The sequence below is a fragment of the Catonella morbi ATCC 51271 genome, assembly GCF_000160035.2.
Classification (GTDB): domain Bacteria; phylum Bacillota; class Clostridia; order Lachnospirales; family Lachnospiraceae; genus Catonella; species Catonella morbi.
Genome location: NZ_KI535366.1, coordinates 750,170 through 807,840, shown reverse-complemented (window position 1 = coordinate 807,840; position 57,671 = coordinate 750,170). Strand labels below are relative to the sequence as shown.

General features: G+C 37.7%; 47 protein-coding genes, 2 tRNA genes and 3 rRNA genes (1 of these 52 cut by a window edge). 39 read left to right on the top strand and 13 right to left on the bottom strand.

Annotated elements, in window-relative coordinates; genetic code table 11:
* The 3 genes from GCWU000282_RS03675 to GCWU000282_RS03665 all read left to right on the top strand — a co-directional run.
* A protein-coding gene (locus tag GCWU000282_RS03675; protein WP_023353659.1) for a hypothetical protein crosses the window boundary here: on the top strand, positions 1–36 show its 3' portion. It extends 204 nt beyond the left edge of the window; 36 of the gene's 240 nt are visible here — the last part of the coding sequence; its start codon lies off the left edge, out of view; the stop codon is at positions 34–36.
* Between the two features lie 39 nt (positions 37–75).
* Positions 76–1,392: a glucose-6-phosphate isomerase gene (locus GCWU000282_RS03670; RefSeq protein ID WP_023353658.1), complete on the top strand. Its 1,317-nt coding sequence runs from the start codon at positions 76–78 to the stop codon at positions 1,390–1,392.
* 172 nt (positions 1,393–1,564) lie between these two features.
* On the top strand, positions 1,565–4,138 hold the full coding sequence (locus tag GCWU000282_RS03665) for a heavy metal translocating P-type ATPase (protein ID WP_035039215.1): 2,574 nt from the start codon (positions 1,565–1,567) through the stop codon (positions 4,136–4,138).
* 86 nt (positions 4,139–4,224) lie between these two features.
* Here GCWU000282_RS03665 and GCWU000282_RS03660 read toward each other — a convergent pair whose 3' ends face one another.
* Positions 4,225–4,884 (bottom strand): phosphatase PAP2 family protein, encoded by a 660-nt coding sequence (locus GCWU000282_RS03660; RefSeq protein ID WP_023353656.1) that lies wholly within the window; start codon positions 4,882–4,884, stop codon positions 4,225–4,227.
* A 273-nt stretch (positions 4,885–5,157) separates the two neighbouring features.
* Between GCWU000282_RS03660 and tig the strand changes: the two genes are divergently transcribed.
* Positions 5,158–6,294: a trigger factor gene (tig, locus tag GCWU000282_RS03655; RefSeq protein WP_023353655.1), complete on the top strand. Its 1,137-nt coding sequence runs from the start codon at positions 5,158–5,160 to the stop codon at positions 6,292–6,294.
* A 161-nt stretch (positions 6,295–6,455) separates the two neighbouring features.
* Here tig and GCWU000282_RS03650 read toward each other — a convergent pair whose 3' ends face one another.
* Positions 6,456–7,484 carry a LacI family DNA-binding transcriptional regulator gene (locus GCWU000282_RS03650; RefSeq protein ID WP_023353654.1) on the bottom strand — a complete coding sequence of 343 codons (1,029 nt, stop codon included), beginning with the start codon at positions 7,482–7,484 and terminating at the stop codon, positions 6,456–6,458.
* Between the two features lie 496 nt (positions 7,485–7,980).
* On the opposite strand from GCWU000282_RS03650, the gene GCWU000282_RS03645 reads away from it, so the two are divergent.
* The 4 genes from GCWU000282_RS03645 to GCWU000282_RS03630 all read left to right on the top strand — a co-directional run bounded on the left by GCWU000282_RS03645 (position 7,981) and on the right by GCWU000282_RS03630 (position 14,108).
* Positions 7,981–9,303 carry an extracellular solute-binding protein gene (locus tag GCWU000282_RS03645; protein WP_023353653.1) on the top strand — a complete coding sequence of 441 codons (1,323 nt, stop codon included), beginning with the start codon at positions 7,981–7,983 and terminating at the stop codon, positions 9,301–9,303.
* A gap of 166 nt (positions 9,304–9,469) precedes the next feature.
* Positions 9,470–10,816, top strand: a complete 1,347-nt coding sequence (locus GCWU000282_RS03640; protein WP_023353652.1) for a carbohydrate ABC transporter permease — start codon at positions 9,470–9,472, stop codon at positions 10,814–10,816.
* A complete protein-coding gene (locus tag GCWU000282_RS03635; protein ID WP_023353651.1) occupies positions 10,816–11,685 on the top strand; it encodes a sugar ABC transporter permease in 870 nt (289 codons plus the stop codon). The genes GCWU000282_RS03640 and GCWU000282_RS03635 overlap by 1 nt, the downstream gene beginning before the upstream one ends.
* 287 nt (positions 11,686–11,972) lie before the next feature.
* A complete protein-coding gene (locus tag GCWU000282_RS03630; RefSeq protein ID WP_023353650.1) occupies positions 11,973–14,108 on the top strand; it encodes a methyl-accepting chemotaxis protein in 2,136 nt (711 codons plus the stop codon).
* Positions 14,109–14,214: 106 nt separating this feature from the next.
* Here GCWU000282_RS03630 and GCWU000282_RS03625 read toward each other — a convergent pair whose 3' ends face one another.
* Both GCWU000282_RS03625 and GCWU000282_RS03620 read right to left on the bottom strand, forming a co-directional pair.
* Positions 14,215–15,357, bottom strand: a complete 1,143-nt coding sequence (locus GCWU000282_RS03625) for a sensor histidine kinase (protein ID WP_023353649.1) — start codon at positions 15,355–15,357, stop codon at positions 14,215–14,217.
* On the bottom strand, positions 15,357–16,031 hold the full coding sequence (locus GCWU000282_RS03620; RefSeq protein ID WP_035039212.1) for a response regulator transcription factor: 675 nt from the start codon (positions 16,029–16,031) through the stop codon (positions 15,357–15,359). The genes GCWU000282_RS03625 and GCWU000282_RS03620 overlap by 1 nt, the downstream gene beginning before the upstream one ends.
* Positions 16,032–16,290: 259 nt before the next feature.
* Between GCWU000282_RS03620 and GCWU000282_RS03615 the strand changes: the two genes are divergently transcribed.
* The 10 genes from GCWU000282_RS03615 (at position 16,291) to GCWU000282_RS03570 (ending at position 24,145) form a co-directional block, all read left to right on the top strand.
* Positions 16,291–16,407 (top strand): CD1871A family CXXC motif-containing protein, encoded by a 117-nt coding sequence (locus GCWU000282_RS03615; RefSeq protein WP_035039445.1) that lies wholly within the window; start codon positions 16,291–16,293, stop codon positions 16,405–16,407.
* 97 nt (positions 16,408–16,504) lie between these two features.
* Positions 16,505–17,371: a 4Fe-4S binding protein gene (locus tag GCWU000282_RS03610; protein WP_084295332.1), complete on the top strand. Its 867-nt coding sequence runs from the start codon at positions 16,505–16,507 to the stop codon at positions 17,369–17,371.
* 13 nt (positions 17,372–17,384) lie between these two features.
* Positions 17,385–18,290, top strand: a complete 906-nt coding sequence (locus GCWU000282_RS03605) for a TlpA family protein disulfide reductase (RefSeq protein WP_242828921.1) — start codon at positions 17,385–17,387, stop codon at positions 18,288–18,290.
* Between the two features lie 14 nt (positions 18,291–18,304).
* On the top strand, positions 18,305–19,126 hold the full coding sequence (locus tag GCWU000282_RS03600) for a CPBP family intramembrane glutamic endopeptidase (RefSeq protein ID WP_023353644.1): 822 nt from the start codon (positions 18,305–18,307) through the stop codon (positions 19,124–19,126).
* Positions 19,127–19,314: 188 nt separating this feature from the next.
* Entirely contained in the window at positions 19,315–19,569 is a 255-nt protein-coding gene (locus tag GCWU000282_RS03595) for a type II toxin-antitoxin system Phd/YefM family antitoxin (protein ID WP_023353643.1), read from the top strand.
* Entirely contained in the window at positions 19,569–19,829 is a 261-nt protein-coding gene (locus tag GCWU000282_RS03590; RefSeq protein ID WP_023353642.1) for a Txe/YoeB family addiction module toxin, read from the top strand. Before GCWU000282_RS03595 ends, GCWU000282_RS03590 begins: the two co-directional genes overlap by 1 nt.
* A 30-nt stretch (positions 19,830–19,859) precedes the next feature.
* Entirely contained in the window at positions 19,860–21,749 is a 1,890-nt protein-coding gene (gene mnmG / locus GCWU000282_RS03585; RefSeq protein WP_023353641.1) for a tRNA uridine-5-carboxymethylaminomethyl(34) synthesis enzyme MnmG, read from the top strand.
* Complete coding sequence (locus GCWU000282_RS03580) at positions 21,736–21,951, top strand: DUF896 domain-containing protein (protein ID WP_023353640.1); 216 nt, start codon at positions 21,736–21,738, stop codon at positions 21,949–21,951. Before mnmG ends, GCWU000282_RS03580 begins: the two co-directional genes overlap by 14 nt.
* Positions 21,944–22,585 (top strand): HAD hydrolase-like protein, encoded by a 642-nt coding sequence (locus GCWU000282_RS03575; protein ID WP_023353639.1) that lies wholly within the window; start codon positions 21,944–21,946, stop codon positions 22,583–22,585. The genes GCWU000282_RS03580 and GCWU000282_RS03575 overlap by 8 nt, the downstream gene beginning before the upstream one ends.
* A 198-nt stretch (positions 22,586–22,783) precedes the next feature.
* A complete protein-coding gene (locus tag GCWU000282_RS03570; RefSeq protein WP_035039207.1) occupies positions 22,784–24,145 on the top strand; it encodes an NCS2 family permease in 1,362 nt (453 codons plus the stop codon).
* A 152-nt stretch (positions 24,146–24,297) separates the two neighbouring features.
* Here the strand turns inward: GCWU000282_RS03570 and pgmB are convergent, their stop codons facing one another.
* The 4 genes from pgmB to GCWU000282_RS03550 are packed head-to-tail and all read right to left on the bottom strand — an operon-like array spanning position 24,298 to position 29,884.
* The gene (pgmB, locus tag GCWU000282_RS03565) at positions 24,298–24,975 is read right to left on the bottom strand and encodes a beta-phosphoglucomutase (RefSeq protein WP_023353637.1); all 678 of its coding nucleotides are present in this window, start codon (positions 24,973–24,975) and stop codon (positions 24,298–24,300) included.
* The gene (locus GCWU000282_RS03560) at positions 24,972–25,976 is read right to left on the bottom strand and encodes a LacI family DNA-binding transcriptional regulator (protein ID WP_023353636.1); all 1,005 of its coding nucleotides are present in this window, start codon (positions 25,974–25,976) and stop codon (positions 24,972–24,974) included. Before GCWU000282_RS03560 ends, pgmB begins: the two co-directional genes overlap by 4 nt.
* A 41-nt stretch (positions 25,977–26,017) precedes the next feature.
* Positions 26,018–26,875: a DMT family transporter gene (locus tag GCWU000282_RS03555; protein WP_023353635.1), complete on the bottom strand. Its 858-nt coding sequence runs from the start codon at positions 26,873–26,875 to the stop codon at positions 26,018–26,020.
* A gap of 12 nt (positions 26,876–26,887) precedes the next feature.
* Positions 26,888–29,884: a glycoside hydrolase family 2 TIM barrel-domain containing protein gene (locus GCWU000282_RS03550; RefSeq protein WP_023353634.1), complete on the bottom strand. Its 2,997-nt coding sequence runs from the start codon at positions 29,882–29,884 to the stop codon at positions 26,888–26,890.
* 313 nt (positions 29,885–30,197) lie between these two features.
* Here GCWU000282_RS03550 and GCWU000282_RS03545 point away from each other — a divergent pair, with 313 nt between their 5' ends.
* From GCWU000282_RS03545 to GCWU000282_RS03530, 4 genes are all read left to right on the top strand, one after another.
* Positions 30,198–31,430 carry an ABC transporter substrate-binding protein gene (locus GCWU000282_RS03545; RefSeq protein ID WP_035039203.1) on the top strand — a complete coding sequence of 411 codons (1,233 nt, stop codon included), beginning with the start codon at positions 30,198–30,200 and terminating at the stop codon, positions 31,428–31,430.
* Between the two features lie 74 nt (positions 31,431–31,504).
* The gene (locus GCWU000282_RS03540) at positions 31,505–32,416 is read left to right on the top strand and encodes a carbohydrate ABC transporter permease (RefSeq protein ID WP_023353632.1); all 912 of its coding nucleotides are present in this window, start codon (positions 31,505–31,507) and stop codon (positions 32,414–32,416) included.
* A 2-nt stretch (positions 32,417–32,418) separates the two neighbouring features.
* A complete protein-coding gene (locus tag GCWU000282_RS03535) occupies positions 32,419–33,240 on the top strand; it encodes a carbohydrate ABC transporter permease (protein WP_023353631.1) in 822 nt (273 codons plus the stop codon).
* Between the two features lie 12 nt (positions 33,241–33,252).
* On the top strand, positions 33,253–35,523 hold the full coding sequence (locus tag GCWU000282_RS03530; RefSeq protein ID WP_023353630.1) for a glycoside hydrolase family 65 protein: 2,271 nt from the start codon (positions 33,253–33,255) through the stop codon (positions 35,521–35,523).
* Between the two features lie 110 nt (positions 35,524–35,633).
* Here the strand turns inward: GCWU000282_RS03530 and GCWU000282_RS03525 are convergent.
* The 4 genes from GCWU000282_RS03525 to GCWU000282_RS17625 all read right to left on the bottom strand — a co-directional run bounded on the left by GCWU000282_RS03525 (position 35,634) and on the right by GCWU000282_RS17625 (position 37,327).
* Positions 35,634–35,704, bottom strand: a tRNA-Cys gene (locus GCWU000282_RS03525).
* Between the two features lie 67 nt (positions 35,705–35,771).
* Positions 35,772–35,843: transfer RNA gene (locus tag GCWU000282_RS03520), tRNA-Asn, on the bottom strand.
* A gap of 110 nt (positions 35,844–35,953) precedes the next feature.
* Positions 35,954–36,475, bottom strand: a complete 522-nt coding sequence (locus tag GCWU000282_RS03515) for a cysteine hydrolase family protein (protein ID WP_023353629.1) — start codon at positions 36,473–36,475, stop codon at positions 35,954–35,956.
* A gap of 276 nt (positions 36,476–36,751) precedes the next feature.
* Positions 36,752–37,327, bottom strand: coding sequence for a CDP-alcohol phosphatidyltransferase family protein (locus GCWU000282_RS17625; RefSeq protein ID WP_207637269.1), 576 nt, complete (start codon positions 37,325–37,327; stop codon positions 36,752–36,754).
* Positions 37,328–37,469: 142 nt separating this feature from the next.
* On the opposite strand from GCWU000282_RS17625, the gene pulA reads away from it, so the two are divergent.
* The 12 genes from pulA (at position 37,470) to GCWU000282_RS03450 (ending at position 51,316) form a co-directional block, all read left to right on the top strand.
* Complete coding sequence (gene pulA, locus GCWU000282_RS03505; RefSeq protein ID WP_023353627.1) at positions 37,470–39,383, top strand: type I pullulanase; 1,914 nt, start codon at positions 37,470–37,472, stop codon at positions 39,381–39,383.
* A gap of 15 nt (positions 39,384–39,398) precedes the next feature.
* Complete coding sequence (locus tag GCWU000282_RS03500) at positions 39,399–39,893, top strand: GNAT family N-acetyltransferase (protein ID WP_023353626.1); 495 nt, start codon at positions 39,399–39,401, stop codon at positions 39,891–39,893.
* Positions 39,894–40,067: 174 nt separating this feature from the next.
* Positions 40,068–40,808: a MerR family transcriptional regulator gene (locus GCWU000282_RS03495; RefSeq protein WP_023353625.1), complete on the top strand. Its 741-nt coding sequence runs from the start codon at positions 40,068–40,070 to the stop codon at positions 40,806–40,808.
* A 597-nt stretch (positions 40,809–41,405) separates the two neighbouring features.
* Positions 41,406–42,939, top strand: a 16S ribosomal RNA gene (locus tag GCWU000282_RS03490).
* A gap of 199 nt (positions 42,940–43,138) precedes the next feature.
* Positions 43,139–43,256: ribosomal RNA gene (rrf, locus tag GCWU000282_RS03485) — 5S ribosomal RNA — on the top strand.
* A gap of 779 nt (positions 43,257–44,035) precedes the next feature.
* Positions 44,036–46,932: ribosomal RNA gene (locus GCWU000282_RS03480) — 23S ribosomal RNA — on the top strand.
* Together the 16S, 23S and 5S rRNA genes form the textbook arrangement of a ribosomal RNA operon.
* 217 nt (positions 46,933–47,149) lie before the next feature.
* Positions 47,150–47,989 carry a hemerythrin family protein gene (locus GCWU000282_RS16990; RefSeq protein WP_023353623.1) on the top strand — a complete coding sequence of 280 codons (840 nt, stop codon included), beginning with the start codon at positions 47,150–47,152 and terminating at the stop codon, positions 47,987–47,989.
* A 136-nt stretch (positions 47,990–48,125) separates the two neighbouring features.
* Entirely contained in the window at positions 48,126–48,392 is a 267-nt protein-coding gene (gene rpsO / locus GCWU000282_RS03470) for a 30S ribosomal protein S15 (protein WP_023353622.1), read from the top strand.
* A 169-nt stretch (positions 48,393–48,561) separates the two neighbouring features.
* Positions 48,562–48,897, top strand: a complete 336-nt coding sequence (locus GCWU000282_RS03465) for a hypothetical protein (RefSeq protein ID WP_023353621.1) — start codon at positions 48,562–48,564, stop codon at positions 48,895–48,897.
* Positions 48,898–48,902: 5 nt separating this feature from the next.
* Entirely contained in the window at positions 48,903–50,021 is a 1,119-nt protein-coding gene (locus GCWU000282_RS15740) for an Ig-like domain-containing protein (RefSeq protein ID WP_051384112.1), read from the top strand.
* Between the two features lie 16 nt (positions 50,022–50,037).
* Entirely contained in the window at positions 50,038–50,847 is an 810-nt protein-coding gene (locus GCWU000282_RS03455; RefSeq protein ID WP_035039195.1) for a putative ABC transporter permease, read from the top strand.
* Entirely contained in the window at positions 50,834–51,316 is a 483-nt protein-coding gene (locus GCWU000282_RS03450) for an HD domain-containing protein (RefSeq protein WP_023353618.1), read from the top strand. The genes GCWU000282_RS03455 and GCWU000282_RS03450 overlap by 14 nt, the downstream gene beginning before the upstream one ends.
* A 57-nt stretch (positions 51,317–51,373) precedes the next feature.
* Here GCWU000282_RS03450 and GCWU000282_RS03445 read toward each other — a convergent pair whose 3' ends face one another.
* Positions 51,374–52,549: an AfsR/SARP family transcriptional regulator gene (locus GCWU000282_RS03445; protein WP_023353617.1), complete on the bottom strand. Its 1,176-nt coding sequence runs from the start codon at positions 52,547–52,549 to the stop codon at positions 51,374–51,376.
* Positions 52,550–52,780: 231 nt separating this feature from the next.
* Here GCWU000282_RS03445 and GCWU000282_RS03440 point away from each other — a divergent pair, with 231 nt between their 5' ends.
* From GCWU000282_RS03440 to metA, 5 genes are all read left to right on the top strand, one after another.
* Positions 52,781–53,038 (top strand): hypothetical protein, encoded by a 258-nt coding sequence (locus GCWU000282_RS03440; RefSeq protein WP_156913107.1) that lies wholly within the window; start codon positions 52,781–52,783, stop codon positions 53,036–53,038.
* Between the two features lie 94 nt (positions 53,039–53,132).
* Positions 53,133–53,993, top strand: coding sequence for a hypothetical protein (locus tag GCWU000282_RS03435; protein ID WP_023353615.1), 861 nt, complete (start codon positions 53,133–53,135; stop codon positions 53,991–53,993).
* Between the two features lie 12 nt (positions 53,994–54,005).
* On the top strand, positions 54,006–54,710 hold the full coding sequence (locus GCWU000282_RS03430) for a pseudouridine synthase (protein ID WP_023353614.1): 705 nt from the start codon (positions 54,006–54,008) through the stop codon (positions 54,708–54,710).
* Between the two features lie 8 nt (positions 54,711–54,718).
* A complete protein-coding gene (gene ligA, locus GCWU000282_RS03425; RefSeq protein WP_156913114.1) occupies positions 54,719–56,707 on the top strand; it encodes an NAD-dependent DNA ligase LigA in 1,989 nt (662 codons plus the stop codon).
* Entirely contained in the window at positions 56,697–57,608 is a 912-nt protein-coding gene (gene metA / locus GCWU000282_RS03420; protein WP_023353612.1) for a homoserine O-acetyltransferase MetA, read from the top strand. The genes ligA and metA overlap by 11 nt, the downstream gene beginning before the upstream one ends.
* Positions 57,609–57,671 lie beyond the last annotated feature (63 nt).

Sequence of the window (57,671 nt, the reverse complement as noted above, 5' to 3'; positions counted from 1 at the left end):
AAACTGATTGAATTTATGATGAATGATAACGGCTGATTGAATTTATAAGCAAATAAAAAATAAGGAGAATTTACAGTGAATACAATAGGATTTTGTTATAAAAATGCAGAGAAATTCATAGGTAAACACGAAATAGAGAGTATTAAGCCTGCTGTTTTAGATGCAGCTAAACGTCTTACAGAAAAAAGCGGTGACGGAAAGGACTTCCTTGGCTGGATAGACCTTCCTGTAAATTATGACAAAGAAGAATTTGAGAAGATAAAGAAGGCAGCAGAAAAGATTAGGAATGATTCCGATATTCTCTTTGTAATAGGAATCGGCGGCTCTTACCTTGGAGCAAGGGCTGCAATTGACTTTGTAAAACATAGTTTTTACAATGACTTATCTAAAGAACAGCGTAAGGCTCCACAGATTTACTATGTGGGCAACAGTATGAGCGGTGCTTATATCGAAGAGCTTATTGACCTTATCGGTGACAAAGACTTCTCTGTAAATGTAATTTCAAAATCAGGTACAACTACTGAAGCTGCAGTTGCATTCAGAGTATTCAGAGAGCTTACCGAGAAGAAGTACGGTAAAGAAGGTGCGGCTAAGAGAATATACTCAACTACAGATAAGGCTCGCGGAGCACTTAAGACTCTTTCTGATGAAGAAGGATATGAGTGCTTTGTAATTCCTGATGATGTAGGCGGACGTTTCTCAGTGCTTACAGCGGTAGGACTTCTTCCTATAGCAGTAAGTGGTGCCGATATAGATAAGCTTATGGAGGGTGCTGCACATTTTAGAGAAACCTGCTTAAACAAAGACTATGCTGAGAATCCTGCACTTCTTTATGCGGCAGTCAGAAACATTCTTTACAGAAAAGGAAAGAGTGTTGAAATTCTTGCTAACTATGAGCCAAGCCTCCACTTTATCTCAGAGTGGTGGAAGCAGCTTTACGGAGAAAGCGAGGGTAAAGACCAGAAGGGTATCTTCCCTGCATCGGTTGACCTTACTACAGATCTTCACTCTATGGGACAGTTCATTCAGGACGGCTCAAGACTTATGTTTGAAACTGTACTTAAGGTGGAAAAACCTAGAAGAGATTTCACACTTAAGGATGCTGCAAATGATATAGACTGCCTTAACTATCTTTCAGGCAAGACCATGGACTATGTAAATAAATGTGCTATGGAAGGAACTATCGCAGCTCATGTAGAAGGAAATGTGCCAAATCTCCTTATTGAAATACCTGAACAGACCGAGTTCCACCTTGGCGAGCTTTTCTACTTCTTTGAGTTTGCTGTAGGTGTAAGCGGCTATATGCTTGGTATCAATCCTTTTGACCAGCCGGGTGTAGAGTTCTATAAGGCAAACATGTTCAGACTTCTTGGCAAGCCGGGTGCAAAATAAAATTAAAATTAAACTCTGGTTTGGGTTAATTTGTAGAATATTTCTCTCCTTGACTTTTGGGTTAAGGAGGGTTAAACTTTATATAAATAAATTGCGTGCAATGAAATTTTGTAAGCATATATATTTGTCTTTGGGAAGATGATATGCTACCAATATAGAAAGCAGGTGGAGATTGAAAAAAGAAACCTATAATATAACAGGTATGTCCTGTGCAGCCTGCCAGGCGGCTGTAACCCGGGCTGTAGAAAAGCTTGAGGGTACAGAGAATGTAAATGTCAATCTTATGCAAAATAAGATGACGGTGGAACTGTCTGACGGTGTTACGGATGAAATGATAATTAAAGCTGTGACAGATGCAGGCTATGGGGCAAATATACTTAGGAAAGAAAAAAATGCTGGTAAAGTTAATTCTACTAATGTAGTAGAAGATTTTTCAGAAGAACTTAGAAAAAGAGCGGTAATTTCTTTTATATTTTTAATTCCTCTGATGTATTTCGGAATGGGAGGGATGTTCCATGCTCCGTTTCCGAGTGCTTTTATGGGAGATGGTGGGAAACTTTTACTTGCACTTACCCAGTTGCTTTTGGTTATTCCCATTATTTTTACAGGAAGAAAATTTTTCATAAGCGGTATAAAGCATCTTATTAAGAGAAGTCCTAATATGGATACCCTGATTGCAATCGGCTCGGGAGCTTCATTTTCCTATAGTTTGTATTCTCTTTACTCAATAGCTTACTTTATATCCATAGGTGATATAAAGGCTTCAATGCCGTTTGGTATGAACCTTTACTTTGATTCTGCGGGTACCATACTTACTCTTATAACCCTTGGCAAATATCTTGAAGCAAGAAGCAAGAAAAAGACTACAGAGGCTATAAGCAAGCTTGTAAATCTGATTCCGGATACAGCCACAGTTATAAAAGACGGTGAAGAAATACAGGTTCCGGTGTCAGAGGTGGAAACAGGGGATACAGTAGTTGTAAAGGCAGGAGAAACAGTGCCGGTAGACGGAGTTATAGTAAGCGGCAACGGTGCTGTGGATGAAGCTATGGTTACAGGTGAGAGCATACCTGTGGAAAAGGTGGCAGAGGATAAGGTAATTGGCGGAACCATAAGCCGTTCAGGTTATTTTACCTTTAGGGCAACTAATGTAGGCGAGGACACAGCGCTTTATAAGATAATTTCGCTTGTTGAGGAGGCGGCAGGCTCTAAAGCCCCTATTTCAAGACTTGCGGATAAGATAAGCGGAGTATTTGTACCTGTGGTGCTTGGAATTGCATTGGTTACCTTTATAAGCTGGCTTATAGTAAAGGCTGACTTTTCTTTTGCACTTAATATGGCTGTGGCTGTCCTTGTTATATCCTGTCCTTGTGCTCTGGGACTTGCTACTCCTGCGGCAATAATGGCAGGTACGGGTAAGGGAGCGGAGAAGGGCATACTTATAAGAACTGCTGAAAGCCTTGAGGTGGCACATAGGATAGATACGGTTGTCTTAGATAAGACAGGAACAATTACCGAGGGAAAGCCGAAGGTTACGGATATATATACCAATACTGCAAACGAGGAGGAGTTTATTTCTCTGGCTGCTGCACTTGAGAGTGCAAGCTCACACCCTCTTGCAAATGCCATTATAGAGTATGCCAGGGAGAAAGATATTGATATAAAACGTGCAGAAAGCCTTGAAATGATTGAAGGCAGAGGAATTGCCGGCAGAGTGAGAGAAGATGTTGTATTTGCAGGTAATGAAGCCTACATGAAGGAACTGGGCATAAATGAAAATCTTTATTCAGATACCGCAAAGAAGCTTCATGACTTAGGAAAGACAGTACTTTACTTTGCAAAGGGGGAGGCAAAAAAAGAACTGCTCGGAATAATAGCTGTAGCCGATGTTATAAAAGAAGGAAGCAGACAGGCGGTAAGCGAGCTTAATTTACTCGGTATAGATGTAGTTATGCTTACAGGCGATAATGAGCGGACAGCCCTTGCCATAGGAAAAGAAACCGGTGTAAACAGAGTAGTAGCTGGAGTGAAGCCTGCCGATAAAGAAGAACAGATAAGGCTCTTGCAGGAAGATGGCAAAAAGGTTATGATGGTAGGCGACGGCATAAATGATGCCCCTGCACTTGCAAGGGCGGATATAGGCGTAGCCATAGGCACAGGAGCTGATATAGCAGTGGATACAGCGGACATTATCCTTATGCACAGCGATTTAAGGGATGTGTCCTATGCTATTGAATTAAGCGGTGAAGTAGTTAAAAAGATTAAAGAGAATCTGTTCTGGGCATTATTCTACAATGCACTTTGTATACCGGTGGCAGCAGGAGTATTCTTTGCCGCCTTCGGGCTGAGACTTAATCCTATGATAGGTGCGCTTGCAATGAGTTTTTCATCGGTATTTGTGCTTAGCAATTCACTTAGATTGAGGCTTTTCAAACCTAAAGTTAAAACCGGAAAAGCGATAGTGCCTGATAGCAAAGAGGTAGAAATTGTAGCTGTAAATGCAGGGGCAGATGAAGAAATTACAAAACAGGAGGTTGTTATGGAAAAGATTATTGATATTGAAGGAATGATGTGTATGCACTGCGTAAAGCATGTAACAGATGCCCTTAACGGAATAGACGGGGTTAAGGCTGAGGTAAGCCTTGAAAATAAGAATGCAAAGGTAAGTCTTGCCAAAGAAGTGGATGACAGTCTGCTTAAAGAGGCTGTTGAAAAGGCAGGGTATACCGTAACAGCCATACATTAAGCTAAAAGCAGAATAGAACAATATTTTAAAATGGACTGTGCACTAACATTTTTTAACTTTTAGTGCACCGTCCATTTTTAGTTGTTTTACACAGATAGTTCAGATTTATTAAAGTACTTACCATAATCAGGCAGGTAGACAATAAAATACATAACCGCACTCATAACCAAGCCCCAAAATACATCAATTACAGAATGCTGTTTTAAGAACAGGGTAGAGAGGCTTATTGAAACAGTAAGGAGAACAGCTGCATATTTCTCTGCGCGGTTAAAGCAATCCTTTGTAAGTATAACGGCTATGCAGGCTCCGACAGAGTCATACACATGAAGGCTTGGGCAGACATTGGTAGGTGTGTCTATCCTGTGCAAAAAGTGTACAAGTCCTGTAAGAACATTATCCCTTGGCATAATTTCAGGTCTTAAGCCCTGTGAGGTAGGATAAATTAAAAATATAACAAGCCCTATAGTCATACCGCCGAAGATATAAATAAAGGCTTTTACAAAATCAGGTTTTGATTTAATACTGAGTTTTACAAGCACATAGCCTATGTAAAAAAACCATAGGAAATACGGTATGGCAAAAAACTCATTAAACGGTATCTTATCATCCAAAAAATGATGCATATTGTGGTAATTACCCACTGTCCTTACTTCGACCAGTTTGAAAAAAATCAAATAGACGAAACTGTATATGAATAAATAATAATGCTTATTTTCGTTAAGAATCTTTTTTATTTTTAGGAACATAAAATACATTTCTCCTTACCTTTTACATTGAAAAGGATTATAGCATTAAAAAAACTTTATAACAATGAAAAAGGATAAAATTCATTAATTCTTAAACTTATCCGTGAAATTTAAGAAAAAATTAATAATAATAAACTTCTTAAAACACAAAGTATTCACAAAACTAAGCTTTAATTTTATGTGAAAACATGATAGAATTGCAAAATGCGTTATAGTTTGGGTTTGGTCGGATTATAAACCTATCACTTTGGATGAAGAAAGGGAAGAGACATAATGAAAAAAAGAGTTTATTTAATGACAGCAATAAGTGCGGTAGTTGTTGCTTTGACAGCCTGCGGAGGAAATGCGGGAAATAATAAGAGCAGCAGTGTGACTTCTGCATCAGGTTCTGCGGTAAGCAGTAAGACTACAAGTGCTGCTACAGGAGCAGCTATAGAATTTAAGCCTTCAGATTATATAGAAAAGCTTGCTGAATACAAAGGGCTGGAGTATAGCAAGGTGGATACAGAAGCTACAGATGCTGAGATAGAGGATAGGGTTAAATCCTTCCTTAGCAATTATCCTGAAAAAATAACTGACAGGGCAGTAAAAAAAGGCGACACTGTCAATATTGACTTTGAAGGAAAGAAAGATGGAGTGGCCTTTGATGGCGGTACAGCAAAGGGATTTGATCTTACAATAGGCTCAAACTCATTTATTCCGGGCTTTGAAGATGGTCTTATTGGAAAGAAACCGGGTGAAACTGTTGATTTGAATCTCAAATTTCCTGATGATTATAAAAGCGAAGAATTAAAGGGAGCAAAGGTTGTATTTACGGTTAAAATCAACTACATAGCAGGAGAGGCTCCTAAAGAGCTTACAGATGAGCTTGTTAAGGCAAATACCGATTTCAAGACAGCGGCAGAATATAAGGCTGATATTAAAGCGAAGCTTGAAGAAAGCAAAAAGAATGAAGCTAAGGCAAATACAACCAGAGAGCTTTTGGAAAAAGTAGTTACCGAAAGTGCCATAAAATCAGTTCCTAAGGCGGCAGAGGAAAAGTATTATGCTCAGATTATGGGATACTGGAATAATGTAGCAACTCAGTACGGAATGGAGCTTAAGGATCTTGTAACCAATCAGTTTAAACTTACAGAGGAAGAGTTTGAGGCTGAAGTGAAGAAACAGGCTGAATTAAGTGCCAGGATACTGGTTGTGGTAAGGGCAATAGCTGAGGCAGAGAAGCTTGAGATTTCTGATGATGAGTATAAGGCGGCGCTCAATACTTACTATGAGAACAGTAATGCCAAAGATTCAATGGACTTAGCTACTTATGAAAAACAGGTAGGAAAAGAAAGCCTTATGGATATAATTTTGAATGATAAGGTAGGTACCTTCCTTATGGAAAACGGTAAAGAGGCAAGTAAGTAAAACTTACAAGTTTGAACAAATAATCATTTATGGGCAAAACAAGAGCCACTTGAAATCAGAATTGATATAAGCGGGATTCCGAAAAAATATCAAATACCGGTTTCAAGCGGCTCTTTTAGTTTACTGAAAAATTTGGGCAAAAGCTTCAGAACAACAAAATTCTATCCTTTCAGAGCAATAAGTCCTCTGCCTTCTTTTGCCAGAGCGGTAGATTCCCTGAGTATTAGCTTTGGTCGAAGAAGGTTACGGCTTATAGCCATGTTGTGAGTTATAATTGAATTAAGGGCAAAAAAACCTGATCTTCCAAGCAGGGTTCTTTCCTGGCGGACAGTTGTAAGAGGAGGGCTTAAAAGGGAAGCAAGAGGTATATCGTCAATACCGATCACACTTATATCATCGGGTACGGAAAGCCCTCTGCCCATCAGCTCGGTGTATACCCCGGAAGCTATGACATCGTTCCCGCAAATTATTGCGGTTGCACCTTTTCTCAGTATATTGTCTATGTGATCCTCTGCGACTCTTGCTACAAAGTAAGCATAGATGGCAAGTTCCGGATCAACATTTAACTTTCTGTTTTTCATACTGTTATAAAAGCAGTCCATACGCTGTTCTGTAACATGGGAATTCATGGAGCCGTTTAAGAAGGCTATTTTTTTATGTCCGAGGTGATGGAGATGGGAAACTATCAGCTCCATTATTTCGGTGTTGTCAGTTCCTACGTAGCAGGTCTTTGGATTTTTGGATATATAATTATCAAATAATACAGTAGGAGTTGTTGTCTTCTTAAAATCCTTAAGCCAGGGATCTTCCAGTGCAAAGCCCACACAAAAAGAACCGGAAAAACCGTTTTTTAACATAAATGAATCATAAGCCTCATTTCCTTGAAAAGCCGTAGATATTGGCAAAAGTGTTACCTCGAATCCTTCTTTTAAAGCTTCCTGCTTAAAACCTGTAACTATATCAAAACCAAACTGTCCTGAAGATTCATAGTCCATATTTTCCATAAAAATACAGACTTTTTTACCGCTGCTTCCAAGCTTTAGTTTACTGCTTTTATACCCCATTGAAATTGCAGTATCTACAATTTTTTGCTTAAGAGCCTCACTGATATCGGGAGCATTGTTCAAACCTTTTGAAACAGTACCCGGTGAAACTCCCAATTCTCTTGCGATATCTTTAATAGTAACCATACAAAACCTTCCTTAGTTCTACGAAATTCTAAAATTTACGAAACATTCACGAAAACAGTATAAGCTTATTTTGTGCAATTTGCAATAGAAATGAAGATAAAAGTGTAAAAAAGCAATAATTGTGTATAAAAAGAACAAATTCATACCAAATTTAGATAAAAATTTGAAATTATATACTATTAAATATAGTGCAAAAATTCTTATTGAACTTGCTCCCAACAGGCGAAAATAAGCGTTGCCGTTTGAGATGATGAATGAAATATGTAAACTAAGTAAAAAAATATAGGGTTTATATACTAAATGCACAAAAAAATATTGACATTTTTGTAAAATAATGATAACATAAGACGAAAATAAAGTTTCGTAAAGTTTCGAAACTTGTTAGAGGATGCTTTGCTCAGAACATATCCCTGCTATTCTTATTGTGGCGGCAAAAAGGATGAGAAGGGGTGAAACAAAGATTAAAGCCATCCTATGATTAAAGGAGGAAAATCAAATGAGAAAGTCAAAAAAATTCTTATCACTTATGCTTGTAGCAGCTATGGCAGCATCTCTTGCAGGATGTGGCAAGCCTGCTGATACAAAGACAAGCAGTGCGGCAAAATCAGGAAGTACAACAACTCCTGCTTCATCTGCAACTTCAACAGCAAGTACAGGAAGCAAAGCTTCTACGGCAGATGAAGCTCTTGAGGCTACAATTACAGTATGGGGTCCACAGGAAGATCAGGCTAAAGAGAGCGGTAACTGGCTTGGTACTATGTGTGACAAGTTTGCAGAGGCTCATCCTAACTGGAAGCTTACATTCAAGTATGGTGTTTGCCCTGAGGGTGAGGCAAGAACTAACGTTACTCAGGATCCTAGTGCTGCAGCGGATGTATATTTGCTTGCAAACGATAATATCGGTGATCTTGTAGCAGCTAAGGCTATTTCAAAGCTTGGTGGAAGCGCACTTGATGCTGTTAAGGCTCAGAACTCGGAAGTTATAGTAAATACCGTTACTTATGAGGGCGGTGTTTATGCAGTTCCTTTTACAGCTAATACCTGGTTTATGTATTATGATAAGAGAGTATTTAAAGAGGATGATATAAAGAGTCTTGAGACTATGCTTGAGAAGGGCAAGGTTTCTTTCCCACTCAGCAACAGCTGGTATAATGTAGCATTCTATGCGGCAAACGGTTGTACACTTTTCGGCGGCAACAATGATGCGGCTGCAGGTATTGACTACAGCGGTGATAAGGCTACGGCGGTTACTAAGTACCTTGTAGAACTTGTAAAGAATAAGAACTTCTCTAATGATGCAGACGGTTCAGGTATGAAGGGACTTAAGAGCGGAAAAGTAAATGCTATATTTTCAGGTGCATGGGACTACAACAATGTAGTTGATGCTCTCGGTGCTGAGAATGTTGGTGTGGCACAGCTTCCTACAGCTAAGATTGACGGAAAAGATGTACAGCTCAGAAGTTTTGCAGGCTCTAAGGCTATCGGTGTAAACCCTAATACAAAGAACCCTCAGGTAGCAGTTGCTCTTGCATCTTTCCTTGGAAGCACAGAGGCTCAGAAAGAGCACTATAAGACAAGAAAAACTATTCCTACAGATAATTCGCTTCTTACAGATCCTGAAATCAGTGCAGATGCGGTTGCTGTTGCACAGGGTAACACAGTTGCCAATACTTCTATTATGCAGCCATTCGTAGCAGGTATGTCTAATTATTGGACAAATGCCGAGAATATGGGTAAGGCTATTCTCTCAGGAGAGGTTAATGCTGAGAATGCAGCAAAGAAGACAGAAGATCTCAATGCAGCATTTAATACTAAATAAATAAGTTTTAATATCGGTTTACAGACTGTAGATAATGAGTTTACAGTCTGTGGCCGGATATATTTATAGATGCGTGTTCGAAATCTGGGCACGCATTTATAATAGGATAATATGAGGAAGTCGAAAACTGTTTACACGATAATATTAGATGTGTGGGGAATAAAACATGGAAGATGTAAAATTCTTTAAGGCATTAGCAAAAGGTGATATATTTACCAAGTTATCCGTTATTATACTCGGACTGGGTAATTTAGTGCGCGGACAGATAATAAAAGGACTTATATTCTTAGGAATAGAGGCAGCCTATATTTATTATCTGATTAATGCGGGAATATATAATTTTGGAAGATTCATTACTCTTGGCGGTCAACCGCAGGAGGAAGTATGGAATGAAAAGAAGGGGATATATGAGTATACCGCAGGAGATAATACTGTGCTCATGCTCCTTTATGGTATCTTTGCCATTGTTATAACTATTTTCTTTATAATTATACTGGTAGCGGCAGTTAAGAGTTCCTATGAAGCAGAGCTCAGACAAAAGGCAGGCAAAAAGCCTTTAAGTTTCGGGCAGGATGTAAAGAACCTTTTCAATAAGGATTTACACAAGCTTCTTATGACACCTCCGTTTATCGGAATTGTATTATTTACAATAATGCCTCTTATTTATATGATAAGTATGGCATTTACCAGTTATTCTGTTAAAGGAGACCATTTGGTGCTCTTTAACTGGGTAGGACTTGATAACTTTAAGGATGTACTTACCTTGGGAAGTGAAGTAGGTAAATCCTTTTGGGGAGTATTAATTTGGACAGTCGTGTGGGCAGTATTTGCTACCTCACTTAACTATATACTTGGTATGATTTTAGGTCTTATCATTAATAGAAAGGCTACTATAGGTAAGAGCTTTTGGAGATTCTGCTTTGTGCTTTCAATAGCGGTACCGCAGTTCGTTTCTCTGATGATAATGAGAACCATGCTTCAGCCACAGGGTGATTTTAACCTTATGTTAAGGGCACTCGGTATACTTGGAGAGGGACAGTACCTTCCGTTTTTTGAAGAAGCTACCTGGGCAAGAATTACCGTAATAGTAATAAACCTCTGGATTGGTATACCGTATACACTTTTACAGGTAACCGGTATTTTACAGAATATACCGGAAGATCTTTATGAGGCGGCAAGAGTTGACGGAGCTAATACAGTAACTATATTTTGGAAGATAACACTTCCATATATGCTTTTTGTAACTACACCATACCTCATTACACAGTTTACAGGTAATATTAACAACTTCAACGTAATCTATCTGCTTTCGGGAGGAGCACCTACATCGGTTGGAGAGACTGCCGGAAAGACTGACCTTCTGATTACCTGGCTTTATAAGCTGACAGTTGATAAGCAGTACTTCAACACGGGTGCGGTAATAGGTATTATTACCTTTATCATACTTTCTGTAGTTGCACTTGTAACCTACCACAGAAGTGGATCTTATAAGAATGAGGAGGCGTTCAAATAATGGATAATAAAGTAAAAATGTCATCTTCATATAAAGCACGTAAAATAATCAGTAACATACTTATACATGCATTTTTGCTGGTACTCTCAATAATCTGGGTATTACCTGTAGTTTGGGTTGTACTTAACAGCCTTACACCTAAGAAAAGTATAGGTATAATACCTGACAGCTTAAGTTTTGAAAATTATATAAAACTTTTTAAGGATACAGCAATACTTAATTTTCCTAAGATGTTTATGAATACCTTTATAATAGCAGTTTTTTCCTGTTTGGTATCAACTGTATTTGTGCTTTGTGTAAGTTATTGTCTTTCAAGACTTCGCTTTAGCTTAAGGAAACCGTTTATGAACATGGCTATGATTCTTGGACTTTTTCCGGGAATTATGGCTATAGTGGCTGTGTACTATATAGTAAAATCACTTGGTCTTTCAGAGGGACCGATGATAAGAGTCGCTCTCGTTCTTGTATATTCAGCCGGATCGGGACTCGGTTTCTATATTGCAAAGGGATTTTTTGATACTGTTCCCAAGGCTCTTGATGAAGCGGCTATGATAGATGGGGCGACAAAGTGGCAAGTATTTACTAAGATAACCATTCCTCTTTCAAAGCCTGTTATTGTATTTACAGTACTTACAGCCTTTATTTCACCTTGGGTAGACTTTATTGCCGCTAAGGTTATTTGCAGGACCAATGCGGAGTATTTTACAGTATCTATAGGTCTTTGGCAGATGATAAGCAAGGAATATGTAAATGACTGGAGTACAAGATTCTCTGCGGGAGCAGTTTGTATATCCTTACCAATAGCCATTCTTTTCCTTTATTTACAGAAGTTCTATGTAAACGGAATGGGTGGAGCTGTAAAGGGTTAAAACTAAATAAGATCGTATTCATGTTATAAGCAGCTGTGGTGTATTATTAAAATGATATACCATGGCTGTTTTTGTTTACCAAAATAATTTTGTTGATACTTAAAAAAAGAAAAAATAAAATTTGTACACAAAAATAGGTAGTTTAAAACATATAATTTTGAAGTTTTTAGTTATTGCAGTTTATTTGCGTTTGTAGTAAACTTAAAAATGGAGCTTGTAAGTTATAGCTTAAAGTTGTAAGAAATACAATTGACAAATTTTACCAAATTGTAAACGGAGGAGTAGGAATGGAAATCAACAAGGATGTTAAAAAGACCGGCTCGGCAAAACTAATGCACAGTATAGGATTTAAGGTTGGAATTATAATTTCTGTACTTTTATTGCTGATATTAGGTATAAAGGCAACATCAGATATTATATACAGCTATACAACCACAACTAAAAGCAATGAAGAGAATAAACTTGAGGAGACAAGAAGACTTGCAAAGAGTCTTGAAGTACGATTTGCGGCTGCTTATCAGACAGGTTGCGATATGCAGGCTGTATTACAGAGTATGATGGATAACCAGACTTCTTACGGAAGAAGCAGAGATACAGTTATCGGTAATATGAAGCAGATGTACAAGACCAATAACTATCTCTATGGTATAGGTGTTTATTTTGAACCAAATGCCTTTGACGGAAAGGATTCTTTTAAGGACCCGGGCAGATTTACAGCCTATGTTTATGGTGATAAAGGTAATATGAGTCTGGATCTTGTTAATGATACAAATAAAGAGTGGTATAACAGAACTTTAGCGGAAGGGAAAACTATTTTTCTTGAGCCTTATCATGATTCTGTAACTAATCAGCTTGCAACTACTTTCGCCTACCCTGTGATGAATGAGGGTAAGACAGTGGGAGTTGTTATTATAGATGTTGCACTTGATGATATACAAAGTGAGCTTGAGGGGCTTGAAGGAAATAATTCAGAAGATTATAAAATACTTGTTACAGATAAGGGCCTGCTTGTTGCTGATTCTGCTAATAAAGAGTTAATGATGAAAAATGTCAGTGAAGGAATGGCAGATATTTCACAGTATCTCAGTACAGCGCAAAGCTCTCAGGAAAGTATTTTCAAAGTTAATGATATTTCAACAGGGAAAAATACCAAGGTAGTTCTTGTTCCTGTAAATACTATCGGAACATCTACAAAGTGGGCATTTGCGTCTGTTACTGCAGTCAGCTATGCAAATAGGGATGCAAACAGAAATATGATAATCAATATAGTAATAAGCCTGTTTACTACCATACTCATAGGAGCATTGGTATTTATCCTGCTTATTAAAAAGGTAGTCACTCCATTGGCTCTTGTAGAAAAAATAATAGTTAAGATGTCTGATTATGATCTTGAACTTGCTGATGAAAGAAAAGAGTGCGAAAAATTTACCTCTGAAAAGGGCGAGATTGGCAATATAATAAGATCCTTAAATAAAATGGTAGATAATCTTGTTGCCATAGTTCAAAGTATTAATACAAACGCCCAGAATACTGCTGCCACAGCTGAGGAACTTACAGCTACAGCCCAGTCTACCTCCGATATGGCCGGTGAAGTAGGGAATGCGGTAAACAGTATTGCCGAGGGTGCAACTTCACAGGCTCAGGATGCGCAGAGCGCAGTTGTGAGTGCGGAAGAATCAGGACAGCTTCTCAGTGAAATACTGACAACTTTATCAGAGCTGTCAGATTCTATGGATTTTATAAAAGATAAGAAGGATGAAGGGGATGAAAGCCTTAAACACCTTGTAGAAGCAGCCGGACTAAATAATAAGGCAGCAGTGGAAGTACATGAAATTATAGTTAAGACAAATGAGAGTGCCGAAAGAATATCTGCTGCTCGTGAGATGATACAGTCTATTTCCGATCAGACTAATCTGCTTGCACTTAATGCAGCTATTGAGGCAGCTCGTGCAGGCGAACAAGGTAAGGGATTCGCAGTTGTTGCTGAGGAAATAAGAAAACTTGCGGAACAGTCTGCCGGATTTACTGAAGATATAAGGAAAGACATTGATATTCTTAAGACTGATGTGGAAAAGGCTGTGAATACTATGAATGGTGTAGCAGGTCTTATGGATACCCAGAATGAGAGAATGGCTGAGACCGGTGATAAGTTTACGCAGATTTCTGAGGCTATAGAGAAGAGTCAGGCTATAGTGAAGAATCTTAATAAATCATCAAAGGAAATTGAGGAGAAGAATGACACAATAGTTAAAGCTATAGGAAATCTTTCCTCTGTTGCTGCAGATAATGCGGCAACTACTGAAGAGGCAGCAGCAGCGGTTGCTACTCAGGTACAGTCTATGGAAGAGATCTCAGGTGCAAGCGAGAATCTTGCTCATGTGGCTGTAGAACTTCAGGAAGAAGTTGCTAAGTTTAGATTGTAATAAATAAAACAGCTCTGAATGATAAATGCTTACGAAAGAATGGACATTTTATCATTCGGGGCTGTTCTTATTTAGCAGAAAAATGTTTGCGAAATGATCCTTCAAATCAGTTTTTATGCAGAGAAAGTTCTATTTTAGTTCCGTTTTCTGAGCTTTCAATTACTTTTACATCTCCGTCATGCTGAATGGCAATTTCTTTTACCAGGGCAAGTCCAAGACCGGCACCTCCCATAGAGCGGCTTCGGGATTTATCAACTCTGAAAAACGGTTCAAATATTTTATCCCAGTCCTCTTTAGCTATGCCCGGACCGGTATCCGAGACTATTACTTTCGCAAATTCATCATTTTCTTCTATAGAAACTGAAACAGTACCTCCGTCTTTGTTGTATTTGATAGCATTTTCTATAAGATTGTATATAGCCCTATACACAAGGGTATCACTACCTGTAATTTCAGCATTTCCGGTTTCCTGAATAAGACTTACCGACTTCTTTTCGCTAACTGCAACCAGATCACAGATTACTTCTTCCACCAGTTCTGAAAGGGATATATTATCGCTTTTTTCTGCTGATTGCAGTTCTGTCATCTCAAGGAGTATATCTATTACATGGGAGAGACGGTCAATCTGTGTCCTTGCCATACCTATGGTTTCTTTGTATTCTAAAATATCAGGATTTTTATTCTTATCAAATACCTCAAATCTGGTGCGCATAACCGCAAGAGGAGTTCTAAGCTCGTGGGCCGCACTGGCTGAAAACTGCCTTTGAGCAAAGAAGGTGTCGCCAAGCCTCTTTAATAATCGGTTAAATGCAGAAGTAAGCCTTACAATTTCTGCGGACTTACTTTGAGGAAGTACGGACATCTGCAGATTTTTTGCCTGTATATCCTCTATCTGCTTAGTAAATCGTCTGAGCGGGCGTAGGGCATAGCCCACTATAAAATACATAAGGGAGCTTCCTATTAATGTAATGATTAATGTTATAAGCAGACTTTTTGCCCAAAATTCAATCTGTGTACTCTTAACCATGTCTGAAAGAATAGCTTTTGGATCAAGATGAACTTCAAGGTCTCCTGTATCTCCTTCTGAAAAATTGCCGCCGGGAAGTATGGCAATGGCCGATGCTCCTATTTCGTTCATATAAAGAGATGCAGAATTACTTATAAAGTAACTGATGGACAGGCAGGCAATGATAACCATGAAGGCAGTCATCAATGTAAGCTTCCACCGCAGAGAGAGTCCTTTTTTCATTATGCCTCTCCTCCTATCATATAGCCCTGTCCGACACGATTTGTAATCGGATCATAGCCGAGGGCTGTTCTTAATTTCTTTCGAAGGGCTGAGATATGTACACGAATTGAATTACTGAAGCTGTCTACGCTTCCGTCCCATACATGGCTGATAAGTTCTTCTTGGCTTACAGGATGTTCCCTGTGCAGAATCAGATACTCTAAAATGGCTAATTCTTTTCTGGTGAGTGAAAGTTCTTCTCCCTTAGCCGTTACTGTGCGGGCTTTTGTATCGAGGGAAAGCTCACCGCACTCAAGCACAAGGTTGTTTTGAACTACTCGTCTTCTTGTAAGACTGCGTACTCTGGCTTCAAGTTCTTCAAAATGAAACGGCTTGCAGAGATAATCGTTGGCCCCGCTGTCAAGTCCGTCTATTTTATCCTGCAATCCTCCTCTTGCAGAAAGAATAAGCACACTTGTTTCATTATCCTCAGCCCTTATATTCTTAAGCACTTCCATTCCGTCAAGCTTTGGTAGGTTCAAGTCTAAGATTATAAGGTCATAGCTTTCTACAGATATTATTTCCCAGGCTTCCTCACCGTCAAAGCAGGTATCTACCTCATAGCCGTCAAGACGTAAGCCTTTTGCAACAGACTCACAAAGTTCCTGTTCATCTTCAACCACTAATATTCTCATTTTTACTCCTTTATAATAGCCCCTGATCCGGGACATTTATTGTCTGTATCATAATATCATATAGTAGGTAAAATTTCCATTAAGTAGCGGAAGGTAAAATTTAATCCAAATTATTCTAAAAAATTTTTTTTCTTAACAAAAACTTTACATCGTTTATGTTATAATTCGTTTCGTCAATAAGACAAGCAATAAAAACAAGGAGGGATACGGAGTGGGAAATTTTACATTTAAATCCGGTAAGAAGAAGCTTGCAGCGCAGATTGTACTGCTTGCCATCTCGATTGCATTCATAGGATACGGAGCATACCGGGGGGAAGCTAAAACAGTACTTACCAAAGCAATTAACCTATGTTTAGAGTGCGTAGGAATAGGATAAGAAGAAAAGGGTGAATACAGTGGAAAAGAAGGTAGTAAATAAGAAGAAGAAAAAAGGTTCATTTAAGGATTTTGTTAAAAGCAGGACTATGGTTCAGATGATAGCAACACTTTTAACCAATATCCATCTCCCAAACTTTTTTAAGGGAACCTTATATCAGGGTAAAGGTAAAATAGCTTGTGTACCCGGACTTAACTGTTATTCCTGTCCCGGAGCAACAGGAGCCTGTCCGATAGGTTCTTTCCAGGCGGTGGTTGGTTCAAGGGATTTTAGTCTTGCATACTATGTGACAGGAATAATAATATTCTTTGGTGTAATGCTTGGAAGATTTATCTGTGGCTTCCTCTGTCCGTTTGGATGGTTCCAGGATATGCTTCATAAGATTCCTACTAAGAAATTTAGTACCAAGAAGCTTAAATTTCTAACTTATTTGAAGTATATAATCCTATTGGTTGCAGTAATTATCCTGCCGACATTTTTGAATAATAAAGCAGGGCTTGCTTCACCTTATTTCTGTAAATATATTTGTCCGCAGGGAATACTTGAAGGCGGTATACCGCTTTCTATTGCGAATCCGGCTATCAGGGCTACACTTGGTAAACTATTTACTTGGAAACTTTGCATATTGATTACCGTAATTATACTTAGCATATTGGTTTATCGTCCGTTTTGTAAATGGATTTGCCCACTGGGTGCATTATATGCGTTATTCAATAAAGTATCTCTGCTTCATTATAATGTAGATTTCAATAAGTGTGTATCTTGTGGAAAATGTGCTAAAACCTGTAAGATGGATGTGGATATTACTAAAAATGATGCACATATGGAATGTATACGTTGCGGAGAGTGTGTGAAGGTCTGTCCTACAAAGGCAATCAGTGTGAACTGGGGGCCTGAAAAAATGAAACTGCTTGAAAAAGCTCGTGAGCTTAACAAGAATAAAACAACAAAAAATGAAAACTAAGGAGAAAAACAAAATGAAAACAAAAATGACAATTAAGAGAATTTTACCTGTATTTATGGTAACAGCAATGCTTGCAGCATCAATTACAGCTTGCGGAAACAAGGGGGATGCAGGAAGTGCAGCTACAGGAAGTAAGGCTGCAACAGGTAGTATGACTGCCAGCAATAAGGCTGCCGGTGAAAAGTTCCCGGGATTTAAGGGTAAGGATTTTGACGGAAATGATGTTGATGAAAGCTTATTCAGCAAAAATGAGGCAACTCTTGTTAATTTCTGGTTCAATGGCTGCTCGGCCTGCGTAAATGAGATGCCTGCTCTTGAAGAGTTTAGCAAGAAGCTTAAAGAGCAGGGAGCGGAGCTTGTAGGTATAAATGCCGGTACAGCAAGTGATGAAAAAGGACTTGCTGAGGCAAAGGATATACTTTCAAAGCAGGGTGTAACCTATAGAAACCTTATACTTCCAAATGACCATGAGTATGTCAGAAAGATATTCAGCTTCCCTACAACTGTTATAGTTGATAAAAATGGCAATATAGTCGGAGATCCAATTGTAGGCGCTATTGAGGATGAGAAGAAGCAGGCAGAAATTCTTAAGGTAATCGAGGAAATAAAGGCCGGAAATGGTGTAACATCTAAAGTTACTTCAGACGATTCAGCAGCATCAGCTGATCCTACAGCTCCGCTTTACGAGGAAGAAAATAAGATTTTTGCAGAGAATCAGGATACCTGGAATAAGTTATTTGCCAAAGTTAAGAAAGATCAGGCAGAGGCAAATGCTGAAAAACCTTATGCAGAATTCTTAAAGGAGCAGTTAGAGGCTTCAAAGGCTGATTTCACAGAGGATGAGATTAAAACCATCACTGAAGGTCTTGCAAAAATTGATGAAATTGAGAAGAAAATCGCAGAGTTAAAGAAGAAATAATTCAGAGGCAAAACATGGCTAAAAATAAAGGAAGTTTGTGGTATAAAATTTGGTTTATAGTATTACCGATGGTGTCAATCACAGCATACTATTACCTGTCAATAGCTTTAAACAAGTGGGTACTAGACTTGGTTTTAGGAGTTTTGAAAGTACCTATGATACAGTTTATTGAATTTATGTATCTTGCGGAAATTCTTATATCCCTTATACTGCTGATTATATTCTTTGTAGTATATGAACTGTTTGTAAAAAAGGATGAAGATGAAGTGAGAACAAAGCTGAACCTTAAAGATGGAGGATTTAGCTTTGCAGCAGGTATCGGAGTTTCAGGCATTTCATTTATTTGGATTACTATTGCAGGAAAGATACCTGAGTTTCAGGCACAGATTGCTGCAATGAGGGACGGAAATTCTATGATTGGCGGTGGAAGCTTACATGGAGTACTCCTAAGTGCAGTAATTGCAGCTCCGATTGTAGAGGAAGTTATATTCAGGGGAGTTGTACTTGGCTCACTTAGAAAAGTGTTTCCTGCGTGGTGGGTATCGGTACTGATTTCAGCTGTAATCTTTGGTGCATATCATAGGAATCCGGTTGCGATTGTATATGCAAGTGTGATGGGAATTATAGCCGGTATAGTTTATGAGAAAAAAAGAAATTTACTTTTCCCTATAATATTACATATGGCAAATAATTTTATGGGATTGTTACAGGACTTTGTTCCGCAAGGAATAGGAGTTACTATAGTAAACGGAGTTTCCCTGGCTATGATACTTCCTATGTGCTACATAGTTTACAGGATGATTAAGAGTGACACCTGTAAAGCGGTATATGCTTAAAACTTTTTCATATTTGAAGTAATTTATTAGAATAATAAGGACTGAGTAAGAGTTATCTGATGAAAGTCAGGAGCTTTGGCTTGGTCCTTTTATATAATAAAACTAATATTTTGACATGATTATAATAATAGAGTATAATAATAGTACGAAAAATAATACGTTTTTTATAATGAAATGAGGTGTTGCTGATGTTAGCAGTAAAAAGTATGGATGTAAGGGAGAATTTCAAATCATTTTGTGATAAGGTTTTTGCCGGGGAAACTTTAATTGTTTCAAGACCAAAAAATCAGAATGTTGTAATGATGTCAGAAGCACAATATAATGATATAATGAAAGCTAAGAGAAATACCGAATATCTGACTATGTTAGACAAGTCAATGTCAGAGGCTGAGTCTGGTAAATTTGTTTTAAAATCCATGGATGAGTTGGGAGAATATGAATAATGAATATTGTATTCACACCAACGGCATGGCAACATTATTTAGAGTGGCAAAAAGAAGACAAAAAGATTGTGAAACGAATTAATGAACTGATAAAGAGCATTGATAGGGAAGGAATTTTGCGAGGAATTGGTAAACCTGAAATTCTTAAGTACAGAAAAGTATGCAGCAGAAGGATAACGGACGAACATAGGCTTGTATATAATTTGGACAGTAATAATAACTTAATTATATATACATGTAAATACCATTATGAGGAATAGGTATATAAATATTTTAGATTTGAGGAAAATATGATTTGTGAAGATTTTGAAGTAATAGTAGTAGGTGCAGGGCATGCAGGCTGTGAGGCAGCACTTGCCGCAGCAAGATTAGGCAAGAGGGTGCTTATATTTACCGTAAGCGTGGACAGCATAGCGCTTATGCCCTGCAATCCCAACATAGGAGGAACATCCAAAGGACATCTTGTAAAAGAAATAGATGCGCTTGGCGGGGAAATGGGAAGGAACATAGACAAGACCTATATTCAGTCAAAAATGTTAAATAAGTCAAAAGGTCCTGCCGTACACAGCCTTAGAGCACAGGCGGATAAACACACCTATTCCTTAGAAATGCGTAAGGTACTTGAAAATACAGATAACCTTACTATTAAGCAGGCGGAAGTTGCAGAAATATTAGTAGAAGGCGGTAAGGTTGCAGGGGTTAAGACATATTCAGGTGCAGTTTATACTGCAAAGGCTGTTATTCTCTGCACAGGAACTTACCTTAAAGCTCGCTGTATTTACGGTGATGTAAGTGAATACACCGGTCCTAACGGACTGTCTGCCTCTATCCATTTAACAGATTCTCTCCTTAATATCGGAATTGACCTGAGAAGGTTTAAGACAGGAACGCCGGCTCGTGTGGACAAAAGGACAATAGATTTCTCTAAGATGGAAGTACAAAATGGAGATGAAAAAGTAGTTCCATTTTCATTTTTAAATGAAGATAAAGATATAGGAAGAGAGCAGATTCCATGCTACCTTACTTATACCAATGAGGAAACCCATAGGATAATAAGGGAAAATATTGACCGTTCACCGCTTTATGGCGGAATTATAGAAGGTGTAGGGCCAAGATATTGTCCGTCTATAGAGGATAAGGTAATGAGGTTTGCCGATAAGGACAGACACCAGATATTTGTAGAGCCTGAGGGAGAATACACCAATGAAATGTACGTGGACGGAATGAGTTCTTCCATGCCGGAAGATGTACAGGTAGCAATGTATAGGACTATTCCGGGACTTGAAAATGTACATATAGTAAGAAATGCTTATGCGATAGAGTATGACTGCATTGATGCTACCACACTTAAAGAAAGTCTTGAATTTAAGGTGGCTTCCGGACTTTTTGCGGCAGGACAGTTTAATGGAAGTTCAGGTTATGAAGAGGCGGCGGCACAGGGACTTATAGCAGGAATAAATGCAGTAAGGCTTATTGATAAGAAAGAACCGCTTATACTCAAACGCTCCGATGCGTACATAGGCGTACTTATAGATGATTTGGTGACAAAGCATACAAAAGAGCCTTACAGGATGATGACTTCAAGAGCAGAGTACAGATTGCTTTTAAGGCAGGATAATGCTGACCTGAGGCTTACAAAAATAGGCTATGAGATAGGACTTATTTCAAAAGAAAGATATGAGGCTTTGCTTAAAAAAGAAACTGATATAGAGACTGAAATAAAACGTCTGAAGTCAAAGACGATTGGCGGGAAAAAGGAAGTAAATGATTTTCTTACCGAAAACGGAAGTGCAGCCCTGCTTGGAGCAGTAACCCTGGCTGACCTTGTAAAACGTCCGGAACTTAATTACGAGCTTTTGGCTGCTATTGATAATGAGAGACCAAAGCTTTCTACGGCTGTAGGTGAGCAGGTAAATATCAATATTAAATACGAAGGCTATATCGAGCGTGAATACAGGCAGGTAGAACAGTTTAAGAAGATGGAAAACAGGCTTATACCTGAGGGTATAGATTATGAAAAGATAGATAATATAAGAAAAGAGGCAAGACAGAAACTCTCTGAGATACAGCCGCTTTCTGTAGGCCAGGCAAGCCGTATATCCGGGGTATCCCCTTCGGATATAGCAGTCTTACTGGTATACATAGAACAATTTTTAAGGAGCAGAAATGGGAATAACTGAGGCAGATATCAAAAGGATAAATGAGCTGTACCACAAGTCTAAGGCAGAAGGGCTGACAGTGGAAGAAAAGGCGGAACAAAAGAAACTAAGAGACGACTATGTTGCCGCCATAAGAGGTAATATAAGAAGTCAGCTTGAAAATGTAAAAGTAGTTGATGAAAATGGTAATGAAATACCGCTTAAGAGGAGAAAAAATGTATAAATATTTAATGTTTGATTTGGATGGAACCCTTGTTGAATCAGGAGACGGAATTGTTGCTTCGGCAAAACATGCTCTGGGGAAAATGGGAAGGGATATGCTTCCTGAAAATGAATTTATGAAGTTCATAGGTCCTCCGCTTTTTGATTCATTTAGAGATTTGTGTGGAATGAATCCTGAGGAAGCTGACAGAGCGATTGAGATTTACAGGGAGCATTATGAGTCGGCAGGATACTTGCTTGCTCCGATGTATGAAGGTGTTGTAGAAATGCTTGAAAAGCTTAAAGGAAAAGGTCATACACTTATGGTGGTTACCTCAAAGCCTGCACCTATAGCTGAGAAAATAATTGAAAAGCATGGAATTGATAAATATTTTGTCAATCTTACAGGACCTACACATGAAGAAAAGACAGTACACAAGGATGTAATGATTAAACGGGCTTTTGAGAAGAACGGAATAACCGATCCGAAGAGTGCGGTTATGATAGGTGACAGGAAGTTTGATATTGTGGCTGCCAATAAAAACGGAGTAGATTCTATTGCGGTAATGTATGGCTATGGAAACAGGGAAGAATTTGAAAAATACGGAGCTACCCATATAGCTGAAAAGTGCGGAGATATTGTGGGGCTGGTTTAATAAATCTTTTTGATAGTATCAAAACTATAATAAGAATTGATTTGAATAAATCTTATTAGAAAAAGATATAATAAAAAGGGGTAGAATACCCCTTTTTATTATGCTATATTATAGTCTGGCTTATTTTTGAATATGGTGTCTGTTTTAATTGCCAAACTACCGGTCCGTATTCGTATCTAACAAAACAAGGAGGCTATGATGGAACAGTTTTTTAAGATGAAAGAAAGAGGTACAAATGTAAAGGTTGAGACTATGGCAGGTATAACAACCTTTATGACCATGGCATATATTCTTGCCGTTAACCCAAGCATACTTGGGCAGACAGGAATGGATCAGAGGGCTGTATTTACAGCTACGGCACTTGCATCGGCACTTGCGTCATTCTGTATGGCATTGTTTGCCAATCTTCCTTTCGTTCTTTCGGCAGGAATGGGATTAAATGCATATTTTGCATTTTCCGTAGTACTAGGTATGGGTTATACCTGGCAGCAGGCGTTAACGGCAGTATTTGTAGAAGGCTTGGTGTTTATAGTACTTTCGGTTACGAATGTACGTGAAGCTATATTCAATGCAATACCTAATACACTTAAGGTGGCGGTATCGGTTGGTATTGGTTTATTTATATGTTTTATCGGACTTCAGAACTCTAAAATAGTAGTTGACGGTGCAACTCTTGTAACTCTTTTTTCCTTCAAGGGTTCAATAGAGAACGGAACCTTTAATTCAGCGGGAATTTCAGTTATTCTTGCTTTCTGTGGAATTCTGCTTATGACATACCTTTTATTTAAGAATGTAAAAGGTTCTATACTTATCGGAATGGTAGCGCTTTGGGTAGTGGGCATGATTCTTCAGGCAGCAGGTATTTATGTACCTAATCCTGATGCAGGATATTACAGTCTTTTTCCGACTCAAATATTTGATATGCCTGCTTCACTTGCACCTACATTTGGACAGCTTGATTTTTCCTTTATAAAGACAGCGGATTTTTTTGTAGTTATGTTTGCTTTCCTTTTCGTTGATGTGTTCGATACACTCGGAACACTTATCGGTTGTGCATCTAAGGCAAATATGCTTGATGAAAAGGGTGAACTTAAGGGTATAAAGGGAGCCTTGCTTGCTGATTCGGTAGGTACTATAGTCGGTGCGGTACTTGGTACTTCTACTATTACTACATTTGTAGAATCTTCATCAGGTATTTCAGAAGGCGGAAGAACCGGATTTACTTCCATAGTATCAGGACTTCTCTTCCTTGTGGCACTTTTCTTTTCACCTGTTTTCCTTGCAATTCCTGCATTTGCAACAGCACCTGCTCTTATAGTGGTAGGTTTCCTTATGCTCCAGCAGGTAACCAAGATTGACTGGAATTCTGATCTTTTAGAAGCGGTTCCGGCTTATATCTGTATCTTTGCAATGCCTTTTATGTATTCTATCTCAGAAGGTATTGCTTTTGGTGTTATTTCTTATGTAGTACTTAATCTTGTAGGTGGAAGAGGAAAGAAGATTACACCACTTATGTATGTACTTGCAGTGTTATTTATAGCTAAGTATGTATTGTTGTAAATAAACTTATTGGATAATTAGTATTATAATGCGGGGTTGCCGCACTAAAGAAGATATACAAAATATTGTGATTAGTTAAAAATAAGTTTACTGTATTTTGTATTGTTTTTCTTTGATGCGGCAGCCCCACTAATTATATGATTACGAAGATTTTATAGTTTTATGTCAAATTTATTCAGAATATGGTTTAAGTTAAGTTCTTTTGTTGAAAGAATTAAATCTGCTTCTGCCATCTCAGAGAGTGTGCCAACTCCTACTGCAAGCATTCCAGCCCTGTGTATGGCTTCAATACCGCTTTTTGCATCTTCGATTCCGATACATTCACCGGGTTGGATTCCTAAGTTTTTTGCGCAAACAAGGAAAATATCCGGGAATGGTTTTGTATTCGGAACTGATGCGGCATCCGCTATATAGTCAAAATATTTTTCTGCCTGAAGTTGTTTTATTATAAAGTTTGCGTTCTTGCTTACTGAAGCCAAAGCTGTTTTTATGTTATGAGATTTGAGTTCGCTCAGAAAATTCTCGATACCCGGAAGTATATCTGAAGGCTTAATTTCCTTTATCAGCTCTTTATAATGCTCATTTTTTCTGTCTGCAAGTTTTTCTTTTTCAAAAGCAGAGTATTTAGTTTCAGAATTTCCGTTTTTTAGAATTAACTCAAGACTTTCCATTCTGGATATACCTTTTAATTTTTCGTTATATTCTTCATCAAAAGGAATACCCAATTCATCGGCTAAACTTTTCCAGGCTAAATAATGATATTTTGCAGAATCTGTTACGACGCCGTCAAGGTCGAAAATAACAGCCTTTAATATTTTATTATTTATCATAAGTTTTCTCCTGTAATATTTTTCACGCTATCTCTGATACATAGCGTTGTAGGAACTAATATTTTAACACCGATTTTTCTTTCATTTTTAATCCTGTGTTCAAGTACTTCTACCGCATATTCCCCCATAAATTCCATATAAACGTTTACAGTTGTTAATGGAGGAATCATATACTTTGCTCCCGGAATATTATTAAAGCCTATTATACTGATATCTTCAGGGATATTAAGACCGAGCTCATATGCTGCACGGTATATTCCGGTTGCAACCGAGTCATTTGCGGCGAATATAGCGGTAGGCAGATTGTTTTCTTCGTATAATTCTTTTAAAAGTAATCTTCCTGCCTTCGCTTTATATGGACCGATTTTAATATACCTTTCGTCATATATGCCCATCTTTTTTAAGATATCGCAGAATTCTGTATATCTAAAATCTTCTTCAGGATTATCCTCAGGATTGTCGGGGCTTCCTCCTATAAAACCTATCTTTGAGTGGCCGTTTTTAATAAATTCATCTAATATTTCTTTAACTGCATTTTTATAGTCTACAGTAATAGTATCGCTTTGCGGGATTACGGAATATACATCTATAAAAATTGTGGGTTTATTCCAGCTGTATATAAGCTCCTTCATCTTTTTGCTGAAAGTTCCCGTACAAATTATGCCGTCCAGAGAATTTATCTTTTCGAGTGAAGTATTCAAGGCTATGACAGTGTTTTTATGTCCTTCTTCTTTAATTTTTTTTTCGATAGCTAATCTGATGCATAGGTAATAAGGATCTTCAAGTTCCTCTTCGGGAGAATACGAGTAAAAGGTGCCTATCTTAATCTTTCTTATGTTTTTTTTAGGAGATTTATGCTCATACTCTAATTCTTCAGCGACTTCAAACACACGTTTTCTTGTGGTTTCCTTAACATTTAACGACTCATCATGGTTTAATATTCTCGAAACGGTAGTCTGAGAAACTCGGGCTTTGTCTGCTATATCCTTAATTGTTACCATACAGGTGCCTCCATATATACTTATCTCTATTTATTTTTGTCTTAAGTTCTTTTTTTGAATTTAAGTTCAGATATTAAGACTGCGGATAATATCATAATTCCGCCTATTATCATTCGGGGAGTAATTTTTTCGCTTAAAATAAGTACTGAAAACAATGTACCAAATACGGATTCCATTGACAATATTATTGCAGCTTTAGTTTCGTCTACATATTGTTGAGACGTCGTTTGAAGAAAATAACACAAAGTTGTGCTGATTGCTCCCAGATAGATTATAGCATAAATTCCCTGTCTTGAAACATCTAAAATAATACCTCCGCTAAATAAAAGTCCCAAAAAGGATAGGATAAAAGCTGTAAGCATCTGTAAAAAGTTTAATATTGATGGTCGTATTCTTTCTGCAAATACTCCTGTAAGATATATTTGAAATGCGAACCCTACTGCTCCCAAAAGTGTTAACAGGTCGCCTATTCCTACAGAAAAATCACTTTGTAAAGATAGGATACCGACACCGACTAAAGCCATAATAGAGCCTACAATGCTTTTTTTATCCAATTTTTTTCTGCCTATGAAGTAGGCTATGATTGGAACTAAGATTACATTTGTAGCAGTGAGAAATGCATTCTTTGAAGGTGTTGTATATTTTAATCCCACAATCTGCAGTGCAAATCCGGCAAATAATGCTGTGCCTAAAACAAAACCACACAATAGTTCGTCTTTGGTGATGGTTGTGATTTTTTTATTTGCCAGAAGTCCCATTAAAACAGCTGCAATCAAAAATCTGAAGAACATTATTGTAAATGGACTTAATTCTTTTAAGGCTATATCACTTGCTACAAAACCGCCTCCCCAGATAATTGTAACAATTATAAGTCCGATTATTCCTAATATTTTTTTCATCTGTCTACCTTTTTAAAATTCAAATGTTAAGTTAAGCCTATAGTCATTAAACCTTACTTTATTTTTATATGTCTGCTCTTCACCACAGGAATTTGAACCAAGTCCTGAATGCTTGGCATCTATATGCAGGATTAATTCGTCACATAACTCAAGCTCTTCCCAGTGTTTAGCTTTTTCCAAAGCTTCTATTGTATAGTTGTGAACATCAAAACCTATAGGACTTTTTGAGTTTATTATCAGCTTGCCTTTATTGCTTTTAAGTTCTATGCGATTGGTTTCTTCCCTATGACCGTTTTCCTGCGGTTTAATATAGGCAGTGCTCATGTCATCTATGGATTTTAAATACACACCCTGCTTTGCATGTGATTTCATATCAGGATAGTTTTCGTCAGGACCTAATCCCCACCATTTAACCTTGTTAAAATCATTAGGAAGTTTAAGTTCAATTCCTATTCTCGGAATGAATTCAGGTGCAAAACTTGTGCGCCTAAAGCCTTTTAGTTCAAGATTCATATTTACTTTTCCGTCTGCAAAAATAAAATATTCGTATTTCGCCTTGAAACCGAAAGCCATACTTAACGGTGAAAAATATTTTTTAACAACTACTTTAATAAAATTATTGCACTCAATAAACTCGAAATGCTCCAATTGTTCCTGCTGTTTATGTATAAAATATTTTCCGTACCAATCTGCTACCTTATACATATCATTATCAATAGCTGCCCTCATCATATTCAATTTAGGCCCGGATGTTAAAATCTTATTATTTTTCTTTGTTATTTCAAGTAAATCGCCGGTTACTTTATTAAATTTAATGTTGCAGTCGGCGCATTTAATTTCTAAGGTTGTATGTAAGTTAATAATATCACAGCCTGAACTGCCTTTTATCTCATCAGTAGAGATATTTTCGGCTTCTTTCCTGCTTTTAATAAGAAGTTGAGTAAAGGATATCTCGTAGCCTTTTTCGCAATATGGCATATCCTTATTGTATATAAAAGACAGGTCTGCATAGCAGTCGGAATTACTGTCAGATGATTTATATGCACTGGCAATATCCGGTATAATAATACTTTTCTGTGAATGAGGCATTATATTTAATTCCGTTATCTTTCCTTCAGCTATAACGAGTTCGTCCTGCCAAATTTTATAAATCAGGCTTATATCTGAGGAATCCGCAAAGGAATTGTTATTTACCACGCAAATTTCCCCAGACTCAATATTTTTGGCATAAGCCTTAAACGGAGAAATGATTTGTTTATAATTTTTGAGTCCTGTGGAAATACTTCTATCGGGTGCCAATAATCCGTCCAAACAGAAATTGCTGTTATTTGGAGTATCTCCGTAATCACCGCCGTAACGGTAAACGTTGTTGCCGTTCTTATCTTTTTCTAGCAGTCCCTGGTCATACCACTCCCATATAAATCCGCCATGCAGACGCTCATATGTAGTAAATAAGTGTTGATATTCCTCCAGATTTCCCGGGCCGACACCCATACTATGTCCGTATTCGCACAATATATGAGGTTTTCCATGGGCATCATTTCCTTCGGCTATTTTAAGCAGCCCATCGAGCCTTGTGTACATTGTTGAATAAACATCACTTATGTCTGCGTTAGCATCTCCCTCATAGTGTATTAGGCGGGCACTGTCAAGTTTTCTTATAGCTTCTGCTTCAGCGGTTAGGTTGTCACCTGTAGATGATTCGTTTCCCAGAGACCACATTATGATTGATGGATGATTTATATGTTCCTTTACCATTCTTTCGGCTCTGTCAACATATGCACCTTCCCAGCTTTTTTCCTCATTTATCCATTTGTAATGCTCAATCCACTCAAAACCATGGTTTTCCAAATCAGCTTCATCTATTACGTAAAGTCCGTATTTATCACATAGTGAATAAAAGAAAGAGGCTTTAGGGTAGTGTGCACATCTGATTGCATTTATATTGTGGCATTTCATGAGTTTTATATCATCTTCGATAATATTTTTATCTACAGTCAAACCGTTCAGTGGTGAAAAATCATGCATATTTACACCGTTGAAAAGAATGGAAGTTCCGTTTATGAGAATTTTACCGTTTTCAACAGAAATCCTCCTAAAGCCGATGTCTATTACTGTACTGTCTATTGCTTTATCATTTTTAAAAACTGTTACCGATAGTTTATAAAGATTTGGTTTTTCTGCACTCCATGGATTAATATCAGGCATTTCTGCCTGCAATTTATAATAATCTTTATCAGCTTTTAGTGTTTTGCTTAAAATCACATTACCATCCGTATTTATTATTTCAGCACATACCTGGACATCGTTATTTTCATATACTTGTACAGATAAGTCCAACAACCCTTTATGTTGCTGAGAATCGTAGTCTGCTTTAACGATTACATCTTTTATACCGTCATTTGGCATGGAAATTAAAGTTACGTCTCTGAAAATACCGGACAACCACCACATATCCTGACACTCTAAATAGGTGCCGTCCGACCATTGATAAACTCTTACGGTAAGTTGATTTTCTCCGGGTATAATATATTTGGAAATATCAAATGAACTTCCCAGTCTGCTTACTTTGCTGTAACCTACATGTTCACCGTTAATCCAGATATCGTACGCGCTGCTTACTCCATCAAATCTTAAGATATTTTTTTGATTAATAAGTTCGCTGCTGATGTTAAAGTTTCGTCTATATATGCCGGTAGGATTTTCAGAGGGTACAAAAGGTGGATTTATCGGAAAAAGATACCACACATCAGTGTAATGATTCTTTCCGTATCCCTTTCTCTGCCAACAAGATGGAACGTATATTACATCCCAGTCGGTATCGTCAAAATCAGAACCAAAAAAATGGATAGGGGAGTATTCGGGAGCTTCTAAGAATTTAAATTTCCATTCCCCGTTGAGATTTATGCTGCATCCGTACTCATTGCTATGCTTGAAATCAGAGACTGCGTCTTCACGTCCCATCATTATAAGTTCTTCATCTTCCCAGCGTTTTTTTTGCCTTTCCATTATTATACCTCCGATTATTGTAATAAATAGAGATTATCATATAAGTAATATTTAGTCAATTTATTTTAGTAAAAATTTACCAATTTATTGAATCGGATTAAAAAATAGATGATTTTGCTTGAAATATAATATAAAAAGGATTCTAAGTTTTAACAGTAAAAATAAAGAATATAAATAATTATGAATAAATCAAGCGGAAACAGGCAGCAATATTTAGTTAAAATGATAATAAAATAATAAAAAATACAAAATACATATTTACTTTTTACTAAATAAAATGTATAATGATTTTACTAAAATATTGGAGGTATTTATGAAAAGTAAATTAGTCACAAAATGCGTTGCAGTTCTCTGCACTATGGCAATTTTATCAGCTTGTGGTCAGAACAAGGCTTCTGTTTCAAGTCAAAAGACAGAGAAAACAAAAATAAGATTTGCGTCTTGGGATGTTGCAGAAGATATTGACGTACAGCAGAAGCTGGTAGACGAGTTTAACAGCCAGCATAATGATATCGAAGTTGTCCTTGAGGCTTATGGAAAGGATTTTGACACAAAGATAAGTGCCGGTATGGGTTCAAAAGATGCTCCGGATGTTATGTATATGTGGAACTATCCGGCGTACAGTAACGGTTTGGAACCTCTTGATTCTTACATTGAAAAAGAAGGAGAAGATTTTAAGAAAAACTATTACTCAGCTTTATGGGATTATAATTCCATAGGCAATAAAATCTATGGAATGCCTGTAGGATTTACTACTCATGCCTTGTTCTATAATAAAGACTTATTTGAAAAAGCAGGCGTTTCATTGCCGACTGAGAATTATACCTGGGATGATTTAAGGGCTGCTGCAAAAACTATAACAGAAAAAACAGAAGCTAAAGGTTTTGCTTTTCAGATGAAACCTGATCCTTATGATTTTGAAATGTATCTTTGGAGTAATAATTCCGCTTATTGTGATGATAAGGGTAAGATGTCCGGAAAAATAAATTCACCGGAATCAGAAGCTGTATTTAAAATGTTTCAAGATATGGCAAAAGAAGAAATAGCCGCTGTTACAGAAGGAAACGGAACAGATGAGTTTAGAGCAGGACAGGTAGCTATGTATATATATGGCTCTTGGTCTATAAATTCCTTAAATGAAGATAAGATGAATTACGGTATAACAAAATTGCCAAGTTTTGGCACAGGATCTTCTGTAAGTATTTTGAGTTCTTCAGGAGTTGCAATGTCAAAAGATAGCAAAAATAAAGAGGCTGCTTGGGAATTTATGAAGTTTTGGACCGGAGAAAAGGCAAACAAAGCAAGAATAGGGCTTGAGCTTCCTGTTCTTGAAACAGTTATACAATCTGAAAAGATAATGGAAGATCAGACTTACGCGCCATTTTATAAAATGTTGGAGCAGAGTTCCGGGCATACTCCTGCAAGTTTTATTATGGAAAATTGGTCAGAAGTTTCTGAAAACCTTTCTTTAAGCTTTGAAGAAATGTTTAATCCAAGTTCTTATGCAGATGTGAAAGAAACTCTTGAACAAGCGGTAAAACAGTAATATTATTTGCAACTGCATCCTATATACCATAATAGGGTGCAGGTTGTCTTTTGTATAATAAAGGAAGGAAAAGTATGAGAAAAAAATGGATTAGAACTGCTACACCCTATTTATTTATTCTTCCTTGGATAATAGGACTTGTAGTGTTTACACTTGGACCGTTAGTGTTTTCTTTTGTTATGAGCCTTTGCAACTGGTCGCTCACCAGAGAACCCTATTTTGTAGGATTAGGTAATTATATAGAAATGTTTACTAAAGATAAGCAATTTATTAAGTCTCTGGGGATAAGTTTAAAATATGCGGCTATTTTTGTTCCTCTTAATATGGCTATTGCATTATTTTTGGCTATGCTAATAGCTCAACCTGTAAAGGGAACCAAGATATTCAGGACAATTTTTTATATTCCGTCTGTAATATCGGGTGTAGCGGTGTCTATAATATGGAGTTGGATACTTAACAGTGATTATGGAATTCTTAATTATCTGCTTTCACTTTTGGGAATACAAGGGCCTAAGTGGTTAGTAGACCCTGCTTATGCAATTCTTGCGGTTATCATAGCAAGTGCCTTTGGAGTTGGCGCAATGATGCTGATTTTTTATACAGATATTAAGGGGATTTCGTCTTCATTATATGAGGCGGCTTCCCTTGACGGGGCTTCTTCTGCCAGACAGTTTTTTTCTGTCACGCTTCCATTGATTACTCCGACTCTTTTATTTAACCTAATAACCTCTATTATAAGTTCTTTTCAGCAGGTTACTTTAGTTATGCTTTTGACCGGAGGAGGTCCGCTTAAATCAACATATTTTTATGGTTTGTACACATATAACAATGCATTCAAGCACCATAAGTTGGGATATGCCAGTGCAAATGCTTGGGTTATGTTTGTAATTATATTGATTATGACAATTCTGGTTTTTAAATCTTCATCAAGTTGGGTGTTCTATCAATCTGAAACATCAAAATATAAAAGGAAAAGGGGGAACTAGATATGCAGCTGTCTAAAAAAACTAAAGTTATTATTTATATCATTTTAGGGTTATTTGCAATTTATTTTATTGCTCCTTTTATATATATGATTTTTTCGGCTTTTAAGACGGAATCGGAGGCAATAGCCTATCCTCCTAAATTTTTGCCGTCAGAGTGGCATTTTGACAATTTTAAGAAAGCTTGGGAATCGCAGCCTTTTGGAACATATCTGTTGAATTCGATACTGGTAACTGTTCTGACAACTATAGGGCAGCTTATTTCCTGCTCTTTAACTGCTTATGGATTTGCCAGATTTGAATTTAAAGGCAGGAATGTTCTTTTTATGATATTAATGGCAACAATGATGATTCCATGGGATGTTACAATGATTCCGCAGTATATGGAATTTAATATGTTCAGGTGGATTAATACACTAAAACCGCTTATAATACCTGCTTGGTTCGGCTCTGCATATTATATTTTTCTTATGAGGCAGTTTTTGTTAAGTGTTCCACGAGATTTTGAGGAAGCCGCAAGAATAGATGGAGCTAATGCTTTTCAGATTTATTTAAAAGTATTTATGCCTATTCTTAGACCTTCTTTGATATTGGTTGCGGTATTGAATATGATAAGTGTATGGAATGACTATTTGGGTCCGTTAATTTTTTTGCAAGACAGAAGCAAGTACACACTTGCGCTTGGCCTTGCTGCTTTTAAAGGTGTACACAGTACAAAGATAATACCTATGTTATGTATTACCATAATTATGATAATACCTCCGGTGTTGACATTTATATTTGCAGGAAAACATATTGTTGAAAGTACAAGCGGAGCTATTAAATAAAGGAGCGAATAGATGAGTTCAGATATTTTTGTAGATAAGATTAGAAATCTTAAAAGTAAAGAAGAATTTATAATACCCGAAAATAAATATGAGGAAAAAGAAAATCTTAATTATGAAAGTTTATTTGCTCTGTCTAATGGCTATCTTGGTATCAGAGGCAGCCATGAAGAAGGGACAAAAAGTACACTTCCATATTTTTTTATAAATGGTGTGTTTGATAAATCAGAAACTTTTATGAGAGAACTTGTTGCTTTGCCAAATCCGTTAGGAATAAAATTTTATATTGAAAAAGAACTGATTGGTATAGAAAACTGTGAAATTCTTAAATATTCAAGAGAACTTGACATAAAGAACGGTATTCTTTGGAAATGTTTGATACTTAAAGATAAATATGGTAGAGAGACTAAGATAGAAGGATGTCGTTTTGTCAGTAGAAAGAATATACATAGAATTGGAATTATATATAACCTTACTCCGTTAAATTATGGCGGAATTATAGAAGTTGAAAGTGAAACTGATGGAAGAATTATAAATTTTCTGGATGCACCTCGATTTAAAGTAAAGCACACTAAGTTAGTTAGAAATGAAAAGCTTAATTCGTCGGGCGGAAATTATATTGAAGTTGCTACAAGAGATAATGAACTTCATGTGGGTGTGGGTTCTTATGTAGAAGCATATAAAGATGAGAAATTAATTTTGAATAATCGCAAGTTTAATGCATTTGGAGAACTCACTTCGGAATTTGGGGATGTAACTTTAGAAACAGGTGAAGTAGCAACTTTTATAAAATATATATCTGTATTCACTGAAAACGATGTAGATAAGGATGATATAAAGTTAAAATCTGAAAATGAAATTACCGGATTTTTAAATCAAGGAATCTTTGAAGAGCTTAAAGAGCATTGCTTAAAATACAAAAGCATGTGGGACATAGCGGATATAAAGATTGATGGTGACAAGGAATTAAATAAAGCAGTAAGGTTTAATATATTCCATCTTATGAGCACCGGAAGTGAAGTAAATGATAATATAAACGTAGGTGCCAAATTATTGACCGGTGAAGAGTATGGAGGTCATGCATTTTGGGATACCGAGCTTTTTATGCTGCCATTCTTTTCGTACGTATTTCCTAATATAGCAAGAAATTTAGAAACTTACAGATATAAACTTCTTAATGCAGCAAAAGAAAATGCAAGGAAAAATGGATTCAAAGGTGCTCAATATCCATGGGAATCGGCGGATGATGGTAGTGAACAATGTCCGGCGTATACTATAGAGCCTGATGGAAGTTGCTACAGATGCTATGTTGCTGATTATGAACATCATGTAACCGCAGCTATAGCCTATGGTATATATAACTATACAAGGATTACCGGAGATATAGATTTTTTCTGCAATAAGGGAATTTATATTCTTATAGAAACGGCCAGATTTTGGGCGAGCAGATGTGAGTATATATCTGAAAAAGATAGATATGAAATTCGTAAGGTAACAGGGCCTGATGAGTGGCATGAACCTGTAGATAATAATGTTTACACCAACTATTTGGCGCGATGGAATCTGCTTTATGTTAAGAGAAGTCTTGATAAAATAAAGGCTGAGAATAGTAAAATTTATTACAGTATTCTGGAGGAAACGCATTTTACAGATGAAGAAAGCACCCTATGGAGAGAAATTTCGGATAAAATATACCTTCCTAAAATGGAAGGAGTAAATATACTTGAGCAATTTGAAGGATACTTCAAGTTAGAGGACTGTATTATTGAAAAATATGATAAAAATGATTGGCCGATTAGACCTGAAATTCTAAAAACAATACCTGTTTATAAGACGAGGCTGATTAAGCAGGCAGATATTGTTATGTTACTTCATTTGCTTCGTGAGGAATTTACTGAGCAGGAAATTAAGGATAATTATTATTACTATGAAAAAAGAACCCTGCATGGTTCTTCGTTAAGTCCAAGTATATATGCTATAACAGGGCTTAAAATTGGTGATGCGAAAAAGGCATACAGGTATTTGAAAAGAGCAGCATTTATCGATTTGCTAAACTTACAAAAAAATACAAGAGAAGGTATACATGCAGCCAATGCAGGTGGAGTTTGGCAGGTGGTTATTTTTGGATTTGCAGGAGTTGATATTGATGAAGCGGGTGAATTGAGTATTAAGCCCAGTATGCCGAAGGAGTGGCGAAGCTTGAAGTTTAGATTGCATCACAGAGAAAAACTTTTGGAAATAACGGTTTATGGTGACAATAGGTATGAGGTTAAGAACATCAGTTAAGAAACTGTTCCTTGTTTGCACTTGAAAAAATTGAGGGAAAATTTACATTTGTGGCATACTTTTACGCATAAAAAAACAGATTTTCTAAACGAGAAAATCTGTTTTTTTAGAGGCGACAACCGGATTTGAACCGGTGATCAGGGTGTTGCAGACCCACGCCTTACCGCTTGGCTATGTCGCCTTATTAAAATTTAATTCTGAACTCAAGATTCGCTTAATGCCCTCTTTAGTCAAGAATTTAATATAAACTCCCCAAGTAGGGCTCGAACCTACAACATCACGGTTAACAGCCGTGCGCTCTACCATTGAGCTATTGAGGATTATCGACTGCCATAACAGTATAGCACCATAGAGAAGAATTTTCAAGTAGAAATTGTATTTTAATATATTTTAGGACAAATTAGGTATAATACATATAATTATCAGATAATTACACAACATTAATCTGGCAAGACCTCATAGTTTCAAGGGCTGCCTCATGCTTGGTAGGAGTTACACCGGCACAGCAGGAAGAATCAACCGTAATATCTATTTCAGGTAAATAAGCTTTTATCAAAAGCGCGTTGGAGACAACACAAATATCTGTACAGAGTCCTACTATTTCTATGGAAATATCTTCATTAGCGGCTATTTCTCTGATTTTATCTGCCAGCTTAACAGAGCCGAAAGTTCCCTTTTCAAATATATTGGAAGCAGGGATGAGTTTTTTTATTTCGGAGTTTATATCCCAGCCGTCAGTACCGCGGATGCAATGTTCTACAGGAAGGTGTTTTCCTTCTTTGGTAGTTAGATAATTATCTTCATGAGTATCCTTGGTGGCGAATACATTTTCAGCCGGATATTCTTTAATTTTGCTGATTACATTGTTTACTATCCCTACCGCCTCGTTAGTTCCAAGCGAGCCGTCTATAAAGTCTTTCTGCATATCGATTACTAATAATAATTTTTTCATATATTCTCCTGACAGTCAGATTATTTCAACTTGTTACACATTATATCATAAGTACTAAGTTCAGTCTTTGCCAAAATCGGCTCGTTTGCACAGCACTAGCACCTTCGGTGCGTCATCACTAAATTCATGCTTCGCTTTACAGCTCGCATTCATTAAGTGTTCACATTATATCATAAATAAAGAAGGAGGTTCAACATGAATGAATCTAATTCTTATTAACATATATCGGCCAGTTTATCGTGGATGTTCCGTAACCTAAGTCCAATTTAGGCTAAATTATATATTTGCTTTAGATTGTCTAAGCCTGCTAATCCGGTTATAAACAGAAATTGTGGATAGGCCTATAATCAGCAAAACAATATAAAACATTATCGGATGTGACAAACTGCGAGGCAAACAGCTGTCTGATATCAAGGCAAACAGTGGTAATGAATATAATATAATGGCTACAAATCGGCCTATTTTATCAAAGAATAAAGCTTTATCTATATTAGACATTCTGTTAATCAAATATGAGGTCAAGCAGAATTCTGCAAACTTAACAATTATAATTATAACTATACCGACAGGAAGTAACCCACGTGTATACAGCAGATAACTTGCAGTAAAGATAAAAAAGAAATCTGTTCCAACGTCTAATATGGAGCCAAATTTGCTTGTTACTTTGTAATGGCGGGCAAGTTTTCCGTCAAAAAAGTCTGTTAGAGCTATAATTAAAAATAGCAGACTGCAAATAAGTAATTTGTTTTTTTCATAAAATAAACTAAAGTTAAACATTATTGTAATTGGTATTCTTGATAATGTTAGTACGTTTATTAAAATCTTTTTAAAAATAAAAAAATGATTGTACACGATATATCCTTTCCGGAGTTATATTGAACTAACTGTATTTTACCTAATTTATTTATATTTGCATAGTATTTTTTTAAATAACATGGTATAATCAAGCACAATTTCAATATATAAGCTATTTGGAAAGGACTTTTAACCGATTATGAATATGAGAGCCAGAGGACTAAAGGATTACTATTTAAGCAAAGAATTTGAAGATAAATATAATTATGAGGGTGAACTCGGAGTAAGCTCAAGTGAAGCGGGAACTGTGTTTAAGCTTTGGTCGCCTATTGCGGAAAAAGTAGATTTAAGACTTTTTGAAAATGGTACAGGTGGCGAGCCTTGGGTTGTATTTCCTATGGAGAAAAAAGCCAAGGGAGTATGGGAATATAAGACAGATAAAAACTTAAAAGGAAAATACTATGACTACCTGCTGATTATAGAAGGGAAAGAAAGCATATCTTCAGATCCTTATGCAAGGGCTTGCGGGCTTAACGGTGTAAGGAGCATGGTTATTGACTTAAATGAGACCAATCCGAAGGACTGGGAAAATGACAAAGCGCCCGAAAGAGAAGTGGAAGATATAATCTATGAGCTTCATGTCAAGGAATTTTCCTATGCTAAAGAAGGCGGATTTCCTGAAAATGTCAGGGGGACATATAAAGCGTTTTCTGTGGATAATACAAGTTTACGAAATGAAGGCAAAATTCCTACAGGTCTGAATTATGTAAAAGAACTTGGTGTTAATCATATCCAGCTTATGCCTGTCTATGACTATGCTTCGGTTAATGAAGACGGAACAGGGGCACAGTTTAACTGGGGTTATGATCCGCTTAATTATAATATACCTGATGGTTCATATTCTACAGATGCAGCTAACGGAGAAGTGCGTATTATTGAGTTTAAGGAAATGATTCAGGCACTTCATAAAAAAGGCTTTAGAGTTATTATGGATGTGGTCTACAATCATACCTTTGATTTGGATACGAGTCTACAAAAGACTATGCCATACTACCACTATAGAATAGATGAAAAAGGCGACCTCTCAGATGGTTCAGCCTGTGGCAATGATATAGCTTCTGAAATGCCTATGACGGAAAAATATATCATTGATTCAGTACTTTATTGGGCAGAAGAATACCATATAGACGGTTTTCGTTTTGATTTGATGGGATTGCTTACGGTAGACGTAATGAATAAGATTCAGAAAGTCCTAGATGAGAAATACGGGCGTGGTGAAAAACTTATTTACGGAGAACCATGGTCTGCGGAAGCGTCTTATATGGAAAAGGGAGCAGAAGGTTCGTATAAAAAGAATATTGCAAAACTTGATGAGTATATAGGAATTTTCTCGGATGATATAAGGGATTCAATAAAAGGTCATGTATTTTATGAGGATGAGGTCGGATTTGTGAACGGAGATGTAAACTTCATAGATGATATAGAGAAAGGACTGACTTCATTCGGACTGTCTCCTAAACATATAATCAGTTATGTTTCCTGCCATGATAATCACACTCTTTGGGACAAACTCAGTATTACAACCAAGGATGTGGCAAAAAGGCTTAAACAGTACAAACTTGCTGCAGCTATTTATATGAGTTGTCAGGGAAGAATATTTATTTATTCGGGCGAGGAGTTTTTAAGAACCAAAAATGGTGAGCATAATACCTTCAATATGCCGATAGAGTTAAACAGAATTGACTGGAATCTTGTAGAAGAAAACAAGGACATGGTAGAGTATTACAAGTCTCTGATTAAACTGCGTAAAGAGCTTACAGGACTTTGTGATAAAGATTCTGATGCCGGCAAAAATATTGAAACTTTTATAAAGGAGAAAGGGTTATTAGGTGTTAAGGTTGTTAATAAGACAATAGAAACTGCAGAACCTTTATATAAAGAAGCTGTTATTATCTTTAATGCAAATGATGAGGCTGTTAAGGTGAAACTTCCTGAAGGAGATTATAAGGTATTGCTTGATTCGGACAGCTTTGGAAAGGGAGCATCTGACGAAGTTCTAACAGGTGAGATTGAGGTTCAGGGAAGCAGTGCTGTGTTTTTGGGGAAGAAGTAGGAAAGGGGTAGATTGATGGACATAAGATACATTACTTCATCTGATGATAAAAATAAAATAAGCAAGATATATGAAGATAGTTGGAGGTATGCTTATAGTGGTATTATTCCGCAAAACTACTTAGATGCTATTCAGGAAGGACACTGGAGTAATAGCTTGGAAATCCCCGGATGGAACACTATGGTTTGTGTTCAGGATGGTGAATATATAGGAACAAGCACCTTTGGTAAATCAAGAATCGAAAAATATAAGGACTCAGGTGAAGTGATCTCGATATATTTTTTGCCGAAATACATTGGTAAAGGATATGGCAAAAAAATAATGGATACTGTAATGAGTGAGTTAAGAAAAGAAGGATTTAGGGAAGTATTTCTATGGGTGCTTGAGGGAAATAGAAGAGCCAGGCATTTTTATGAAAACTACGGATTTGAAGTTTGTGAGGATTATATGGAAGAAAAAATCGGTGGTAAAGCATTGATGGCTGTAAGATATGTTTTTCGATTTAAATAGAAACGGATAAATCTGGACTTGTTTAATTTACAAAAAGAATAAATACTATATTGATAAATTTAAGAAACGATAAGCAATAAGAAACTAATCGTTTCTTAAATTATTTTTTAAAAAACCTATTGACCATAACGTAACGTAATAGTATATACTCTGATTTGTCAGGAGGAAACAGAAATGTATTTGATCAAAAAAGTAAGTGAAATCAGTGGCGTATCGGTGCGCACTTTACACCATTATGATGAGATTGGGCTACTATCTCCGGAAAAGCATGAGAATGGTTACAGATATTATAGTGAAGAAGACTTGCAGATTTTACAGACAATATTGTTTTATAAATATCTGAATTTTCCGCTTAAACAGATTAAAGAATTGCTGACAACAGGAGAAAAAGAATGTCTGCCTCATTTGAGAAATCAGCTTATTTTAATGAAAAATGAAAAGGAAAGACTTCTGACGCTTATAGACACATTGGAAAAAACAATCAGAGCAAAAGAAGGGAGAACTATTATGTCTATGGAAGAAAAATTTAAGGGATTTACATATCAGGACAATGAGAAGTACAAGAAAGAGGCAATGGATAAGTATGGCAAAGAAGTTATAGAAGAGTCGGTAAACAGGCAAAAAGATAATGAAAAAGAGGTTGTTGACGGATTCAACAATATTTTCTTTGCTTTTGCAGAGAATCATTCAAATGGAATTGAGGCTACAGCAAAAGAAAATGTCGAACTTGCAAGGAAACTTCATAAGCATCTATGTAAATGGTCATTTGACTGTTCGCTTGAAGCACTTTCAGGTATTGGCTATGGCTATGCCAAAAATCCTGAGTTCAAAAAGAATATAGATCAGTTTGGAGAAGGAACAGCGCAATATGCCTGCGATACAATTCAGCAATATGTAAGTGAAGAAAGAAGATAAAAATTCGGAAGGGATTCTGATGATATTTTAGAATCCCTTTTAATAGTTTAACAAAAACATCTGAAAAATAGGGCAAAATAAGCGGTATAAGGATATTGTTAAAAAAATATCAAACTTATTTCAAAAAACTTTATAAAAGTTGTTGACAAACATACCCGTTCTATGGTAAAATATTATCCGTTGCTTCACAAGAAGTCGCTTAGTAAAAATATTATAAATGTAGCAAATAAGCAGTTTCTGAGGCAGAGAACTTTGATAATTAAATAGTGAGACAATCTTGAAAATTCAAACGAACGCGTATGAGTAGTAATACTTATACAACCTTGACATTAAATTCTTAATGAATACAAGCCGCAGGCGAAGTATGAATTTAGAATTTAAGTCGTTCTTTCGAAGCTTAGCGAGAAAGAACATCCTTATAAAACAGTAAAAATTATCAACTTTAGCCGGTTGATAACGGAATAAGCAAGAGATGATAAATGTCAGCTTGTTCTGGGCATAATTTTCTTAACGAATACAAGCTTCTGCGAAGTATGAGTTTAGAAAATTAGTCGTTCTTTCGAAGCAAAGCGAGAAAGAACTTCCAAACAAACATATTTATATGAGAGTTTGATCCTGGCTCAGGATGAACGCTGGCGGCGTGCCTAACACATGCAAGTCGAACGGAGATTACGGACGGAAGTTTTCGGATGGAAGCCTGTAATTCTTAGTGGCGGACGGGTGAGTAACGCGTGGGCAACCTGCCCTATACAGGGGGATAGCAGCTGGAAACGGCTGGTAAGACCGCATAAGTCGGTTAAATCGCATGATTTGATCGGGAAATGAGCAATCAGGTATAGGATGGGCCCGCGTCCGATTAGCCAGTTGGCAGGGTAAAAGCCTACCAAAGCGACGATCGGTAGCCGGACTGAGAGGTCGGACGGCCACATTGGGACTGAGACACGGCCCAAACTCCTACGGGAGGCAGCAGTGGGGGATATTGCACAATGGAGGAAACTCTGATGCAGCGACGCCGCGTGAGTGAAGAAGTATTTCGGTATGTAAAGCTCTATCAGCAGGGAAGATGATGACGGTACCTGACTAAGAAGCCCCGGCTAACTACGTGCCAGCAGCCGCGGTAATACGTAGGGGGCAAGCGTTATCCGGATTTACTGGGTGTAAAGGGAGCGCAGGCGGTTTTGCAAGTTGAGAGTGGAAGCAGGGGGCTCAACCCCCTGACTGCTCCCAAAACTGTAAAACTTGAGTATGGGAGAGGCAGGCGGAATTCCTAGTGTAGCGGTGAAATGCTTAGATATTAGGAAGAACACCGGTGGCGAAGGCGGCCTGCTGGACCAAAACTGACGCTGAGGCTCGAAAGCGTGGGTAGCAAACAGGATTAGATACCCTGGTAGTCCACGCTGTAAACGATGAATACTAGGTGCTGGGAGGCATAAGCTTTTCGGTGCCGTCGCAAACGCATTAAGTATTCCACCTGGGGAGTACGTTCGCAAGAATGAAACTCAAAGGAATTGACGGGGACCCGCACAAGCGGTGGAGCATGTGGTTTAATTCGACGCAACGCGAAGAACCTTACCCGGTCTTGAGATCCTCCTGAATACTGAGTAATGTCAGTAGTCCTTCGGGACAGGAGAGACAGGTGGTGCATGGTTGTCGTCAGCTCGTGTCGTGAGATGTTGGGTTAAGTCCCGCAACGAGCGCAACCCCTATTTTTAGTAGCCAGCGGTTCGGCCGGGCACTCTAAAGAGACTGCCGAGGATAACTCGGAGGAAGGCGGGGATGACGTCAAATCATCATGCCCCTTATGACCGGGGCTACACACGTGCTACAATGGCAGTTACAGAGGGAAGCGAAGATGTGAATCGGAGCAAATCTCAGAAAGGCTGCCTCAGTTCGGATTGTAGTCTGCAACTCGACTACATGAAGCTGGAATCGCTAGTAATCGCAAATCAGAATGTTGCGGTGAATACGTTCCCGGGTCTTGTACACACCGCCCGTCACACCATGGGAGTCGGAAATGCCCGAAGTCAGTGGCCTAACCGCAAGGGAGGAGCTGCCGAAGGCAGGTCTGGTGACTGGGGTGAAGTCGTAACAAGGTAGCCGTATCGGAAGGTGCGGCTGGATCACCTCCTTTCTAAGGAAGAAGAAGTAGAGATTGTCTTACTGTTTAGTTATCAACGAGCAACGTGGATGCGAAAGAAAAATTTGTGAAAGCTTGCTTTCAGACAAATTTTTATGAGCAGACACACTGCGACTTACTCTAGCGAGGACGAATGAAGTGAGTTCGAGCTAGAAGGAAGGCGTGAGTTGCAAGTTTTGGGTAACAAAATACGTCTGGTGGCGATGCGCCCGGGGGTAACACCCGTTCTCATCCCGAACACGAAGGTTAAGGCCCGGGCGGCCGATGGTACTGCACTGGAGACGGTGTGGGAGAGTAGGTGGCTGCCAGACATTAAATTCTTAATGAGCTCAAGTCGAAGACGCAGAGCGAGTTTAGAATTTAAGTCGTTCTTTCGAACGCAGTGAGAAAGAACTTCCTCTAATAAACCCTACACTCTTCGAGTGAGAGCGAAGCTCGAACGGAAGTAACTAAAAAGAATTAAAAATTGAAATAACAGATTAGCTTAAAAATAATAATTAGAAGACTAAAAACTTCGATTAGTGATTTGATGTAATCAAAGACTAAAGATTAGTTATCAAACCTTGATTATATCAAATGACTGATTGAAGATGAGCTAAGACTTCTCAAATGGGAAGAACAGCTTGTAACCACAGTCAAATGTACCTTGAAAACTGCATACCGAACAAATATTTATGCAAGTATAGCTTTTAGTGATTTAATCATTAAGAGATATACAGCTAGATATGAAACAACATCGAGACATTGTTTTCTTGATGAACACAAGTTGAAAACGAAGTGTGAATATAGAAAACAGGTCGTTCTTTCAAGCGTAAGCGAGAAAGAACTTCATATATTCTTTTTGTTTAATGAAAAGAATAAGATAATTATTAAAAGATTTTATAACAGTACGCTAGCTGTTATAGAATCATTAAAGAGAACCAAATGAGTTATCTAAAATACAGTTGAGATGGGTCACTCGCAGAAATACTTCGTATTTCCGCTCGTGATAGGCGTTTCGTAGAAACGCCACCATCTGTCTATAGACCGCCGTTTACAAGCAAGCTTGCAACGACGTCCCATAGACATCTGGCTTTCCCATCTCAACTCAGGTCAAGTTACAAAGGGCGCAGGGCGGATGCCTTGGCACCAGGAGCCGAAGAAGGACGTGATAAGCTGCGAAAAGCTGCGGTGAGGAGCAAATATCCATTGATCCGCAGGTATCCGAATGGGGAAACCCGGCAGAAAGAACTTCTGTCACCGTATGATGAATCCATAGTCATACGGAGGGAACCCGGCGAACTGAAACATCTAAGTAGCCGGAGGAAGAGGAAGAAACATCGAATCCCTAAGTAGTGGCGAGCGAAAGGGGACGAAGCCCAAACCAAGGATTTATCCTTGGGGGTTGAGGACCACAGACGAAGAAGCAGTAGGTAGTAGAACGGTTTTGGGAAAGCCGGCCATAGAGAGTGAAAGCCTCGTATACGAAACAGACTGTGATTCAGTGGTATCCGGAGTACTACGGGACACGAGAAACCCCGTAGGAAGCAGGAGGGACCACCCTCCAAGGCGAAATACTACCTGGTGACCGATAGAGTATAGTACCGTGAGGGAAAGGTGAAAAGAACCCCGGGAGGGGAGTGAAAGAGAACCTGAAACCCTGTGTCTACAAGCTGCGGAAGCACGACTAACGTGCAACCGTGTACTTTTTGTAGAACGGTCCGGCGAGTTGCCGTTGCTGGCAGGTTAAGTACTTAAGGTACGGAGCCGAAGGGAAACCAAGTCTTAACAGGGCGATAAGTCAGTAACGGCAGACCCGAAACCGGGTGACCTACCCATGGCCAGGATGAAGTCTGCGTAAAAGTGGATGGAGGTCCGAACACACGTCTGTTGAAAAAGGCGGTGATGAGCTGTGGGTAGCGGAGAAATTCCAATCGAACTCGGAGATAGCTGGTTCTCCCCGAAATAGCTTTAGGGCTAGCCTCGGTATAGTCTAATGGAGGTAGAGCACTGAATCGCTGCGGGGGCGTCAAAGTCTACCAAAGCGTATCAAACTCCGAATGCCATATAGATGTTTACCGGGAGTCAGACTGTATGAGATAAGTCGGACAGTCAAAAGGGAAACAGCCCAGACCATCTGCTAAGGTCCCAAAGTGTATGTTAAGTGGTAAAGGATGTGGGGTTTCGAAGACAACTAGGATGTTGGCTCAGAAGCAGCCATTCATTCAAAGAGTGCGTAATAGCTCACTAGTCGAGAGGTCCTGCGCCGAAAATGTCCGGGGCTGAAACATAACACCGAAGCAATGGAACATATCGTAAGGTATGTTGGTAGGGGAGCATTGATAACACGAAGAAGCGGTACCGTAAGGAGCCGTGGAGAGTTATCAAGAGAGAATGCCGGAATGAGTAGCGAGATGAAGGTGAGAATCCTTCAGGCCGTATATCCAAGGTTTCCAGGGTAAAGCTGATCTTCCCTGGGGAAGTCGGGACCTAAGCTCAGGCTGAGAAGCGTAGGCGATGGACAACTGGTTGATATTCCAGTACCTCTGGCTATCAGAAATGTGGGGACACGGAGATTCAGGAAGTGCCTGTAAAGGATTCAGGTGCAAGCATGGTTTATGCCGGGCAGGCAAATCCGCCCGGGTAATTGAACTGTGTGATGCGGACCGAAATATAAGTAGGGAAGCTTCTGGGAGAGCCGTCGAGAAAAGCCGCTATTGTGTAGTCAGAGCCCGTACCGTAAACCGACACAGGTGGATGGGGAGAGTATCCCAAGGCCGGCGGGAGAAGCATTGTTAAGGAACTCGGCAAAATGGCCCCGTAAGTTCGCGATAAGGGGTGCCTGTAGAGATACAGGCCGCAGAGAATAGGCTCAAGCAACTGTTTAGCAAAAACACAGGTCTATGCGAAACCGTAAGGTGATGTATATGGGCTGACGCCTGCCCGGTGCTGGAAGGTTACGGGGAGTGCTTAGGAGTAATCCGAAGGTACGAACTTAAGCCCCAGTAAACGGCGGCCGTAACTATAACGGTCCTAAGGTAGCGAAATTCCTTGTCGGGTAAGCTCCGACCCGCACGAAAGGCGTAATGATTTGAGCGCTGTCTCAACAATGCACCCGGTGAAATTGAAGTACCAGTGAAGATGCTGGTTACCTGCGCCAAGACGGAAAGACCCCATGGAGCTTTACTCCATCTTGGTACTGGGATTAGATATATGATGTACAGGATAGGTGGGAGACTGAGAAGCAGGGACGCCAGTTTCTGCGGAGTCAATGTTGGGATACCACCCTTCGTGTATCTGGTTTCTAACCTTTGCCCGTGATCCGGGCAGGGGACAATGCCAGGAGGGGAGTTTGACTGGGGCGGTCGCCTCCGAAAGTGTATCGGAGGCGCTCAAAGGTTCCCTCAGAATGGTTGGAAACCATTCGCAGAGTGTAAAGGCAGAAGGGAGCTTGACTGCGACACCGACGGGTGGAGCAGGTACGAAAGTAGGACTTAGTGATCCGGTGGTATGTAAGTGGGAATGCCATCGCTCAACGGATAAAAGCTACCCTGGGGATAACAGGCTTATCACTCCCAAGAGTTCACATCGACGGAGTGGTTTGGCACCTCGATGTCGGCTCATCGCATCCTGGGGCTGTAGTAGGTCCCAAGGGTTGGGCTGTTCGCCCATTAAAGCGGTACGCGAGCTGGGTTCAGAACGTCGTGAGACAGTTCGGTCCCTATCTGGCGCAGGCGCAGGATATTTGAGGAGAGCCGTCCTTAGTACGAGAGGACCGGGATGGACGAACCGCTGGTAGACCAGTTGCAGTGCCAGCTGCACGGCTGGGAAGCCAAGTTTGGCAGGGATAAACGCTGAAGGCATCTAAGCGTGAAGCCCCCTCCAAGATAAGATATCCCATAGCGTAGGCTAATAAGACCCCTTAGAGAGTATGAGGTTGATAGGTCAGTGGTGTAAGCAGAGTAATCTGTGTGCCTTCTGATACTAATAGGTCGAAGGCTTGACCAAAGTAAGGAAAAGAGATGTTGTATTCGGTTGCAGTTTTGAAGATATATGAGGGAAAGGACACTTAGGTGTTCTTTTTTTTGTTAAGGTAGGTTAAAGAAAACCTTTTAATTGACTATAAAGATAGGTTTTATTATAATAAATAAAAATGATTATTAATTTGACTTAATTGTAAATATATACGCAGGTAGGTCATCTACTAAAAATGTGAGGGAGATTAATGTTTAATTTTACTAAGGACTGTTTTGTAGGCATAGTTAATATTGATAATAAAAGGCTGGAATATTTTGAAACTTTGAACTATGCTCTTAGAGAGGATAGTTCGGAGAGCTGTTTATCTAAGATCAGAAATATACTGGATAAGCTAAATTCCTATTCAGTTGATGGATTTAAGGAAGAAGAAGAGTATATGACTGAAACTGTGGATAAAGAGCTGGAAATACAGATTAAAGAGCATAGATGGTTTATCGAGAAACTTGATGAGTTTAAGAAAGAGGCAGAAGAAATTACGGAGGAAAACTCAAAAGATGAGCTTAATAAAATAATCAGATTTATGATAAGATGGTTATATAGTCATATTGTCAGCAAAGATACCCTTATAAGTAAACCGATTATAGTTTCTGATAATAAAACGGATACTCAAACTACGGTAGAAGAAAATGAAAATCCATTTGCATTTACTGAGAAATATGTTGTAGGAGTTGAGCAAATAGATGAGGAACATAAGAGACTGTTTGAAATAATAGGGGAAGCAAATGCGGTCCTACACAATGACTTTTTATATGATAAATTTGATCAAATCAGCAATGTCCTTGGGGAACTTGTAGAATATACCAAGGTGCATTTTGCAGATGAAGAAGCATATATGGAAAGTATAAATTATGAGGGGCTGGAAGCACAGAAAAGAGCTCATGCAATGTTTGTTGAAAAAATTGAGAATATAAATCTTGATGATGTAGATGAAAATCAAGATGAGTATCTTAACGGTTTGCTAAGTTTCTTACTAGATTGGTTGGTAAACCATATATTAAAGGTAGATAAGCTCATACCATGTAAATAAAATTTTTCTTTACTTATTTGTTCACTTGTGGTAAACTAATGAAAGTGTGTTTATACACATATATAATACTTTCACTCAGCGTATGGATACTCCGACCTTATGCTTGGTGACAGTGAATTAATGAAAGGAGAACAGTATGATATCAAAAGAGAAAAAAGCTGAGATTATCAAAGAATATGGCAGAACACCGGGAGATACAGGTTCACCTGAAGTTCAAATAGCTATACTTACCGAGAGAATCGCAGAGCTTAATGCGCATCTTTCTGCTAACGCAAAAGATCATCATTCAAGAAGAGGTCTTCTTAAGATGGTTGGTGCGAGAAGAAGACTTCTTGCTTACTATCAGAAGAAGGATCTTGAGGGCTATCGTAAGCTTATCGCTCGTTTAGGTCTTAGAAAGTAATAAAAGTAGTAAAACACATAACACACAAACACTGAAGGGTGCCTTAGGGTACCCTTTTTTTTCTTATAAAAGACAATAAAAATTTATAAAAATGACACAAATATGTGGTATAATGTGATAGCTTTAAAGAAATATTATATAGACAGCCTGCTTAGAAAGGATTTTATAGATGTATAAAAAGGTAAGATTAGTTGTAAAGTTTTCATTATTGTTTATGATTATTGCAGCTATATATAATTATTCGGCTGTTTCGGTTATGGCAGCAAATAGGATAGTAAAAGTAAAAAACGGAACTTCGGGAGAAATACGTATAAAAGAAGATGACTTTGTAACCTTCATACCAAAACTGAAAAATAATAAAAATAAGAAAAAAAGCAATCTTATTTTTATTATTCACCGGAGAATGGTAAGAATCTGTATCAATTTGGTAACGGAAAATATTGGATTAGTAAAAAAGGACTGGCAACTGTCGTTATTTCAGGTATGGACACACAGGGAAATCTGAATTTTATGGCAGATTATAATATTATTATAGAAAAAAGAAGGATAGCAAAGACTGGTACAAATATTGCTAAGAATAATAATGAGAATAAATCTGATGTGACTAATACTCAGAATAACAATCCTATAGAAAATAATAACATAAGTATTCCGACTCAGTCCGCAATACAGAAAAATCTCGCAGATGTGACAGCGGTGACTCTGTCGCAGAATAGACTAAATGCCAAAAGAACCAAGATAGGTGCTTATGATAATGAGGTTACAAGTTTCAAGATAGATGTGAACAGTAAGGTTGAGCTCAGTGAGTCTGACAATGCAGATATAAGTGTGGCAAGTTCAAACTTAAATATGAAGATAGCAGCCTATCTTGAAAAAAATGTACTTACTATAGATGTATATAATACAGGAATCAGTGTGTTGACCATTGATATAAACGGAAAGAAATTTAATCTTGATGTAAATATAATTGATAATGAAATATCTTCTACATCGGTAGTGATTGCTGAGGGAGGCTCGTATCAGCTCAGAATAAGGGGAGAAGGAGCCGGAAAAATTGAATGGAGCTCTGCAAATCCTGAAATAGCTGAGGTGAGTGCTGATGGAAAGGTTATAGGAAAGGCAAAGGGAAATACCCTGATTACAGCTAAAGTAAACGGTAAGACCTTTGGCTGTGTGGTCTCAATAACCTCAGAAATGCGTAAAAATGTTGTAGAATGGGCAAGAGCGTACTCACTAAAAAGCAGATACAGTCAGTCACGAAGAATGGAAGAAGGATACTATGACTGTAGCTCCCTTGCCTGGAGGGCATATCATAAATTTGGTTTTAATATTATGGACACAAATTATGCACCTACAGCTGCTGCGATGGGTAAGTTCTATGATACGAATGGCAGAATAGTGCAAGGCGGGTTGTCAGGAGAAAATATAAATAACATGGTTTTTGAACCCGGAGACCTCTTCTTTATGGAAGGTTCAGCTAATAACGGAAGATACCGAAATATATATCATGTTGAAGTAATATCGGGATACACATTTTTAGGATTTGATAAAGGTGAAAAACCTATTATAGGAATAGAATTTGCCAACAGGACTCAGAATGATTTCAGAGGATTTGTAGGGAAACCTTAAATTTAAGGGAGGACATATGGTAATAAGCCTGTATTTTATCTGCTTTATTATATTCAGTTTTATGGGTTGGATATATGAGAGCATTTACTGTACATTGAGAACACATCATTGGGATAACAGGGGCTTTTTGTTTGGAGCGGTTTGTCCGATATATGGAACAGGGGGGATAATTGCCACTCTGGTTTTCAATTTAATATTTAAGAATAATGAAGCCCAAATTTGGCAGATATTTATTATATGTATGTTGGGAAGTGCAGTCTTGGAATATGTGACTTCATATGTGCTTGAAAAGCTGTTTCATGCAATGTGGTGGGATTACAGCGATATGCCTTTAAATATAAATGGCAGGATTTGTCTGCCTGCTTCAATAGGATTTGGCATAGCAGGTATTTTTGTGGTAAAATATATATCACCTTTTGTTTTTGGATTATTTACCAATGTTCCGCCTTTAGCGATAGAAGGAATATCAATGGCGTTAATAGCATTTTTTGGTGCAGATTTGGCACTTACGGTTTCAGGGTTAACGCAGTTAGTTAAGAAGATGGAAGAAATGGAAAATGAATTTAATGAAAGGATGGAGGCATCTTATCAGATTATAGAAGAAAAGAGGCAGTTTATTGCTGATAAAATGGAAGTATACGAGAAGCTTACAGCTGATAAGATAAGTGAATATTCGCTCACTATGGGTATACTTCAGCAGCATGCACTTAAAAGCATGAAGAAATTCAAATCAACAGGTAAGGCACGGATAGCAGAAAAATTTAAGGAAACTGTAAATACTTTACCGGTAATAGAAAAGATAAGGAAGATGAATGATGAAAGATAACGAAAAAATAAAAGAAGAAGTTAAGAGGCTGCTTGAGGGTATTCATGAGCATGAACACGTACTTAGGATGAGGACTTTTATTCAGCATGGAAAGATTACCACTTATGATCATTGTTTCAGAGTAGCGGCTATGAGCTATAAAATAAATAAAATGTTCAGGTTGAAATCTGATGAGAGAGCCTTGGTCCGAGGTGCATTTTTACATGACTATTTTCTTTATGACTGGCATAAGAAAAAGGCTAAATTCAGAAATCTAAAAGAATTCCTAAAATTACATGGTTTTATGCATCCAAGTTATGCCGCTGCCAATGCCAAGCGTGATTTTGGAATAGATGAAAGGGAAGAGCATATAATCAAAAGCCATATGTGGCCGCTTACCGTGACAAAGATTCCCAGATCAAGAGAAGCAGTTATAGTATGTATAGCGGATAAGCTTACATCTGCAACTGAGACTATAATGAGATTTTAAATAAAAAATATCCCTCTTACTATATATTACCGGAAAACCTATAGTAAGAGGGAATTATTATACTTCTTTAATTTTGTAATTTAATATGACTTTATCAGTTCTGAATTTCTTTTTATAATTGGAAAGAATTCTATTCATAACCATATCAGCATTTTCAAAATTTACACAAGGTAACATCAGTATGTATTGAGCACCGCTATATTTTGAAATGACATCACCTGTTCTCAGGCTTAAATTAAGTACAGCAAGAAGTTTTGACATATAACCGTCAAGTTTGGTAAGGTCAGGCGACTGCCCTCTGTCTGTCTGTAAGGTAACAAGGCATAGATAGGTGGAAAGCCCTAAACGCTCCAGCCGTCTTTTGGTAAGCTGGTATGTTTTTACAAAATAGCCATATTCACAGAAAAAAGCACCTTCATCTAGGGAATTCTCCATAAGATGTTCCTGAATTATAGCAAGGTCAGTTTCCAAAGCTTTTTGAGTATCCATAATCTGACTGTAAAGAGTCCTGAGTTCAGCAGAAGGATTTACTCCAAGATTCCTATACAGTATATTTGTAGCAGAATCATAATGGTCAAGAGCATCTTTATAACGATCACATCTTATATAAGCCATTATTAGCAGGCAGTGGAGTTTTTCATCCAGATTATCTATTTCTATGGCCTTAAGTATTACCTTTATAATTGTATCAGAATCATTTTCATCTTCTAAAAGGACACATAGTTTTTTTACACTTTCAAGATAGATACTATGATATCTGGCACTGATTGGTATGGTCCAAACTTCGCCGGAAAGCTTAGGTATGAAATCTCCTTTATAAAGTTCAAGAGCTTCCAGATATTTATTAATTCGCTCTTGATTTGAAAGTAAAGGATTTTCAGCATCATTAACAAGCTCTTCAAATAACTCGGCATCCAAAATAATGTCATACTCAGAATTCCAAGAATAAGCTCCTCTGCTTGAAAGGATGCAACCTTCACCACCAAGTTTCAAAGGCTTAAGCATTTCTCTTGTACGAAAAAGCTGAGTTTTAAGAGCATTTATAGGATTGCTGTTGTCATCAGACCATAACGAATCAATGAACCTGGACTGAGTAATTGCAGTATCATGATTCATAACAATAAAGGCAAGAAGATTCCACATTTTGCGAGAACGATTTAAATCATCAGATACAATGTTGCCATTATATTCAATACTGAACTTGCCTAAAACCGAAATTCTAATTGTTTCCACAGTTGAAACCTCTCTACACAATTTATCATCTAAATAAGTTAAAATACAGGACTGATAAGAATTATATTCTGTAGGTTCTGTAAAATATCTGTAATATAATTTAAAATATTAATAGTATTACATATTATATTATACAGATTAAAAATAAGTTTGGCAACTATGATTTTATATTATAAACATGTTATAATACTTACAGGTTTTGCGGCAAGGATTATATTGAGGGTGGAAACAATGGAAAATATTAAAATAGTAGTATCACCTGTGATTAAACAGGATGGAAGGCAGAAGATATTTATAAGTTTTATAGATGATTATGATAAAAGGGAAGCGGAAGCCATCATTCCGGGCTGTGTATTTATTAAAAATGTAGGATTTTCAGATGAAGAGATTGATATTTTTAAGGAATATCTGATGAAAGAGCAGACAGAGATACTGGAAAAAGCTAAAACTATAAATCCTTTGGCAGAATTTTTTGGAAAAAAGAAGTAGAAAGTTCTCATATATTAGCTTGATTCCTTGAATTAAAGTTATAAAAATAGTATAATAGCCAAAGCTATATTGTTTTTATTAAGTGAGGTTTGTGATGCGTTTTAAATATAAAAAAATGATAATAACAGCAAGTTGTTCGGTGATGTTGCTTGGAATGATAGTATTTTCTACAAAAAAGCCGTTGGACTCAAATGCCGCAGATAATTTGATTGTAGTTACCAAAGATAATACTACAGTAGTAAGTAACAGCTCTGTAAAAGCTATAGACACAGAAAACTTAGATGTGAACTCACCTGATGCTCAAAATACTGTATCTTCAGGGGGGATAGCTGCAGAAAATCCGGATAATGCCAAGGGAGTAAGTATTTTAATGAAGAATGCCTATCCTGAAGTGAATAAACTTGTGGAAGATTACCTTAAGGCAAGACTGGCGGTAGATAAGGATAAAATAGGCAAGCTGGTTGATAACATATATTATGCAGGTATTGAAGAACTGCCGCAGATGATGAAGAACTTTGAAGCAATAAAGCTTGTAGATTGCTATACCATAGACGGTCCTGAAAATGATGCAATGATGGTATATGCAAGAACGGAAACCAAGATTAAGGGGATAGATACTGCAGCATCCAGTTTAGACGGTTTTTATGTAAGAAAGGATGCAAATGGTGATTTTAAGATAATATTATCTCCTTTAGCAGATGAAGTTCAGAAAATAATTGATGAAGATATAAAAAGGGATGATGTAAGTGCATTGTTATCGGATGTAAATACAAAGTTTGCACATGAAATCAAAAATGATAAAAAACTTGCTGACTTCTTTACAAAGCTTCAAAACAGACAGGCAGGAAGTGAAGAGGAGACAGACAGCTCTAAGAATAAGGATAAAGATAAAAAAGCTGATAAAAAAAATAAGGACGATTCTTCTAAAACTAAAAAAAGCGGCAAATCAGCATAAATATGGGTGATTATGGAAGCGGTTAGAATAAATAAATATTTAAGTGAAGCCGGAGTCTGCTCCAGGCGTGGGGCGGACAGGCTTATAGAAGAGGGCAGGGTATCTGTAAACGGAAACCATGCCTTTTTAGGTTCGGTAGTGAAGAACAGCGATGAAGTAAGGGTTGACGGAAACCTTGTAACCCCCGTTATTAAAAAAATACTTATAGCCTTTAATAAGCCAAGAGGAATAGTATGTACAACAGCCGACCCGAAGTCAAAAGATGTGAATATAATAGAGTACATAAATTATCCTGAGAGGATTTTTCCTGTGGGGAGACTTGACAAGGAGTCGGAAGGACTTATCCTGCTAAGTAATGACGGAGATTTGTCTAACAAGATAATGAAGGCAAGAAATTTCCATGAAAAAGAGTATGAGGTTGAGGTGGACAAGCCTTTTGATGATGAATTTCTTAAGAAAATGTCTGAAGGTGTGCCTATATTAGATACAATAACCAGAAAATGTACGTTAAAACGTACGGGTAAAACTTCGTTTAACATTATTCTGACTCAGGGGCTGAACAGGCAGATTAGAAGAATGTGTGAGTACTTTGGTTATAAGGTGTTAAAACTTAAAAGAATCAGAATAATGAATATCAAGCTTGGTAATTTGAAGTCAGGTACTTACAGAAACATAACAGATAAAGAGTATGAGGAGCTTATAAAGGAATTGAGGTAGATATGGATATAAATTCAAAGAAGCAAAGGATGAAGGAGCTTATAGATGTACTTGATAAGGCAGCCAAGGCTTATTATGCCGAAAGTACTGAAATTATGAGCAATGCGGAATACGATAAGCTGTATGACGAACTTGAAGCACTTGAAAATGAAACAGGGATAGTGCTTGCGGGAAGCCTGACAAAAAAGGTGGGTTATGAGGTATTAAGCTCACTTCCTAAAAAAGCCCATAAAGAACCAAGACTTTCACTTAGTAAAACTAAGGATGTCGGAGAACTTGCTTCATTTTTAGGGGATAAAGAGGGTATACTTATGTGGAAGCTTGATGGGCTTACCATTGTACTTACCTATGAAAACGGAGAACTTGTCGAAGCATTAACTCGCGGAAATGGTGAAATAGGTGAGGTTGTTACTGAAAATGCGAGATTTTTTGAAAATATCCCTCTGGTAATTCCATATAAGGGCAGTCTGATGGTGCGTGGAGAGGCTATAATAAAATACTCTGATTTTAATAGAATAAATGAAGAAATTACTGATGTAGCTGAGAAATATAAGAATCCCAGGAATCTTTGCAGTGGCTCTGTAAGACAGCTTTCTACAGAGGTTACGGCTAAAAGAAATGTGAATTTCATAGTGTATGAGGATTTGGAGGGCGGAGAAAAATTTAAGACCAGAGAAGAAGAATTAAACTACCTTGAAAGTCTTGGATTTACGGTAGTTGACCATCCTTTAGTAAACAGGGATAATCTTGAAAAGGAAGTAAGAGAATATGAAAACAGAATAAAAACTTCCGACCTTCCTTCAGACGGACTGGTACTCCAGTTTAATGATATAGCTTATGGTAACAGTCTTGGCAGGACTTCTAAATTTCCGCGCCATTCCATAGCTTTTAAGTGGAAAGACGAAACAGCGGAAACTACCTTACGTGAAATAGAGTGGTCAGCTTCAAGGACAGGGCTTATCAATCCTGTAGCTATTTTTGATGCTGTAGAGCTTGAAGGAACGACTGTTACAAGAGCAAGTGTTCACAATGTGAGTATAATGAGAAGCTTGAAGCTTGGGGTGGGAGACAGAATAAAGGTCTATAAAGCAAATATGATAATTCCACAGATACTTGAAAATCTCACCGAGAGTAATGCAGAAGAGGTTCCTACAGTCTGCCCTGTATGTGGGGGCAAAACAGAGCTTAAAGATGAGGAAGGAGTACAGACACTTTACTGCACCAATCCGGACTGTATGGCTAAGAGGCTTAAGCTTCTGACACATTTTGTAAGCAGAGATGCTATGAATATCGCAGGTCTTTCAGAAATGACCTTGGAGAAATTTGTGGCAGAAAATATGATACATGAGCTTAGTGATGTATTTAAACTTGCAAATCATAAAGAAAAGATAGTTACTATGGAAGGCTTTGGAGAGAGGTCATATAACAATCTTATAGAAAGCCTTGATAAGGCAAGGGAAACTACGGCAGTCAGGATACTGTACAGTTTGGGAATAGCAAATATCGGACTTGCAACAGCGAAGCTTATTTGTAGATATTTTAACAATGACTTTGATAAGATTATAAAGGCTAAAGAAGAGGAGCTTACGCAGATAGATGGCATAGGCGAGGTTATGGCAAAAGTCTTTGCAGAATACTTTAACAAGGATGAAAACATTAAAACTCTGGAGCATTTACTGGCTGAAGTACATATTGAGAAAAGTGCTGAAAATGACCAAAATACGGAGGGTGATGATGAAGTAAATAATGCTATAGCAGGCCTAACCTTTGTAATTACAGGTGATGTGGAAAAGTTTAAGAACCGCAGAGAACTTTCAGAATTTATAGAAAGTAAGGGAGGTAAGGTAACAGGTTCCGTAACAGGCAAAACAAATTATCTGATAAATAATGACGTAACCTCTAATTCCGGAAAGAATAAGAAAGCTAAGGAGCTTGGAGTTAAAATAATAAGCGAGAATGAATTTTTGGAACTTGTAGGAGGTAATAATGCCAATTAAGGTAAAAAATAATTTTCCGGCTAAAAAAATACTGGAAGATGAAAACATATTTATAATGGACGAAAACAGGGCTATGACACAGGATATTCGTCCTCTTGAAATACTTATCCTTAATCTAATGCCGCTTAAAGAAGATACGGAAGTACAACTTATGAGAGCTCTTTCCAATACTCCTCTTCAGGTAAATATTACATTTTTGACAACTGAAACTTATATAGGTAAAAATACACCGACAAGCCATTTGAATGAATTTTATCTTACTTTTTCTGATATAGAAAAGAAAAAATATGACGGACTTATAATCACGGGAGCACCTGTAGAAACTTTAAAATACGAAGAAGTTGCATATTGGAAAGAACTTTGTGAGATTATGGACTGGGCTAAAACTCATGTAACATCTACCTTGCATCTGTGCTGGGCAGCCATGGCAGGAATGTACCATTATTATGGGGTGGATAAGTATCAGTTTGAGGAAAAGCTATTTGGAATATATCCGCATAAGGTATACAATAAAAGAGAACCTTTAATAAGGGGATTTGATGATTATTTCTATGCACCTCATTCCAGACATACGGGCGTAAAAAGAGAAGATATTGCAAATAATGAGGATTTAATTATACTTGCGGAATCAGAGGATGCTGGAGTGTTTCTTTTTATGACGAAAGACGGAAGCAAGATTTTTGTAATGGGGCATCCTGAATATGACAGAGTTACACTTGATGCTGAATATAAAAGGGATAAGGGCAAGGGCTTGCCTATAGAAATTCCTAAGAATTATTATCCTGAAAATAATCCTGAGAACAGACCGACTCTTTCTTGGAGGGCACATGCGAATACGCTTTATACGAACTGGATAAATTATTATATTTATCAGAACACACCTTATGATTTTACATCATAATTAAAAATGACTGCAGATAACTGTATATAACAGTTGATTTTGCAGTCGTTTTTATTAATCTGA

Bases quoted from the DNA above. Each gene is read 5' to 3' on its own strand.
- GCWU000282_RS03500 (WP_023353626.1), top strand. From the start codon at position 39,399: ATGGACATAAGATACATTACTTCATCTGATGATAAAAATAAAATAAGC.
- GCWU000282_RS03450 (WP_023353618.1), top strand. From the start codon at position 50,834: ATGATGAAAGATAACGAAAAAATAAAAGAAGAAGTTAAGAGGCTGCTT.
- GCWU000282_RS03590 (WP_023353642.1), top strand. From the start codon at position 19,569: ATGAATATTGTATTCACACCAACGGCATGGCAACATTATTTAGAGTGG.
- GCWU000282_RS03605 (WP_242828921.1), top strand. From the start codon at position 17,385: ATGAAAACAAAAATGACAATTAAGAGAATTTTACCTGTATTTATGGTA.
- GCWU000282_RS03430 (WP_023353614.1), top strand. From the start codon at position 54,006: ATGGAAGCGGTTAGAATAAATAAATATTTAAGTGAAGCCGGAGTCTGC.
- tig (WP_023353655.1), top strand. From the start codon at position 5,158: ATGAAAAAAAGAGTTTATTTAATGACAGCAATAAGTGCGGTAGTTGTT.
- GCWU000282_RS03435 (WP_023353615.1), top strand. From the start codon at position 53,133: ATGCGTTTTAAATATAAAAAAATGATAATAACAGCAAGTTGTTCGGTG.
- GCWU000282_RS03515 (WP_023353629.1), bottom strand. From the start codon at position 36,475: ATGAAAAAATTATTATTAGTAATCGATATGCAGAAAGACTTTATAGAC.
- GCWU000282_RS15740 (WP_051384112.1), top strand. From the start codon at position 48,903: ATGGCAGATTATAATATTATTATAGAAAAAAGAAGGATAGCAAAGACT.
- GCWU000282_RS03535 (WP_023353631.1), top strand. From the start codon at position 32,419: ATGCAGCTGTCTAAAAAAACTAAAGTTATTATTTATATCATTTTAGGG.
- GCWU000282_RS03530 (WP_023353630.1), top strand. From the start codon at position 33,253: ATGAGTTCAGATATTTTTGTAGATAAGATTAGAAATCTTAAAAGTAAA.
- GCWU000282_RS03570 (WP_035039207.1), top strand. From the start codon at position 22,784: ATGGAACAGTTTTTTAAGATGAAAGAAAGAGGTACAAATGTAAAGGTT.
- GCWU000282_RS03660 (WP_023353656.1), bottom strand. From the start codon at position 4,884: ATGTTCCTAAAAATAAAAAAGATTCTTAACGAAAATAAGCATTATTAT.
- rpsO (WP_023353622.1), top strand. From the start codon at position 48,126: ATGATATCAAAAGAGAAAAAAGCTGAGATTATCAAAGAATATGGCAGA.
- GCWU000282_RS03610 (WP_084295332.1), top strand. From the start codon at position 16,505: ATGATAGCAACACTTTTAACCAATATCCATCTCCCAAACTTTTTTAAG.
- GCWU000282_RS03440 (WP_156913107.1), top strand. From the start codon at position 52,781: ATGGAAAATATTAAAATAGTAGTATCACCTGTGATTAAACAGGATGGA.
- GCWU000282_RS03650 (WP_023353654.1), bottom strand. From the start codon at position 7,484: ATGGTTACTATTAAAGATATCGCAAGAGAATTGGGAGTTTCACCGGGT.
- GCWU000282_RS03550 (WP_023353634.1), bottom strand. From the start codon at position 29,884: ATGGAAAGGCAAAAAAAACGCTGGGAAGATGAAGAACTTATAATGATG.
- GCWU000282_RS03600 (WP_023353644.1), top strand. From the start codon at position 18,305: ATGGCTAAAAATAAAGGAAGTTTGTGGTATAAAATTTGGTTTATAGTA.
- GCWU000282_RS03575 (WP_023353639.1), top strand. From the start codon at position 21,944: ATGTATAAATATTTAATGTTTGATTTGGATGGAACCCTTGTTGAATCA.
- mnmG (WP_023353641.1), top strand. From the start codon at position 19,860: ATGATTTGTGAAGATTTTGAAGTAATAGTAGTAGGTGCAGGGCATGCA.
- GCWU000282_RS03640 (WP_023353652.1), top strand. From the start codon at position 9,470: ATGGAAGATGTAAAATTCTTTAAGGCATTAGCAAAAGGTGATATATTT.
- GCWU000282_RS03545 (WP_035039203.1), top strand. From the start codon at position 30,198: ATGAAAAGTAAATTAGTCACAAAATGCGTTGCAGTTCTCTGCACTATG.
- GCWU000282_RS03465 (WP_023353621.1), top strand. From the start codon at position 48,562: ATGTATAAAAAGGTAAGATTAGTTGTAAAGTTTTCATTATTGTTTATG.
- GCWU000282_RS16990 (WP_023353623.1), top strand. From the start codon at position 47,150: ATGTTTAATTTTACTAAGGACTGTTTTGTAGGCATAGTTAATATTGAT.
- GCWU000282_RS03620 (WP_035039212.1), bottom strand. From the start codon at position 16,031: ATGAGAATATTAGTGGTTGAAGATGAACAGGAACTTTGTGAGTCTGTT.
- GCWU000282_RS03580 (WP_023353640.1), top strand. From the start codon at position 21,736: ATGGGAATAACTGAGGCAGATATCAAAAGGATAAATGAGCTGTACCAC.
- GCWU000282_RS03560 (WP_023353636.1), bottom strand. From the start codon at position 25,976: ATGGTAACAATTAAGGATATAGCAGACAAAGCCCGAGTTTCTCAGACT.
- GCWU000282_RS03540 (WP_023353632.1), top strand. From the start codon at position 31,505: ATGAGAAAAAAATGGATTAGAACTGCTACACCCTATTTATTTATTCTT.
- GCWU000282_RS03630 (WP_023353650.1), top strand. From the start codon at position 11,973: ATGGAAATCAACAAGGATGTTAAAAAGACCGGCTCGGCAAAACTAATG.
- GCWU000282_RS03555 (WP_023353635.1), bottom strand. From the start codon at position 26,875: ATGAAAAAAATATTAGGAATAATCGGACTTATAATTGTTACAATTATC.
- GCWU000282_RS03645 (WP_023353653.1), top strand. From the start codon at position 7,981: ATGAGAAAGTCAAAAAAATTCTTATCACTTATGCTTGTAGCAGCTATG.
- GCWU000282_RS03595 (WP_023353643.1), top strand. From the start codon at position 19,315: ATGTTAGCAGTAAAAAGTATGGATGTAAGGGAGAATTTCAAATCATTT.
- GCWU000282_RS03625 (WP_023353649.1), bottom strand. From the start codon at position 15,357: ATGAAAAAAGGACTCTCTCTGCGGTGGAAGCTTACATTGATGACTGCC.
- pulA (WP_023353627.1), top strand. From the start codon at position 37,470: ATGAATATGAGAGCCAGAGGACTAAAGGATTACTATTTAAGCAAAGAA.
- pgmB (WP_023353637.1), bottom strand. From the start codon at position 24,975: ATGATAAATAATAAAATATTAAAGGCTGTTATTTTCGACCTTGACGGC.
- GCWU000282_RS03635 (WP_023353651.1), top strand. From the start codon at position 10,816: ATGGATAATAAAGTAAAAATGTCATCTTCATATAAAGCACGTAAAATA.
- GCWU000282_RS03495 (WP_023353625.1), top strand. From the start codon at position 40,068: ATGTATTTGATCAAAAAAGTAAGTGAAATCAGTGGCGTATCGGTGCGC.
- GCWU000282_RS03455 (WP_035039195.1), top strand. From the start codon at position 50,038: ATGGTAATAAGCCTGTATTTTATCTGCTTTATTATATTCAGTTTTATG.
- metA (WP_023353612.1), top strand. From the start codon at position 56,697: ATGCCAATTAAGGTAAAAAATAATTTTCCGGCTAAAAAAATACTGGAA.